The 57,671-nt window shown below is 38.9% G+C and carries 39 protein-coding genes, 1 tRNA gene and 2 pseudogenes (1 of these 42 running past the window's edge); 25 read left to right on the top strand and 17 right to left on the bottom strand.

What is annotated here, in order from left to right; genetic code table 11:
• The 4 genes in view from I8748_RS16305 to I8748_RS16290 are tightly spaced (at most 3 nt apart) and all read left to right on the top strand, a layout consistent with a single transcriptional unit that may run on beyond the window.
• Positions 1 to 43, top strand: partial view of a hypothetical protein gene (locus tag I8748_RS16305; RefSeq protein WP_198125625.1) — the final stretch only. Its footprint begins 554 nt before the window's first position; only the last 43 of its 597 coding nucleotides appear in the window; its start codon lies beyond the left edge, outside the window; the stop codon is at positions 41 to 43.
• 3 nt (positions 44 to 46) lie between these two features.
• Positions 47 to 298 carry a hypothetical protein gene (locus tag I8748_RS16300; RefSeq protein ID WP_198125624.1) on the top strand — a complete coding sequence of 84 codons (252 nt, stop codon included), beginning with the start codon at positions 47 to 49 and terminating at the stop codon, positions 296 to 298.
• Positions 295 to 774, top strand: a complete 480-nt coding sequence (locus I8748_RS16295; RefSeq protein WP_198125623.1) for a hypothetical protein — start codon at positions 295 to 297, stop codon at positions 772 to 774. The genes I8748_RS16300 and I8748_RS16295 overlap by 4 nt, the downstream gene beginning before the upstream one ends.
• Positions 775 to 1,203, top strand: a complete 429-nt coding sequence (locus tag I8748_RS16290; protein WP_198125622.1) for a hypothetical protein — start codon at positions 775 to 777, stop codon at positions 1,201 to 1,203.
• A gap of 507 nt (positions 1,204 to 1,710) precedes the next feature.
• Here I8748_RS16290 and I8748_RS16285 read toward each other — a convergent pair.
• Positions 1,711 to 2,127, bottom strand: coding sequence for an ArsR/SmtB family transcription factor (locus I8748_RS16285; RefSeq protein ID WP_198125621.1), 417 nt, complete (start codon positions 2,125 to 2,127; stop codon positions 1,711 to 1,713).
• A gap of 134 nt (positions 2,128 to 2,261) precedes the next feature.
• Here I8748_RS16285 and I8748_RS16280 point away from each other — a divergent pair, with 134 nt between their 5' ends.
• From I8748_RS16280 to I8748_RS16265, 4 genes are all read left to right on the top strand, one after another.
• Positions 2,262 to 4,736, top strand: a complete 2,475-nt coding sequence (locus tag I8748_RS16280) for a heavy metal translocating P-type ATPase (RefSeq protein WP_198125620.1) — start codon at positions 2,262 to 2,264, stop codon at positions 4,734 to 4,736.
• A 321-nt stretch (positions 4,737 to 5,057) separates the two neighbouring features.
• Positions 5,058 to 5,888, top strand: a complete 831-nt coding sequence (locus I8748_RS16275) for a DUF2382 domain-containing protein (RefSeq protein ID WP_198125619.1) — start codon at positions 5,058 to 5,060, stop codon at positions 5,886 to 5,888.
• A gap of 287 nt (positions 5,889 to 6,175) precedes the next feature.
• The gene (locus I8748_RS16270; protein WP_198125714.1) at positions 6,176 to 7,087 is read left to right on the top strand and encodes a DUF2382 domain-containing protein; all 912 of its coding nucleotides are present in this window, start codon (positions 6,176 to 6,178) and stop codon (positions 7,085 to 7,087) included.
• A gap of 126 nt (positions 7,088 to 7,213) precedes the next feature.
• Positions 7,214 to 8,119 (top strand): YsnF/AvaK domain-containing protein, encoded by a 906-nt coding sequence (locus I8748_RS16265; RefSeq protein ID WP_198125618.1) that lies wholly within the window; start codon positions 7,214 to 7,216, stop codon positions 8,117 to 8,119.
• Between the two features lie 551 nt (positions 8,120 to 8,670).
• Here the strand turns inward: I8748_RS16265 and I8748_RS16260 are convergent.
• Positions 8,671 to 8,871 (bottom strand): hypothetical protein, encoded by a 201-nt coding sequence (locus I8748_RS16260; protein ID WP_198125617.1) that lies wholly within the window; start codon positions 8,869 to 8,871, stop codon positions 8,671 to 8,673.
• Between the two features lie 422 nt (positions 8,872 to 9,293).
• On the opposite strand from I8748_RS16260, the gene I8748_RS16255 reads away from it, so the two are divergent.
• Together I8748_RS16255 and I8748_RS16250 are read left to right on the top strand one after the other, a co-directional pair.
• A complete protein-coding gene (locus I8748_RS16255; protein WP_198125616.1) occupies positions 9,294 to 10,250 on the top strand; it encodes a reverse transcriptase domain-containing protein in 957 nt (318 codons plus the stop codon).
• Positions 10,251 to 10,304: 54 nt separating this feature from the next.
• Positions 10,305 to 10,814 (top strand): hypothetical protein, encoded by a 510-nt coding sequence (locus tag I8748_RS16250; RefSeq protein WP_198125615.1) that lies wholly within the window; start codon positions 10,305 to 10,307, stop codon positions 10,812 to 10,814.
• Positions 10,815 to 11,058: 244 nt separating this feature from the next.
• On the opposite strand, the gene I8748_RS16245 is transcribed toward I8748_RS16250, so the two are convergent.
• Positions 11,059 to 11,346: a HigA family addiction module antitoxin gene (locus I8748_RS16245; protein ID WP_198125614.1), complete on the bottom strand. Its 288-nt coding sequence runs from the start codon at positions 11,344 to 11,346 to the stop codon at positions 11,059 to 11,061.
• 329 nt (positions 11,347 to 11,675) lie between these two features.
• On the opposite strand from I8748_RS16245, the gene I8748_RS16240 reads away from it, so the two are divergent.
• Positions 11,676 to 13,124: a site-specific integrase gene (locus tag I8748_RS16240; protein WP_198125613.1), complete on the top strand. Its 1,449-nt coding sequence runs from the start codon at positions 11,676 to 11,678 to the stop codon at positions 13,122 to 13,124.
• Positions 13,125 to 13,883: 759 nt separating this feature from the next.
• Positions 13,884 to 16,352, top strand: coding sequence for a hypothetical protein (locus I8748_RS16235; RefSeq protein ID WP_198125612.1), 2,469 nt, complete (start codon positions 13,884 to 13,886; stop codon positions 16,350 to 16,352).
• A gap of 73 nt (positions 16,353 to 16,425) precedes the next feature.
• Here I8748_RS16235 and I8748_RS16230 read toward each other — a convergent pair whose 3' ends face one another.
• Positions 16,426 to 16,677 carry a hypothetical protein gene (locus I8748_RS16230; protein WP_198125611.1) on the bottom strand — a complete coding sequence of 84 codons (252 nt, stop codon included), beginning with the start codon at positions 16,675 to 16,677 and terminating at the stop codon, positions 16,426 to 16,428.
• 142 nt (positions 16,678 to 16,819) lie between these two features.
• On the opposite strand from I8748_RS16230, the gene I8748_RS16225 reads away from it, so the two are divergent.
• Positions 16,820 to 19,243, top strand: coding sequence for a competence protein CoiA family protein (locus I8748_RS16225; protein ID WP_214662596.1), 2,424 nt, complete (start codon positions 16,820 to 16,822; stop codon positions 19,241 to 19,243).
• 346 nt (positions 19,244 to 19,589) lie between these two features.
• On the opposite strand, the gene I8748_RS16220 is transcribed toward I8748_RS16225, so the two are convergent.
• From I8748_RS16220 to I8748_RS16210, 3 genes are all read right to left on the bottom strand, one after another.
• Positions 19,590 to 20,024 (bottom strand): hypothetical protein, encoded by a 435-nt coding sequence (locus I8748_RS16220; RefSeq protein WP_198125609.1) that lies wholly within the window; start codon positions 20,022 to 20,024, stop codon positions 19,590 to 19,592.
• Positions 20,025 to 20,637: 613 nt separating this feature from the next.
• A tRNA-Arg gene (locus I8748_RS16215) sits at positions 20,638 to 20,710 on the bottom strand.
• Between the two features lie 144 nt (positions 20,711 to 20,854).
• On the bottom strand, positions 20,855 to 22,069 hold the full coding sequence (locus tag I8748_RS16210) for a murein hydrolase activator EnvC family protein (RefSeq protein WP_198125608.1): 1,215 nt from the start codon (positions 22,067 to 22,069) through the stop codon (positions 20,855 to 20,857).
• Between the two features lie 320 nt (positions 22,070 to 22,389).
• Between I8748_RS16210 and I8748_RS16205 the strand changes: the two genes are divergently transcribed.
• Positions 22,390 to 23,496, top strand: coding sequence for a saccharopine dehydrogenase family protein (locus tag I8748_RS16205; protein WP_198125713.1), 1,107 nt, complete (start codon positions 22,390 to 22,392; stop codon positions 23,494 to 23,496).
• 85 nt (positions 23,497 to 23,581) lie between these two features.
• On the opposite strand, the gene I8748_RS16200 is transcribed toward I8748_RS16205, so the two are convergent.
• Entirely contained in the window at positions 23,582 to 24,883 is a 1,302-nt protein-coding gene (locus I8748_RS16200; protein WP_198125607.1) for a cation:proton antiporter, read from the bottom strand.
• Positions 24,884 to 25,268: 385 nt separating this feature from the next.
• Here I8748_RS16200 and I8748_RS16195 point away from each other — a divergent pair, with 385 nt between their 5' ends.
• Positions 25,269 to 31,541, top strand: a complete 6,273-nt coding sequence (locus I8748_RS16195; protein WP_198125606.1) for a PAS domain S-box protein — start codon at positions 25,269 to 25,271, stop codon at positions 31,539 to 31,541.
• Positions 31,542 to 31,945: 404 nt separating this feature from the next.
• Here the strand turns inward: I8748_RS16195 and I8748_RS16190 are convergent, their stop codons facing one another.
• The 3 genes from I8748_RS16190 to I8748_RS16180 form a co-directional block, all read right to left on the bottom strand.
• Positions 31,946 to 32,743, bottom strand: coding sequence for a hypothetical protein (locus I8748_RS16190; RefSeq protein ID WP_198125605.1), 798 nt, complete (start codon positions 32,741 to 32,743; stop codon positions 31,946 to 31,948).
• Positions 32,744 to 33,124: 381 nt separating this feature from the next.
• Complete coding sequence (locus I8748_RS16185; protein ID WP_096552541.1) at positions 33,125 to 33,580, bottom strand: cupin domain-containing protein; 456 nt, start codon at positions 33,578 to 33,580, stop codon at positions 33,125 to 33,127.
• 81 nt (positions 33,581 to 33,661) lie between these two features.
• Positions 33,662 to 34,444 carry a cysteine hydrolase family protein gene (locus tag I8748_RS16180; protein WP_198125604.1) on the bottom strand — a complete coding sequence of 261 codons (783 nt, stop codon included), beginning with the start codon at positions 34,442 to 34,444 and terminating at the stop codon, positions 33,662 to 33,664.
• Between the two features lie 84 nt (positions 34,445 to 34,528).
• On the opposite strand from I8748_RS16180, the gene I8748_RS16175 reads away from it, so the two are divergent.
• The 5 genes and pseudogenes from I8748_RS16175 (at position 34,529) to I8748_RS16155 (ending at position 37,650) form a co-directional block, all read left to right on the top strand.
• On the top strand, positions 34,529 to 35,926 hold the full coding sequence (locus tag I8748_RS16175) for an amidohydrolase (protein WP_198125603.1): 1,398 nt from the start codon (positions 34,529 to 34,531) through the stop codon (positions 35,924 to 35,926).
• An 89-nt stretch (positions 35,927 to 36,015) separates the two neighbouring features.
• Positions 36,016 to 36,759: a hypothetical protein gene (locus tag I8748_RS16170; RefSeq protein ID WP_198125602.1), complete on the top strand. Its 744-nt coding sequence runs from the start codon at positions 36,016 to 36,018 to the stop codon at positions 36,757 to 36,759.
• Between the two features lie 79 nt (positions 36,760 to 36,838).
• A pseudogene (locus I8748_RS16165) lies at positions 36,839 to 36,981 on the top strand (amidohydrolase); the annotation flags it as partial.
• Between the two features lie 92 nt (positions 36,982 to 37,073).
• Positions 37,074 to 37,301 carry a hypothetical protein gene (locus I8748_RS16160; RefSeq protein WP_198125600.1) on the top strand — a complete coding sequence of 76 codons (228 nt, stop codon included), beginning with the start codon at positions 37,074 to 37,076 and terminating at the stop codon, positions 37,299 to 37,301.
• Positions 37,291 to 37,650: a type II toxin-antitoxin system VapC family toxin gene (locus tag I8748_RS16155; RefSeq protein ID WP_198125599.1), complete on the top strand. Its 360-nt coding sequence runs from the start codon at positions 37,291 to 37,293 to the stop codon at positions 37,648 to 37,650. The genes I8748_RS16160 and I8748_RS16155 overlap by 11 nt, the downstream gene beginning before the upstream one ends.
• Before the next feature lie 236 nt (positions 37,651 to 37,886).
• On the opposite strand, the gene I8748_RS16150 is transcribed toward I8748_RS16155, so the two are convergent.
• Complete coding sequence (locus I8748_RS16150) at positions 37,887 to 42,512, bottom strand: AAA family ATPase (RefSeq protein ID WP_198125598.1); 4,626 nt, start codon at positions 42,510 to 42,512, stop codon at positions 37,887 to 37,889.
• Between the two features lie 234 nt (positions 42,513 to 42,746).
• Here I8748_RS16150 and I8748_RS16145 point away from each other — a divergent pair, with 234 nt between their 5' ends.
• On the top strand, positions 42,747 to 43,955 hold the full coding sequence (locus I8748_RS16145; RefSeq protein ID WP_198125597.1) for a NupC/NupG family nucleoside CNT transporter: 1,209 nt from the start codon (positions 42,747 to 42,749) through the stop codon (positions 43,953 to 43,955).
• 159 nt (positions 43,956 to 44,114) lie between these two features.
• Here I8748_RS16145 and I8748_RS16140 read toward each other — a convergent pair whose 3' ends face one another.
• Both I8748_RS16140 and I8748_RS34615 read right to left on the bottom strand, forming a co-directional pair.
• Positions 44,115 to 44,573: a hypothetical protein gene (locus I8748_RS16140; protein WP_198125596.1), complete on the bottom strand. Its 459-nt coding sequence runs from the start codon at positions 44,571 to 44,573 to the stop codon at positions 44,115 to 44,117.
• 178 nt (positions 44,574 to 44,751) lie between these two features.
• A pseudogene (locus I8748_RS34615) lies at positions 44,752 to 44,850 on the bottom strand (Uma2 family endonuclease); the annotation flags it as partial.
• Between the two features lie 156 nt (positions 44,851 to 45,006).
• Between I8748_RS34615 and I8748_RS16135 the strand changes: the two are divergent.
• From I8748_RS16135 to I8748_RS16125, 3 genes are all read left to right on the top strand, one after another.
• On the top strand, positions 45,007 to 47,058 hold the full coding sequence (locus I8748_RS16135) for a glycoside hydrolase family 10 protein (protein ID WP_198125595.1): 2,052 nt from the start codon (positions 45,007 to 45,009) through the stop codon (positions 47,056 to 47,058).
• Positions 47,059 to 47,119: 61 nt separating this feature from the next.
• A complete protein-coding gene (gene cutA / locus I8748_RS16130; RefSeq protein ID WP_198125594.1) occupies positions 47,120 to 47,446 on the top strand; it encodes a divalent-cation tolerance protein CutA in 327 nt (108 codons plus the stop codon).
• A gap of 312 nt (positions 47,447 to 47,758) precedes the next feature.
• Positions 47,759 to 50,107: a glycoside hydrolase family 31 protein gene (locus tag I8748_RS16125; RefSeq protein WP_198125593.1), complete on the top strand. Its 2,349-nt coding sequence runs from the start codon at positions 47,759 to 47,761 to the stop codon at positions 50,105 to 50,107.
• Here the strand turns inward: I8748_RS16125 and I8748_RS16120 are convergent.
• The 3 genes from I8748_RS16120 to I8748_RS16110 form a co-directional block, all read right to left on the bottom strand.
• Positions 50,101 to 50,886 (bottom strand): tryptophan-rich sensory protein, encoded by a 786-nt coding sequence (locus I8748_RS16120; RefSeq protein ID WP_198125592.1) that lies wholly within the window; start codon positions 50,884 to 50,886, stop codon positions 50,101 to 50,103. The genes I8748_RS16125 and I8748_RS16120 overlap by 7 nt on opposite strands.
• Before the next feature lie 218 nt (positions 50,887 to 51,104).
• On the bottom strand, positions 51,105 to 53,507 hold the full coding sequence (locus tag I8748_RS16115) for a two-partner secretion domain-containing protein (RefSeq protein WP_198125591.1): 2,403 nt from the start codon (positions 53,505 to 53,507) through the stop codon (positions 51,105 to 51,107).
• Between the two features lie 81 nt (positions 53,508 to 53,588).
• Complete coding sequence (locus tag I8748_RS16110) at positions 53,589 to 53,888, bottom strand: hypothetical protein (RefSeq protein ID WP_198125590.1); 300 nt, start codon at positions 53,886 to 53,888, stop codon at positions 53,589 to 53,591.
• 1,102 nt (positions 53,889 to 54,990) lie between these two features.
• Here I8748_RS16110 and I8748_RS16105 point away from each other — a divergent pair.
• Entirely contained in the window at positions 54,991 to 57,576 is a 2,586-nt protein-coding gene (locus tag I8748_RS16105) for an adenylate/guanylate cyclase domain-containing protein (protein WP_198125589.1), read from the top strand.
• Positions 57,577 to 57,671 lie beyond the last annotated feature (95 nt).

Here is a 57,671-nt window from a genome sequence, read left to right as displayed (position 1 = left end):
CGCAGCAGCTAGCCGTTATCGCTTTGTGCCAGAAGGTGCATAAAGTATGTCTATTGCCTCTGATAATAATTTGCTTTGGACTCCGCCGGACATTAGCGATTTATTAACCGTATCCGTTGATGGGCAAGCTGATAACTCTACTGTTGCTGGGATGCTTGTGATCAACTGTGCGGCTGGTCAGTGGCTAACTGGCCAAATGGACGACTACACCTACTTTGAACTACTCGACCATTACGGCATTGACCCACTGGGGTTTGTTGATGAGGTTGAGGCACACATGCAATTACTAATGCGATGACTCGCACTTTACAACTGGGTAACGCTGACAATTGGCAGCAGATTTTTAACACTTCGGTTGCAGCTGTTACCCTTAACTCTACCGCTTACGTTCCTATTCCTGAGATTACAGCACCGTTACTATTAGAAACTCATGTATTAGCAACGTACATTACTACTAATATTCCAGAGGGTAGAAAATGGAATTTTGCAGGTTTTCTTAATCAAAAGTTTGAACTTGGCTTGACCGTGGGAGGAACACCTGAAGCTGATAACTTGACACGCCGTAAGCTTTGGCTTAACAGAATTCAATTGATTATTCTGCCTAAGCTGACTGCTAATTATGCAATTTCTTTCGATGTTCCTGAGTGGTTTAAAAATGTCAATGTCACGCTATGGCAATATGTGGGTGTTGACTATGATTCAACTGAACAAGCCTTAAGCGCTGACGTTATGCCAGCTTTGACACGGATTGAATCTAAAATTGATGCTCTTTAAATGAACAATACAAAAACAGTCATAGCTGTTAGTAACACGCCTGCTAGCAGCCCAGGAATTATTATAACTCTTGAAAGCGCAGGCATTTTTTTAGGAATACTTGTTAGCGCCTCAGTGCTAATTACTGGGGCAACTAATCTTGTTACTAAAATGAGCCAAATTTCTTCTTCAATTAAACGGATTGAAGAAGAGCTAAAAACCCATGCTAGTAATGCCGAAAAAGTCCGAGAATTAGATAAAAGGCTTGACTTGCACCTCCAAGATTATGTCAACCGAAAGGATCTACTTCAGATGCTTTTCGGACAAATTAATGAGAAAGTTGATCACAAGTTTAAGAAACTTCTTTTCTATACGCGAGATATCCAGCGTTTTTTACAGCGAGACACTGATTTTAAAATCCGTGACTATGAAGAAAACCCGGAGGATTAGTCAAGGCTTAGTCTGGGAATAATTAGTAGTGACAAGACCAGGTGTGCGCGATCGCTTCCAGTAACACCACACTACAAGAGTTACACCTCTGGGGATTCTGGTTAATTGTTAGTTGTCAGTGGTTAGTTGTCAGTTGTCAGTGGTCATTTGTCATTCGCCTCATCCCCCCATCCCCTCATCTCCCCATCTCCCTGCCTGAAATAACGTGCTGTAATGCATCCCAAAACGCTGCAATGCTTTCGACACAGGGTTTCGGCAATTTGGCATTCATATGTGTCTTAACACTGGTATATTTTTGATTGTGCAAGGGGTGTATCAGAAGTGGTCTCGACCATCAGGTCAAGACCACTTTTGCAATTTTATTTGCTCTTACTGCCGTCATCGGCTGACACTCAATTGGAATAGCTGGTATTGTTGTAAATTGCTGAGACAGCCTAGCAATCAGTATTCTTAATCCCAAATATAGTGTGACTCTCAAAATGTCTGAACTGTAGATTAAAACATTTGTCACACCAAACTTTCAGTCAAAACTTCATCATCTGATTCGTTCAAATGTTCTACTAAAAAGTAGTACAGGTTGGTAATGTGACTGTCAGCCAAGCTGTAATAGACTTTGCGACCCTCTCGCCGATAGCTGACTAAACGCATGGCTTTCAATAAGCGTAGTTGATGGCAAACAGCTGATTCACTCATTTTTGTTAAGGCTGCTAGATCGCAAACACATAACTCCTGAGCAGCCAAGGCTGATATCAGGCGTAGGCGATTTGTATCTGCTAGTAAACTCAAGATTTCTGCCATCTGCTGTGCTTTTGCAGTGGGTAAAATTTGCGATCGCGAACTACGCACATTCTCTAAATTCACTAGATACCTTTCACAGTTTAGCGTCTCAGTATTATTGCTGTTGTCTAACTTGTGCTTATTCATCTCGTTGCGTATGGGTAATGGTTATTAATCTCAATACTACCTATTATTATAGTTTTTTGAACAATTGAACAGTTGTTCAATTGTTGTATTAGAATAGTGGCAGTTAAATTTTTAGCCTTTTTAGTAGAGTTGCCATGAATCAGAGCAATTCCCTTAAAACTCAAACGTTGCAGGTCGGTGGTATGGATTGTGGCAGCTGTGCCAAGACAATTGAAGCCAGCTTGCAGCAGTTAAGTGGTGTGATGTCAGCTTCAGTGAGTTTTGCCACAGGTCGAGTAAGGGTTTCCTACGACTCACATCTGTTGAGTGAAGCAGAAATCAAAAACCGCATCATTGTTTTGGGCTATACCGTTGATGTCGCTCCTGCAAAAACGCTACAGGTACAAATTAGTGGGATGGACTGTGGCAGTTGTGCCAAAACAATCGAGGTAGGGTTACAACAGATTACAGGTGTGAGTGAGGCAGCAGTTAGCTTTACCACAGGGCGATCGCAAATATCCTACGATCCGCAACAAGTGAGTGAAACAACAATTTATCAACGAATTCAAGCTTTAGGCTATACAGTTGAGCAGAGTCTTGAGGGCAGTATTTCACATCACGGTCACTCTTGTGATCATGATCATGACCATGACCATGCAGGGGAGCAGGGGAGCAGGGGAGCAGGGGAGCAGGATAACGGGGAAGTTGAAGAGAAGTTATTACAAACTCAAAATACTATTGTTACAAATTGGAATTTCTGGATTACTAACCGTCGAGGACAAAGCGTGATTCTGGCGGGCATAGGGTTAGTTTTAGGCTTACTCGCTCAGTATTTAGCATTACCCATTTGGATTGCCAGGGCTTTTTATGGTATTGGCATAGTAGTTGCTGGCTATCCCATTGCACGCGCAGGTTTATTTGAATTGCGTTTGCGCCGTGCAGATATGAATCTGCTGATGACCATTTCCGTGATTGGGGCAGTAATTTTAGGAGATTGGTTTGAAGCAGCACTGGTGGTTTTTTTGTTCTCCTTGGGTACAACGCTGCAAGTCTTCACATTTGGTCGTACTCGTAATGCCATTCGTAACTTGATGGATTTGACTCCATCCACTGCGACTGTCAAGCGCAATCATCAAGAAGTTACAGTTGCTGTTGACAGTGTTAGAGTAGGGGAAATTTTGACGATTCGACCAGGACAGCGTGTGGCGCTAGATGGCGTAGTGGTTTCTGGAATGAGTGCCATTGACCAGTCGCCGATTACCGGAGAATCGATTCCAGAAGATAAAGCACCTGGGGACATTGTTTTTGCTGGTACTTTGAATCAAACAGGTTTTTTAGAAGTCAAAGTTACTCACACCGCTAGGGATACAACTGTTGCTAAAATTATTCATCTTGTAGAAGAGGCGCAATCAAGCCGCGCACCTACCCAGCAGTGGGTAGATAAATTTGCAGAAATTTATACACCTATAGTAATTGTAAGTGCGATCGCTATTGCCTTAATTCCACCTTTGCTATTTGCTCAACCTATTAACGTTTGGCTGTATCGGGCATTAGTTTTGCTAGTGATTGCCTGTCCCTGTGCCTTAGTAATTTCTACCCCAGTTTCTATTGTTAGCGCCATTGGTGCGGCAACCTGGCACGGAGTTTTATTCAAAGGTGGTTATGCATTGGAGAAAGCTGGACACTTAACTAGTTTGGCTTTTGATAAAACGGGAACTTTAACCCAAGGAGAACCTGTAGTACAAAAAATTTATGATTTGGACGGAGTAAATAGCAATTTTGTGTTATCGATTGCCGCCTCTTTAGAACAACAATCAGAACATCCTTTAGCTAAAGCGATTGTTGCTACAGCAAAAGCACAAGCATTAGAGTTAAAAACTATTGAGAATTTTACAGCCTATCCTGGTAAAGGCGTTGCTGCACAAGTGGACGGAAATCTTTATTTAGTAGGAAATCGGCGGTTGTTTGCTGATTTTGGTGTAACTTTATCAACAGCTGAATCCTTGTTGACGGAAATTGAAAGTTTAGGGCAAACAACAGTATTGGTAGGTAATAGCCACAAATTATTAGGAGTCATCGCCTTAGCAGATGGCTTGCGGCTAGAAGCTGCGGAGGCTGTACGATTGTTGAAACGCCTGGGAATGCGAGATGTAATCATGTTAACAGGCGATCGCACACCTGTAGCCAAACAGATTGCTCAACAACTAGAAATCACAGACTATCGAGCAGAACTCTTACCAGAAGACAAGCTGCAAGCAATTCAGCAGTTGCGGCGGTCTGGTATTGTAGGGATGGTGGGTGATGGCATCAACGACGCGCCAGCCTTAGCTACCGCAGATATCAGTTTTGCCGTTGGTGGAATAGATATTGCTTTAGAGACAGCAGATGTAGTTTTAGTAGGTAGTGACCTGAGACGACTTGCCTATGCAGTAAATTTAAGCCGTCGTACAGTCTCAGTAATTCAACAAAATGTCATCTTTTCCCTTGTGACGAAAGGGCTATTTTTACTACTAGGTACTTTAGGTTTTGTTGGCTTAGCAATTGCTGTACTAGCAGATACAGGAACTTCCCTACTGGTGACAGCCAATGGTATGAGACTATTTCGAGCTAAGGGGGAGCGGGGGAGATGAAGGGCAGAGAGAGGTGCAGGGGTGCAGGGGAGCAGGGGAGCAGGGGTGCAGAGGTGCAGGGGTGCAGGAATGCAGAGGTGCAGGGGAGCAGGGATGCAGGGGAGCAGAGGTGCAGGGGGGATGAGGGAGAAGTTAGAAATAACTTTTTTACCATTCCCCATTCCCCATTGCCCCTTATCCCCAGAGGGGGCCCCGAGTTCCCCATTCCCCATTCCCCATTCCCTATTCCCAAATCTATCTTTAATTCAGTCGCCAGCAGGAGGAAATACTAAACAATATTCTTTAGCTTAAGAGGTAGATATTTTCACCAGCTTCAAACATATGCCTCTTTACAAACTCGAACAATTTGACCCGAACTACCGAGAAACTTTTGGTGGTGATGATGTAAAAGGTTTGGAATTGTACACTGAAGGGGGAGTCAGGGTTGGCACAGTTGCAGATGCTTTAGTTGATCAAAATGGTCGTTTCCGATATTTAGTGATTGACACCAGCGTAGATTCTCTTCATAAGAAAATACTACTACCAATTGGACTTTCGCGCATCAATTATCCAGCAAAACGTGTCTATGTTGATGGACTTAGTAAACAGCAAGTAGAAAATTTAGTTGAGTACAGAGAAGACACAATTGTTGATGAGCAATATGAAGAAAGTGTACGCAGTGTCTTTCGTTCTCCAACCAGTAATGTAATTTATGATCGCGAAACATACAGTTACCAGAAAGAACCAACTTTATACGATTTGAATGAGCAATATCATCAAACTTTAAGGCTGTATGAAGAACGGTTAATTGCCAGCAAGCACCGAATTAAAACTGGAGAAGTAGCGGTTAGCAAGCATGTTGAAACGGAAACTGCACATGTTTCTGTTCCTATTCAAAAAGAACGTGTTGTCATTGAACGAGTTCCTTCAACAGCAGCAGGAACAGTTGTAGATCCCAACGAAGCTAAATTCCAAGATGGACAAGTGGCGCGTATAGAAGTATACGAAGAAACGCCTGATATTCATAAAGAAGCGTTTGTCCGCGAGGAAGTCCGAGTTAGGAAAGTCGTAGATCGAGACACAGTAGAAGCCCAAGATACAATTCGTCGAGAAGAGTTAGATATTAATACAGCAGGCGAATTGCATGTGAGTGATACTAGAACTGAAGGTTGAAGTATGAAGTGTGAAGTGTGAAGTATAAAATTGCTTCATCCATTAAAAGGTAAAAGTATAGATGTCAAAAAATCAAATTTGTATCCATAATGGGTGAAGTCTGTACAGATAATTGATTACTTCACCCTTCAGCTTTTCATACTTTTAATTTCAGCAGAATATCTATACTCTCTTACTTTAGATAAAACTTGAGTTCGCTAATTCAGTCGGTAGTAGGAGGCATATTAGTGAATAAAATTGTACATTAATTAATATGAGAAAACATGATACTGTCAGAGGTAGAATATATGGGTCTTTACAGATTAGAAGATTTTGATCCGGATTACCAAGATACTTTTCAAGGTAATGATGTTAAAGGACTTGGTGTCTATACAGAAACAACTAACGAAAAGATTGGCGTAATTAGTGATGTCTTAGTTGATGAAGAAGGGCATTTTCGCTATTTAGTTGTTGACTTAGGTTTTTGGATTTTTGGTAAAAAAGTATTATTACCAGTTGGTCGTTCTCGTATTGACTATAATAGCGATCGCGTCTACGCTGTTGGTCTAACCAGAGAACAAGCAGAAGACTTACCTGAATTCAGCGATCGCGATATACTTGATTACGATTATGAAGAACGTGTGCGCGGAGTATATCGCAATCCTAGCTATCAAACTGGCGCTGTAGACGCTGCTACACCTCTAGATACAACCGCCTCTCTTGAAACAGGCGCACCAATAGATACAAGTTACAGAACGACGGCTACGCCAACTTACAATCGTGACACATATACATATGAACATGAGCCTGCTTTATACGGGCTAAATGAGCAAAATCATCAAACCTTGCGATTGTACGAAGAAAGGCTAATTGCGAATAAAATACGCCGTAAAGCAGGAGAAGTCACAATTGGTAAACACATAGAAACTGAAACCGCAAAAGTTGCGGTTCCCATCGAAAGAGAACGTGTTGTTATTGAACGTGAAACCCCAGCAGGCGCAGGCCAAGTTGTTTCCCCTGGTGAAGCTGACTTCCGCGAAGGTGAAGTTGTTCGCGTAGAACTATACGAAGAAACACCTGACATTCGCAAAGAAGCAGTTGTGCGTGAAGAAGTCAGAGTTAAAAAAGTTGTGGATCATGACACAGTTGAAGCTCAAGAAACTGTACGTCGTGAAGAATTAGATATCAATGCTCCCGGTCTTCCTGTTGAGGAACGCTAATAAAATTAGTAATTAGTTATTAGCTAATTACTAAATCGATATCAAGACTGATGACCGATGACTGATAACTGATAACAGTCATTAGTTATCAGTCTACAAGATTATGTTTGATAGTTAATATGATTTATGAATAGCCAACCAATAGCAAGTAACTTGGAAGCACTGAACCCAAAAAATAGTGTTCGCAACTTACTAGTAATTTTAAAAAATCGAGTGAAATATTTCAATGTAATTGATAGTCAAGGTCAACTAGTAGGTAAAGTCAAGGATTTGTTTTTAGATGCTAATCTTCAGTTAAACTTAGTAATAGACCAGCAGGTACATCAAGATAGTGTAGAATCAAGCCAGCAATCATTTGATAAACATCAGTTAATTATTTTGAGAAGTCAAAGAATCAAAACAGTTAACAATGAAACCAAATCTATTTTCCTAGACATAAATAAATCAGAAATAAAGTATATGCCTGAATATCAAGGAACAAACATACCAGGCTACCAAAATATCTCAGATCAATCAGCTGATAGTCAAACTATAAACAGCCAATTAGAATCACCAGATTTAGAATTATCTGACGAAGAAAAAATTATACGTTTACTTGAAGAACGGCTAGTAATTGACAGTAGTAAGCGTAAAGTTGGAGAAGTAATTGTTCGCAAAGAAATAGAAACCCGGATGGTACAAGTTCCTGTCCGGCGTGAAAAATTGATTGTAGAACAAGTTAGTCCAGAACATAAACAACTTGCAGAAATTGATTTAACAGCAGGAGAAATTTCTGGTATTGAGTTAACTAAAGGAGAAATTTCTGAAGTTAGTACTGTTGATAGTGGTTTAACAGTGAGTGGTGAATTTAGCTCTCCTAAAATTGCCAGTTTACTTTTGAACGCGATCGCTCTAGAACGCCATCATGGATGTCAGCAGGTGAAAGTAACAATCACGGTTACAGATGAGTCAACTCAGAAAAAATACCAAGAGTGGTTTGATCGGTGTTCTCAAGGTGAAAAACCGCGAAATCTTTCACAATCCCAAATTTAAAATCTAAATTGGGTTTTGCATACACGATAATTTGCCTGATTTTAACGCTTCACAAACTCATTCTTTAAAGTTTTTAATTTCGCCTTTGCTTGCTTCAACTGCTTAACGATTTTCTGAAAAAGACGTGAGTTTAATCAACCTTTCCCTAACCCTTCTTTGATGCAAAGAGGGACTTTAAGATCCTTGGTTATACCAATTTCATTAATCATTACGACACATTGTTTAAGTGTAGGGGCGTACAGCTAGCTGTACGCCCCTACATGGAATAATTTTTAGCACCTTCTAGTTGACTGCTACCCCGAATGAACCCCCGATTAGATGTTGTCTAAGGCGGATCTACTCGGTATTGATTGATGGCGATAAAATCCCTGCGCTCTTAATATTCAGGATCAAATTCAATAAAATGCACGGTGTACTGTTTGCCATCTGACCCTAATATAATAGTAGCTTTGAGTAGCAATTCTGTAGCAGCTTGGTTGGCTTCTATTAATCTGTTTGCACCTCAAGCGTTCTAACTGACTGACTGCGGTTTGAACTTGGATATCATCTAGCTAAGGGTTGCTGTTGTCGTCTAAGTTGATGCGTTTAATGGCGGCTTTGAGGTGTTCTGTCAGTAGAACTTGCTTGAAGTTTTCGCGTTCGGTAACTTTGGCATTGTCCCAATCTCCTTCGATATACTGCCAATCCATACTGATGAGTTGTTGGACGGTAGGCATTTTTACATGACTATACTCAGGAGTTTTTTGGGCCATAAATTATTTTGACAAGCATTCCAGTATGATTATGATGAATCCACTCTATCCCTTTTAGCGTAATAATACTTAATTTATATTTTGTTTGTATATAAAAATCCAGTTCTAATCAAGTGATTAATAACTTGTGATACGCTTTCTAATAATGCCAGGTTAGGTCTTTGAACCTGCCGTGAGACGCCTAACGGTATCTTATCCCAAGTGGGTGGCTGTTCCAAGCTATGCTAACTTATAGCAATGGAATAAACATAAGAAGCCCACCTTGACAGGAGTTTCTTTATACCTATTAGAAATAATAGGTAATGGTTATACTCTACACCATAGTAGAGGAGACAGGTTGATAAAGTGCCTAGCGTTCCCTGTCCGCCTTAGCATTAGGCACTTTTAAATAATTCAATAGTTACTAAATAGTAAAAATAAATATGTCCAAATCCTTGGACGATATACTCACTGAGTATTTTCAGCCTGAGAAGCTAAAGGCTGCCTTTGAAGCTTATGAACGACAAAAAACTGATTTCTTGCAGCAGGGTGAGCCAAAAGTTCAGATGGGGGTAGATGGTATTTCTTACCAAACCTTCAAGAAAGAGCTTGATTTACGGTGTCAGCTTCTGTCAAATAGATTATTGAAAGGTACATATCAGTTTTATACTTTTCGAGAAATAGAACAAGACAAGCCATCTGGTGGAAAGCGAATTTTATCAATTGCTACGATACGTGATGTTATCGTTCAAAAAGTCTTGTATGATGCTATTTATAGAGAGAGAGAAAAAGATTTTCAAGCTACACCTAGACTAGATAAAGTTTCTTGTGCGTATAGAAAAGGAAAGTCTGCACCCTATGCAGCAACTTTGATTCATCATTATATTAAACAAGGTTTTATATTTGCTTTAGATGCTGATATAGTCAAATTTTTTGATAGGTTGTCTCACGAATATCTGTTTAGGATTATCGAGAGGAAGTTTGGTCAAGATACTCTAGCTAGTAAATTATTGAAACGGTTTATCAAAGCTGGCGGGCTTCCACACAAAAATCAACGTGGTAAAATCTACGGATACCGTTTTTTTCATCGTCGCAAGCCTATTCTAAATAATCAAAGAATTATTAGAACTCAGGGTATTCCTCAAGGTGGCGTACTTTCAGGAATGCTTGCAAATCTATATTTACATGAATTTGATTGTTGGGTTATCAATGATTTATCGAAAAAATATCCTTTGAGATACGTCCGCTATGCAGATGATTTTGTAATACTTTTAGAACACAAAGAGTTTATTTCCTTAGTACATCAAGAAGTAGCTCAAAAGCTACAAGATATAAAGTTGGAATTACATACGGATGAAAGTAAAACCAAGTATGTTGATATAGCTCAAGATTTTCTATAATTTGTTGGTTTTCAATTTACTCTTGAGCATATCAAAGTTAAACCTGCAAATATTTTGAGGTTTCAGCAAAAGATTATAGAAAAAATTAATGAAGAGTCTGCTTATAAAACTGGGAGAATTCCTAAGCGTAGATTTAGGTTTTTTATCAAATATGTAATTAATAGAAAAGTCACTGGGCGCGGTGAGCAAATATGTAATGTATGCGGTGGGGTGCTTGGAGAAAGAGTAAAAAGTTGGATGGGATTTTTTATGGTAATTACCGACATACAGCAAATACGTGAATTGGATAAATGGATTCGTAAAGAAGTCAGCCAACACTTTTATAGAAAATACAAACTTCGTCTGAAAAAATCGGACTTTAAAAAGGCAGGATTAATTACTCTTGAGCAGGAGTATTACAGACTTCGTAAACGAAAAAGCTGTTCATGTGGAAAATGTAATTATTCTTCAGGTTTAATAAATGACAGTAACCCAGTACAGGATACAGAGGTGAGGCAACCTCTATGTTGGAATTTTATTTGTAATATTATTGAGAGAATATTCAAGAATTTATTTGCTCTTTGATGTTTAGCCAGTTTTGTTAATAGTTAACTAGGGCTTCAGTTTTGTTTTCTAATAGGTTGCTTGGCTTAATTTCAAACATGATTATGTTAAAGTAACTAGGTCAACCTAGTTATCAATCCAATTTTCCAATAGAGGACTAACTTTCACCAGTAAGGCTTTCAAGTTTTTATGGTCAACTAATTTGTCATGCTGCAAACGACCGAGAATAATACCTGGATACCGACGATGAGTATAAGCAAATTCTTCAATTACGAGTTATATCTTGCTCCTTTTTTTCTTTTCTTGCTAGATGCAGCCGATACTTCGCTTCAAGGTTTGTCCAGAACTCAGGAGAAGTTCCCAAGGCTTGGGAGAGTTCGATAGCTGTTTCTGGTGTAATTTGCTTACTTCCTCGAATAATTTCGTTGATGGTTTGAACTGGACGGCTCATAATTTCTGCTAAATCTTTCTGTGTCCAGCCACGCGCTTCTAATTCTCTACTTAAAATTTTTCCCGGTGTTGGTACTCGTACTGGTGTTAGCTTCTGGCTCATATTGCTGTCTTCCCTGAGTACCAAAAGTTAGTGGTAATCTTCGATATCGATTATTGTGAGGTTTTGAACTCATTGTGAAGCTTGAAGCAAATACGGTTTCTTAGGAGAGGGTTATTTACCCTATAAAAAAATAGTTGTGCCATACTTTTATATATGGCAGGATGTTGCTATACACTCAATTCGTCAACGCGGACAAATAATTACTCACTCTATACAACGAGCGCGGAGGGATTTGAACCCCCGACCCACAGAACCGGAATCTGGTTAAGAACGATATAACTAGCATTTGGTCAGTTTTCTCTCACTTCACTAACGAAGTTGAGAGAAAGATGAGAGAAAATCAAAAGCAAGTCACATCAAGCAATGTAGCCAATCATCTCATAGGTTATGAACGTTTACTAGATTTTTTTAAAGAAGCACAAAACCAAACACCTAAAGGGATAGGACTCAAAAAAGACAGTAAAGCTAGTGGTACTTATATTCTCCTACAATTCAAACTCGGTGATAAGCGTGTAGCTAAAGCGTGTAATTGCGCTTTTACGATGGATGGTATAGCTAACGCACTCAGGAAAGGTAAACAAGTTAGTGAAGCATTAGGAAAGTTTAGTACTGAAACAGAGTTTTTATCTTGGTACGATGAACACATATTAGAAAAGAACGTAGTCAAGAATGACCTGATTACATTCGGTGAAGCTATCAAGCTAGTAGAAGATAATTACTGGAACAGTTACACCAAAAAGCGTCAACCACGAGATAGAAATAACCCTAGCCATCAATCATGCTGGTATGAAGTCTACTACTGTTTCTACAAAGAGCTACCGCTAAATAACAGTGTTAATATTACCGATATGATGGGTGTTATTAATAGCAAAGTTAAGGGTAGCAAACGCTTTAAAGATTGTGTCTCTGCAATGAAGAAGCTTTGTGAAGTAACAGACAATAATAAGCTACGGGATGAGTTAGGCAAACTAGACATAACACAAACTAAGTTTAAAGAAAATCTACAAAGTATCTCATTAGAAGACTTTTTTGAATTAAGAGAAGAAATTTTAGATATTCCTGAGAATGATGCAAGAAGTAATATTGATACACGGAAGTCATGGTTATTCGTGTTTTCAATGCAAGTAGTATATGGGTTGAGAGTTAGTGAGGTGTTTGCTATTCAGAACATTGACAAACCTTTTAGAACAAAAGACGGTGTAATAATACCAGCATTAAAAAACCCTAACAACAAAGATATGGTAGCAGTTGTAGGGAGTGAGACAATACTAGGCACTACTACTAAAACTGGTTATCGTTTAGCAGTTCCGCTAATTCCGCCTACCTATCCTGATTTGATTGAGAAGTTAGAGATTAAATCAGGTAAGTTACCAGTGTTTTATTTAAATTCACAGAATCCAAACTCTATTAGGGCATACATCAGTCAAAGAGCTTACAAAGTATTGACCAGATGGACTAAAAACTCTAAGTTTACTCAAACTCATGCTTTACGTCACCTAGCTAACCTTAACGGGATGATGGCAGGAATACCGTTAGAAAAACGAGCAATGTCATTAGGTCATAGTCCTACAATGAATGACACAGTGTACAAGAAACGTCAAACAACTAAGACCACACTCGATTTACTAACACAGTCCACTAATCAAGCTATTCCATTACAGTCAGCAGTTGCGATCGCTCATAAATTGAAATGTACTGATGATAAGTCCATTAAACTACTAGCTGCTATCTACAATGTTTCTGAAGTTGAGATAAATAACATTATGCTAGTAGATTAATACAGATAAGTCTAAAGTTATAACAGCATTTATCATACTTACACTATCAGCACTAACAATACATACAGTAACAAGGGATAGAAACAACAATAACTATCCCTTTTTTCTTACTTTATGTATAGTGATTAGCCTTATTGCAATAACTGGAGTAACAATAACTCATTTATCGTAATAACTAAATTAACGATAACTGACTTATTGCAATAACGAGAGTAACAATGACTAGCTTATTGCGATAACTAAAGTAAAGATAAGTCACATAAATCTCATTACGAGAAGAACGATAACTGCAATAAGCGTTGTATTAATATTGTTGTTATGTTAGTTTGTGCAACTTGAATTTACTATTACTACTAACTATAACTTCACAATTCAACTATTGAGTATTATAAACATGATTTATGTGGCACATAATATTATTACTTATTGCAATAACAGTTTTCTATGACTATTGTTATCGTTATCATAGTAAAACTATCATATATAACTTAATAAAATGCCAATTAGGTAATAATTTAATTCAGCAATATCTAAAAAATAATAATTATTTTGTTCGGTAAACCGTACCACAAAAATATATTTTTACCATACACAATCCTATCTTTTTTGTTACTTTATATTCATGGCTCTAAAGGCAAGACATTTTGATTAATGGTTAACTAAGACTTTATTTGTCTTAACTATTCCTCATAGTTACTAAACCGCGCTTTTCAACAAAAAGCGTTAATATTGTTTATTCAATTATTGGAGTTATCAGTTATGTTGAAACACAAATTGTTATTGGATAAAGCTAGATATGCCAAGAAACCAGAAAAGAAAGAGATTGGAACTATCAGTAAGCAAATAATTAATAATGCTGTAGAACTAGCGATGGAAGAATTAAGCTATTACGTTACGCAACCTAATGGGCAAACCTGGATACCAGGATATATTGAAGGTGCAAGAACAGCAGATAATTGGAAAAGCCAATCTGTATTTGCTTTAGATTTTGACGGTGGTATTACTTTTGAGAAAGTGAAGTTGAGGTTAGAAGAGTATGGTTTAGATTGCTGTTTTGCTTACAATACATTTAGTAGCACTTCAGAACTGCCGAAATTTAGGGTTATATGGCAACTAAATCAAACAGTTACAGATATAGATTATAGGAGCAATATTCAATTAGCATTAATGTACTTGTTTCCAGAATCAGATAAGTCTTGCACAGATGCTAATAGAATGTACTTTGGTGGTATTGATATAATTTACAAAAATTATGATTATTATCTTGACATAGATATTTTATTAGAATCTGGTGAATTTTATGCTGTTAGAAATAGCAGCAGTAAAAATATGAAAAGAAATATAAAAAAAATTGATGAGCTTTTAAAAATAAATCAAAATGGAAGCAAAAAACGCACTCTCTATAATATTAATATAGGCACTGTGGAAAATGCTTCACAAATACAATCTATCAGAGGAGTTGATTTTGAGCAATTGAGAAAAGAAATGCAAATTCTTGACGATTTCATGAATCCAAACATTAAGTTAAAACATCCTATTCTGCTAGGGTTAGCAACAAACCTTAGATACATAGAAGGTGGTCAAGAATTGTACAAAAAATGTATTCAAGCTAATTCGCAGTATGCCCAACAAGAAAAGTTCAACATAATGACATACTGCAAAACAGTCAATTACTACCCCAAGAACTTAGAAACTTTTAGTCCTTATGAAGAAGATTGGGAATATCGTAATTTATTAGAAGCTGCAAAGAAGAAACAATTAGTAAGAAAACAAAAGTATCACACTATATCTATAGAACAAGCTAGACAAGAATTACAATCTATATTAGAAAATATTATGAAATCAAATGATACTGATGTTCATATTGTAAAAGTACCTACAGGAGCGGGTAAAACTGAATCAAGCACTAATTTTGAAAACGTAGTAATAGGACTACCGAACCATAGTCTTAAAGATGAAGTTGCTAATCGAATCAAAACTGAATACCAAGTAACTCCTAGTTTTGATGGTTTACCAAAAGATATTATAGAAAAATTGAATTATTATTATTCAATTGGAGCTATAGGAGAAGCTAATAGGTTTCTAGATGACCAATCTAAAGTAGATCAACAAGTAAAAGATTATCTCGATGCTTGTAGTGTTTGCTATGCTTCCACAAATACTGTAATAACTACACATCAAAAAGCTTTATTTATTGAATGGAAACATGACACTATTATTTTTGATGAAGATATTCTTACTTCTCTTTTACCTATTGATACAGTGAAAATTAGTGATTTACTTAATCTAGAAGCTAATTTAAAAAATGAGAATGACAAAAAAATTATCAGTAAATTAATTGATGATATTAGACAAAATGACGATATCGTTCCTAAAAAATTTAACTTAAGTCAATTTAAAGATTTTACAGCTATTGAGAATGAAGTATTAAATGGTAATGTTAAATATGAAAGTAAAATTCTTTATTTCTTCAATAGTGATTATTTTTTGGTCGATGCTAATGATAAGTCAACCATTCACTATATAATAAAAAATCCATTACCAATAGATAAAAAAATTATTATTCTTTCGGCTACTGCAAATGAGACAATTTACCGTTTTATTTTAGGTGATAGGTTAAAGTTTCATCAAGTTACTAATATTGACATGACTGGTGTAATTCAACAAAACACAAAATACTCATTAAGTAGGTCTTATTTTGACAAACATATACATAATGTTACAAGTGAAGTAGGAAGTTTACCTGTAATTACATTCAATCAATATAAACACTTATTTGATAATGCTGTAGAGGATATGCACTTTGGTAAAACTACAGGATTTAATAATTTAAAAGGACAAGATATAGCTGTAGTAGGAACACCACACGCTAATCCGAAAACAATTATTTTATATGCAGTTGCTTTAGGTATGCCAGTAGAAAGTAATGCTTTTGAAGCAATAAGACAACAATGTGTAGAGCATAATGGTTTTAGATTTTGGTTTAATGCTTATGATAACGATTATTTGAGAAACATACAGTTTCACTTTATCGAATCAGAATTAAAACAAGCGGTAGGACGTGCCAGAGTAAATGCAGAACCAGCATTCGTCAAACTTTATTCTAACTATCCTCTTCCTGAAGCTTGTATTAATGATGAAGAACTTAGTGAAAGTATGCAAAAGTTAGAAATAAATCGTTCTTTAGCAGCAAGTAATGATGAAACTAACAACACTGAACAAATATAAATAACAGAGATAAGGTAGTAAGTGCTATTTAGCCACACTTACTACTATTTCCCTGTATCATGTTTCACCAATATTATGTGTAATTAATCTGAATATCGTACCTGAGTGCGTTTTTAATTATAATTACTAAATTAACTTTTTCTAACTCCGGCGCACCTAATACAGCACGAATAATATTATTCTCTAATTGTGTATTAAATGCCTTTATAATACGGTCTTGTTCACGAATATAGTTTGATAGCTGTTGTGTATTTGATGCTGGTTTACGAGGTTTTTGATACTCGGTAATGAGATTATTCTGATTAAGGATAAATGAAGTGAGCATTGACTGTACTGTTAAATGTGTTAGTTGCAAGAAACTAAATGTAATATTACTGTTAGGTATAATAAGTAACTTTACTATGGTAATTTTTCCATATTCATAGATACTCTGATAATAGTGAGAGTATTATGAGCATTAATTAAATATGGATTACGCGATCTCAATGTATCAAGCTGGTAGAAAAGTCTATCCAGAAGAATGTAATTTTAATTCCTATTCCGAGCTAGGTTTACTTTGTCCTGAGTGTAAACAGGAAGTTTATTTAAGAAAGGGAGATATTAGAAAACCTTATTTTGCTCATCTTCATTCTACTAACTCTAGACAAGTGAAGCAATGCAGTCTAAGAGTATCATCTGATGAAAACGCTATAAATACAAATATCTTTATTGAAGATAGAGGACAAAGACTAAAATTATTTCAACAACAATTTTTAAGTATGTTTTATATTGGACGTGAAAAACTTGTTAATGATGTGAATTTTAATTATTGGATTAATTCAATAAAAGATGATAATAATCAAGCGTTTAATAATGCTATTGATGATTGTCTTGAATATATTATAAAGAATCGACAATCATTGGAAAGGAAGTATATTGTTTCTTTAAATAAGATTAAAAATAAACAAATCCGACTTCAACAGCAAATAGCATTGGAAGCAATGAACTATTTGTGTGCAAATGCTAAGTTTAATTTCAATTTAAGATATTTAGTATCTTATAGTATATACGAATATTATAAATATGAAAAACATAAAATACTTCAACAAAACCTTATAACGAAAGATGTAGATAGAATATGTCAACATACAGTAAAAATAATTATACTTAACCCTTGGCTATCAGCCCTTAAAAATACAGAAATTAATGATATTAATAATAAAACACAGCCTAGCATCATCAGAATTAATAAACAAAAAATCTTATCTACTTCTATTCAATCACCTATTCAGCCACCTATTCCTTTCATTTGCTACGGAGGTAAGAAGTTAGAACACACATTACGCTACACACTCGAAATAACATCTACTAAACCATATAAAATCAGTGTTTATTATCACTTAGTTAGGAGTCGTAAGGGTAAGTTAATTAACGATAAAATTGAAGTTTTTACTATTGAGGCTGGTATAGGATACTTAAAACCAACGTTCGATATCATTCCATTAAACGACAAGCTAGTTTTTTCTAGCCAAGTAAATGGTAAAAAAACTAAGTTTGATTTTCACTATAAGGTGATTAAGTTATTAGCATTACCATACTGGATTGATAACGCATCACAGTACGTTCAATTAAATGAATTAGCACCTATCTGGTTAGTAATTAGTAAGTTATGGTTAAAAGCTGATATAGAACAAAATGAAGCATTAACCATAGAAGACACACTTAAACAACGGCAATTTACAGAATTAAATTGGTGGAAATCATTGATTGAATCAGCTAAATTGTTACCTGATTGTGTGCAACTGCAACAAGGTCTGAAGTCAATTCCTAAACAGTATCAACACTTACTTAACTCAACATATTCTCAGATTAATGAATCATTAAAAGAGAACCATTTAAACCTATATCCAAAAGAAGTGTCCGAAAGTAAACAACAGTTATTAAAAGTAGAACAAACAAAAACAGTAGTCAATACTTGTAAATCAGGTTTATTTGATAATTGCTCACTCCTATTCCAAATAACATTAATACAAGGTGATTACCTCTACCATGTAAGTAATCCTATATTGTTGTTAGAAGTTTGTTTAGAGCAAGATAGACTCGTATTATATCGCTTAGGAGAAAGTTACAATTCTTTATTTAAAAGTGATAATTCGACTACTAAGTTAGAGAAGATATTAATACTAACTGATAAGAATGTATCTGAATTTCAAGAATTGAATATGATACAGGAGCGCACCAAGTTAATTGAGTTGGGAGTAATTATTACAAGTACATTCAATGTATACAAATGGCAAGCTACTCAACCACAATATGAAAAATTAGCTAAGTTACTCAATAAGTCTACTAACTTACCTGAAGAAGTTAGAAAGGAATATAGAGGATTATTTCTAACTAATGAAACTTTATCCATAGGTGATAGAGTTTTATGTAAAAAAGTAAATATTGGTAATAAGGTTATTGTAAAGAGTAGTCTTAATCAAACATTCATGAACGGTCACAACTCCCCTAAACCAGAATGCTTATGGTTGGAGCAATTACGCAATGATATTACCAAACGTATGTTGCAAGCTAACAAAGAACAAATAAAACAGAATGTAGAGAATTATATAGTCAATAACAGCGACAAAACAATATTAAAAGCAGAACACGACGTTAAAAAGTGTAACCAGTACAGTAGAGCTACTGTACGTAAATGGCAACCCAATGCTACAGATAGCGATATTACAAGATTAGGTTTCTTAATATGTGAATACATATTCACTAAATTAAACCTAAACAAATACGATGCTATAGGTTTATTACACAAACTAAAACATGATGAGCAAGCTTATATCAAACTTCGTGATACGGTAATAACTCCTGAACTAGGGCATCTGAGAGACGCTAGTACACTTGGTTCTATTTGTTAGTATGATTAATAATTTAGTAGCGAAGCAACACCATTGTTTTTTTAACTTTTATTTATGAATTTATTATAGATACTAATGCTATTTACTGACGATTAATGTACATTAGTAGACTTAGTTAATTAAATAAATTGATATATGATGGATTGCAGTGTGTTTATAGTTAATACTGCAATTATTACTCTCACAATGCGCCCTGTTTACCATAGTGTCATTATGATATTTAGATTAATATGACATTAATAAAGTCAACAAAATATTGAAATAACTATCGTTAAACATAGCTATTAATTTGTATTTTTAATAAAGTTTTATATTTTTTTTTAAATTATCAAATAAATATTTGAAGTTATTTGAGGCGTTCATTTAATGGAATTTGTTCTTTATCTCTATGCTGAGGACAATAGATATTTTGTGAAGTTCGGTATATAGTAAAATAGATTTTTAAGATTGTATCACGCTCCCTTTCTGTAATTTTATCTTCATCTATTTTATTAGTTAATTCATCGTATTTGTTGTTTATTAAATTAAGTTTACTCGCACCTTTATCAAGTTTATTACAATATTCTTTAGCTTCAGATATTGATTTTTCTCTACCAAAAAGTTGTTGATATGCTACTTTTGTTGCACTATCGTCTTCTAACATATAATTTAATTCATATTCAAATTCATCATCATGACTATTGTTTTTAACATTTTCATTTTCACTTTTAGCAGTTGAACAAGCATTAATACTAAATATTAATAACGCAACAGATGACAATATTTTTAAGTGTTTTTTCACAACTATTCTCTACTATTAATTAATCATGTTAGATAAAAAGTATATCAATTTATATACTAAATACACTTAGTAAATACACTTAATAATCAAACTTAAACACTCAAATTGAAAAACTAGAATTAGTATTGCAGATAGAAAAACTGGTAAATGACACTGGCTAATACTGCCACAATGAAAAGAAACTAAACACTCAATTTATATAGATAATTACTTAAGATATAGAGATTGTTTTCTATCTAGGTGCTTCTGTACCTAATTAAGCGTCTTTTGACGTGATTATTTGTCAAATATCATTACTTGCCTCTGTAAGGCTCTGTAACTGTTCTTGTAAAGCTAATGTAGTTTTGATACCTGAAACTCAAAACAGAGGCATTACAGGCTAATATAGCGCGAGTAGTTAGCTAATATGGTTATCTTCTAACGCTTGATAAGTTTATCAGATAGGTTTAGCTTGAATTAATAACAATATTTGATGTAACTATTAAATCCAATAACTTTATCTCAATCAACCAGTTCCCCCTAGTAGTGGTTTTCAGGGTAAGATTAGGTGAGCGAGAGAAAACTGAGAGAAAATGACCTCTAGTTTTTGTGGTTAGTCTTATAATAAATGTAACGAGCGCGGAGGGATTTGAACCCCCGACCCACAGAACCGGAATCTGTTGCTCTATCCACTGAGCCACGCGCCCTTAATCTCTCCTATTATATCACACTTTGATTGTAATTGGGGAATGGGGCATGGGGCATTGGGCATGGGGCAAACAAATCCTTTTCCCCCTCATCCCCCTCATCCTCCTCATCTTTCCTACTTCCCTTCTCTTCGCAACTTGATATTAAAGATAATTGGCAGGGTTTACGGGTGAACCATTACGACGTACTTCAAAATGCAGGTGAGGCCCGGTGGATAAACCTGTGGAACCAACAGCAGCGATCGCTTGTCCTCGCTGTACTGTTTGCCCTTCGGATACAAACAGTTGGCTGGTATGACCGTACAGTGTGGTGATACCTTTGCCGTGGTCAATAATTACAGCTCTGCCATAACCACCGTACCAGCCTGCAAAAATCACTGTACCCGAATCGGCTGCCCGAATTGTACTACCATAGCTAGCAGCAAAATCTAGACCAGCGTGAAAGCGACGATAACCTAGAATTGGATGCATCCGCCAACCAAAAGGACTGCTAGTAGGAGCATCACTAGGATAGGCAAACACCCCAGTTCCTTGAATGATAATGCTTGTACGGCTGTTTGTCTTGGCTTGGGCTTCAACTCTAGCTCTGGCTTCTGCAATTTTCTGCTGAATTAAGGCTTCGAGATTTTTAGAATCTTGGTCTAGCTGGTTTTCTGCTGCTTCCAAGGCGAGGCGATCGCTATTTAAACGTTGAATCATTTCTGTCTGTGATTGCGCTTGGGCTTGATAATCAGCTTTTTGGGCTAATAATTGTTGACGAATCAAGGCAATTTGATTTTTTTGCTGTTCTACATCAGTTTTTTGTTTATTAATCTGGTTTGCTTGTTGGTTGAGTTTTGCCAAAATTTGCTGGTCAGCCTCAAACACTAGCTTTAATTGATGACGGCGGCTAATAAAGTCAGTGATACTTTGGCTTTGCAGCAAAACAGCCCATCCCTGACGCGTTGGCGATCGCTGAAGATAACGCAATCGCGCTACTGTTGCAATTTGACGTTCTTCATACAAACGTTCAGCCGCAGCTAAATCAGTTTCTAACTGTTGGAGACGTTGGGTAGCCAGTTGTAACCGCAGCTCGCTATCTTGAATGTAGCTGTTTGTAGTTTGTAAATTTTGGTTAATACCAGTTAAATGTTTTTGCGCCTCTAGTTGTAAATTAGTCAAGCGATCGCGCTCCTGAACCATATTCACGCGCTCTTGATTAATTTGTTGCTGCTGCTGCCGTAGACTATCTATTGATCCTACGGTTTCTGCATCTACTCGTAGGACTGTAATTATGACTAAACTAAAGTATAAAATACAGCTAAATATAATAGATATACAGTAGAAAACTTGTCTTTTGTTGAAAAATGACACTCTCATAGTGTGAGCCAAACCCAAGCAAAACTGCCAAACACTATGAGGATTATTCCCAAAATTTCTTGAATCTAACGGTTTTTCATGATTTGAGATTTGTGATCGCTTGCCAAGTCTAGATATTTACCACCTAGGGAAGAAGACAAGCGCTAATATACTTCACACACAACAAAATAATCAAAATCCTCTTTCCCCATTCCCCATTACCCATTCCCCATTACCCATTCCAAAATCCTCCTTAATTAATAGGCAAGTCATACTTGTAACTGATGACAAACAGTACACAAAACTGGTCAAATAAAAATAATGTTGCCCATGCTGGAGTAATGACAGACCGCGTTTTAATTCTTGGAGGACGGGGACGGATTGGTAGCAGTGTTGCTTTAGATCTAGCCACCCACACACAAGCAAAAATAACAATCACTGGGCGTTCCCCGGAGACTGTCAAAGGTGTTAGCCTGCCTTTGGGTGAACGAGTAGAGTTTTTAGTATTAGACTTGGCAGAAGTTGATAAACTACGAGAGGCGATCGCTAACTCCGATGTAGTCATCCATTGTGCTGGCCCCTTTCATTATCGAGATGCCAATGTTCTCAAAATCTGCATTGAACAAGGCGTTAACTATGTAGATGTCAGCGACCATCGTTCTTATACCAGCAAAGCTCTAAATTATCATGAACAAGCTGCTGCCGCTGGCGTCACAGCAATTATTAACACTGGTATTTTTCCCGGCATTTCTAATAGTATGGTACGTCAGGGTGTTGAGCAATTCGATAAACCAGAAAAGATACATTTAAGTTATTTAGTATCTGGTTCTGGTGGTGCTGGTGTTACAGTCATGCGGACAACTTTTTTGGGGTTGCAGCATCAGTTTAAAGCTTGGATAGATGGAGAATGGCAAGTAGTCAAGCCTTACAGTGAAAGAGAAGTTATTGAGTTTCCACCACCCTATGGACGGAGTGGAGTTTACTGGTTTGATATGCCAGAAACCTTCACCTTACCTCATGCCTTTCCATCGGTGAAAACTGTAATTACTAAATTTGGTTCAGTTCCCGATTTTTATAATCACATGACTTGGATAACTGCTCATGTATTTCCCAAATGGTTAATGCAAAAGCGCAGCACCATAGAATTTTTGTCTTATGTAAGTCATTTTATGACAGATGTGACTAATCGGTTCACTGGGATTGGAGTTGCAGTTCGTTCAGAAATTACAGGCAGAAAAAATGGTGAAACAGCCGTTTTTTGTTCCAATTTAGTACATGAAAATACAGCAGTGATTTCTGGTTATGGTACTGGTAGTATTGCCCAATTGTTGCTAGAAGGAAAACTCAAACATCCAGGAGTTACTCCTGTAGAAGAAGCATTACCAACAGATTTATTTATGGAGTCTATGCAAAGTCGAGGGATTAAAATTCAGCACAATTGGTTGTAGTTAGTTGTCAGTTGTCATTTGTCAGTTGTCATTGCTTATTTTCCTTGTCTCCCCATCTCCCTATCTCCCCTGCTCCCCATCTACCCTACTCCCCTGGTTCATCAATTGTGGCGCGAGGAGTAGTTTTTCTTTGGTTGCTAATCTTGTGTTCATACCAATCCATTAATGGAGTGGCACTAATTCCATGCACAATCACAGAAACTACAATCGTGGTGTAAGTTATCCAAGCAATTTTTTCAGCAGTTTCGCCTTCTAATCCTTTACCAAGGGCATAGGCAAGATAATATAAAGAACCAACACCACGAATACCAAACCATCCCAATAACCAGCGAGTTCGTGGATCTAGCCTTCGGTAGTGGGTATTCTCAGAATGTTGACCGATGGTGCTAATCCACACTCCCACAGGTCGGATGACTAAAACTAACAAAATTATTACTAACAAAGACTGAGTAGCATAGATCAGCATCGGCTTTGCTAATAATATCGACCCCAATAGCAAAATTGTCCCAACTTCCAAAAGCTTTTCAAGTCGCTCAACAAATTCTAATTGTGCTAGTGGCTTTTCTGGATTTTTGTAACTGCGTTGAACTACTAACCCAGCAATAAATACTGCTAGAAATCCATAGCCATTGACAAATTCTGTTAAAGAATAAGTTAGTAAAATTGTACCGATGGCAACAAAGTCCTCCATTAATTCATCAACAGAACGGCGTTTTTGGATTTTTTGGTCAATCCAAACTACTGCTTTTGCAACAAGAAATCCCATTACAATACCAGCTGCGATCGCCCAAATTAAATCAACTCTAATCCAATCTTTGAACCAGTGACTCCATTGATCATCTTTTAACGCATAAAGACCAAAATAAACGAAGGGAAAAGCTAAAGCATCATTTAACCCGCCTTCAGAAGTTAAACCAAAGCGTAATTCGTCTCTGTCTTTAGTATCTGTCAGTTGTACTTCTGAGGCTAATACCGGATCAGTGGGTGCAAGGATTGCTCCTAATAAAATAGCCTCTCCCCAATTCATACCTAAAAAAAGTTTACCTATAACAGCTAGAGCAAAAATTGAAATTGGCATTAACAATGCAATTAACCGCGCTGTAATCTGCCAAAACCCTAACCTAAGTGGAAGAATAATTTTTAATCCGCAGCTAAACACTGAAATTATTACCACAAATTCTGTGAGTCTCTCTAATAATTCAGCATTGAATACTTGATCGCGGCGTAATTGAATGAGTCCTATTCCATATGGGCCTAGTAAAATGCCAGCCACAAGGTAGATTAAAGCAAAAGAAAGAGGTAAGCGAGTAATCCAGCCTGAGCCTAATGTGACGACTAGTAGGAGTAGTCCTATCACAAACAAGTCAAGGATATATACGTCTACCATAAAATTATTTTAAAATAATCAAGATTGCTTTGTCAGTTTAGTTGCAGTAGCTTTTTTGGTTAAATTACCTGAAGGTAGATTTCCGGTATAAATCACGTTCATTTATACCTCTATTTAGTTAGCAGATATAATCGTGTTGACTGATGACTGTAACCAGGAGTCAGCGCCGTGGTGTTAGCGACGTAGGAGCGTCGGCAATGTGACAAAAGTGGTTTCCACGCCACTTGCTCCCCAAGTGTAGCAAGTGGCGTCAAGTGGCGTGTAAGACTGAGGCTACCTCACCGCAGTGGCTCGCCATGAGGAACTGATATTTTCAGATTTTATGGTTATTAATTGTGTTATTTTTTAGTAAAGATCTATCTTTTTATAAAAATTTCTATCAGTTATGAGAACGGTTGCACAAAAAATCAAAATAAATTTAGTAGTTAATAGTTTAAAAGATTTAAAATTTTTATCTGAGATTCTCCAAGAAGAAGGTTATCAAGTAGAAGGATTTATTTCTGGGCAAGTGGCAATCAATGCAGTATTCAAAATGCTGCCTGATTTAATTTTAGTTGACACGATTATGCCTGAGATGGCTCAATATGAAGTTGAACAATATTTGACAGATCATCACCCAAATCAGGATATTCCTATAATTTTTATCGGTGCTATCAATCAAATACATAATAAAATTAATTTTTCTCAATTCGGTGCTGTAGACTATATTACTAAACCATTGTGTCGTGAAGAAGTTGTAGTCAGGGTAAAAAATAAACTCACTATTCAAAAGTTACAAAAAAAAATCAATAAGTTAAAAAAGCAAAATAAGCAACTACTTGGGGATATCAAACAATATCAACAGTTGACCGCTGAATTAAAACAACGATATCAGCAAGTAGAATCGATTATTAATACAACAAAAATAGGAATTTGCTTGACTGATAACAAAGGATATTTCGTAGAAGTCAATCCAGCATACTGTCAGATGTATGGTTTGACTCGTGAAGAACTCATTGGTCAAAAATTTACGCTGCATTATTCCAACTTAACAGTTGTAGAAAAAGCCAAGTTAATTCAGCAATATCAAGATTTTATTAATAATGGTTATGACAGTGAAAGTCAGGAATTATGGATTACACGCCAAGATGGTTTTCAGTTAAATGTAGAGATGACACAGGGAGTTTGTCACCAAAATGACGGGAAGACTTTTGTTGTCACTACCCTGATCAATATGAGCGATATCTGGCAGAAATTGACTTCGCGTCTACGCCAACAAACAGAAGATACAGAAGTTACCAATGATGCCAGTTGCACGCCACTTGCTACCCTGCGGTCAGCCGCGCAAAGCGCGTCTACAACCAAAGGAACCTTGGCAACGCACTGGCTGTCCCAAACGCCGTGGAAAGCAACCTCGACCACCCACAACGGCATGGAGTTTGCTGCCGCTTGCAATGAACTTGATCTGCTAAAGCAAGAAAAACAAGCGTATGACAAATTAGACAGCCCAAATCTGCAACTACTACAAGAACAAAACCCCGATCGCCTGTTAGTAGAAGCTGCATTAAAAGCCAGTGAAAGCAAATATCGCCAGTTAGTTGAGGCATCCCAAGATATCATTTGGTCGCTAGATATATCTGGGCAAATTACCTTTGTGAACCCTGCCGTCAAAAGAGTTTATGGCTATGAACCTGAAGAAATTATCGGGTGTTCTTGGGTTGATTTTATCTCAATTGATCAGATTGCTGACAATCAACAAATATTTGCACATCTTCTCAATGGCGAACCGATTTTCCAGCATGAGATTACCTGCATAGCTAAAAATGGTGACTGCTATTATCTGATGGTAAATGCGATCGCCTTCAAAAATGAACAAGGCTTGGTTATAGGGGCAACAGGCACAGCTAGTAACATCACAGAATACAAACGGGTGCAACAAGCCCTGCAAGAAAAAACTATTAAGCTCCGCAACCATAACCTAGTATTAACAGAACTAGCAAAAAATCAGCTACTATACCAAGGTGATTTAAAAGCAGCTTTCAGTGAAATAACAGAAGCAGGCGCTAAAAATATAGCAGTTGAACGAGTCAGTATTTGGCTATATAACGACACAGCTAGCTATATGCAGTGTTTTGACTTATTTGAACAGAGTCGCAATCAACACAGCGCCGAATTGACTTTATCAGTAGCAGACTATCCAGCTTATTTTCAAGCTATGCAACAAAACCAACAAATTGTTGCAGATGATGCCCACACCGACCCCAGAACCCAAGAATTAGCCGAGTTTTACTTGTTTCCATTCAACATCACTTCTACACTCAATACACCGATCAGGTTTGCGGGAAACACCGTAGGAGTTTTATGTTTGGAGGCAGTGGGAGTTATTCATTCTTGGACACTGGAAGACCAAAATTTCGCTCGTTCTTTAGGGAATTTAGTATCATTAGCCCTAGAAGCACAGAAACGCCAACGTGCAGAAGCCGCTCATCGGGCATCTGAAAAAAAGTTAACATCAGCCTTTAGAGCATCGCCTGACCCCATCGCCCTATCTACCTTCCCAGAAACTCGCTATACCGAAGTTAACGACAGTTTTTGTAGGCTTTTTGGTTATTCTCCTTCTCAAGTCATCGGTCGCACCAACAAAGAATTAAATATTTGGGTGAATCCACAAGAATGTACCTTCCTGACTCAGATTCTCCAACAGAGAAAAGCCATTCGCAACCATGAAGTTGATTTTCGCACTGCCAATGGTGAAGTAAAGACAACGCTGTTCAGTGCAGAATTGATCGAGATTGACGGGCAACAGTACATCCTGGGCACAGCTAAAGATATCACTGAACGCAAGCTGGCAGAAAATGAAAGCCGTTTATTACTGTTAACATCTCAAGCCATCACTCGCGCCGTTGATGTCAAAAGTGCCTTAAAACTGGTTCTTCGCTTAATTTGTAACACCATCAACTGGGATTTTGGCGAAGCATGGATACCAACAGATGATAACTCGACCTTAGAACATAGCTTGGTGTGGTACGCAGAGTCAAGCGACTTAGAAGAATTCGGTCGCCAAAGCCAAAGTGTGAAATTTCCTCTAGGCGCAGGACTGCCAGGACGAGTCTGGTATAATCGAGAGCCAGAATGGATAGAAAATGTTTCACAAGTCACAGAGCCAATTTTTTGGCGATCGCCACAGGCGGCTAAAGTGGGATTAAAAGCTGGTTTTGGTGTGCCAATTCTGGCTGGCAAGGAAGTCTTGGCAGTTTTAGTATTTTTTAAACGCAGATTACTACCAGTAGATAAGCGTTTGTTGTTGTTAGTACGTGCGGTTGCTGCTCAGTTAGGCGGGCTAATTGAACGCAAACATGTAGAAGCCGCCCACAGACTCAGCGAAGAACGTTTGCACCTTGCTCTAGAAGCTAGCGATTTAGGGTTGTGGGATTGGAATATCAGCAGCGGCAAAATCTATCGTGACTGGCGGTGGAAAAAGATGCTGGGATACAAAGACGACGAAATTCCAGATAATGAGTTAACCATGGCAGAACTGATACATCCAGAAGACCAGGCCACAGTCAACTCAGCCTTAAACGCCCATATCCAAGGCGCTACTCCGGTTTATGAAGTTGAATTTCGGATGCGTTGTTCCTCTGGTGAGTGGAAATGGATTCAGTCCCGTGGTCAGATATTTGAGCGTGACGAGAAAGGTACGCCTTTGCGGATGACAGGTACTCATAAAGATATCACAGAGCGCAAAACCCTAGAAAGAGAACTGGCTTTAAGGCAAGCCCGCCTCAATGCCTTTTTCAGCAGTGCCCCTGTGGGTTTACATATTGTAGATAACCAACTGCGGTTTGTGCAAATCAACGAACTGCTGGCAGATATTCATGGAAAATCTCAACAAGACCATATTGGCAAAACACTCCGTGAGATTGTTCCCAAGATGGCATCCTTGGTGACTCCGTTCTATCAACAAGTACTGTTGACTGGTCAACCGATTCTCAACCTAGAGTTAAGTATCCCATCACCCAAGCAACTGCATAATATCCGCCACTTCCTCACTTCTTATTTTCCCATACCAGGTGAGGACGATCGCCCCTCTGGTGTTGGCACTGTGATGGTAGAAATTAGCGATCGCAAACTTGCAGAACTAGCTTTACAAGAAAGCCAGCGACGGTATCAAACATTAGCCGAAGCCTCACCAGTTTGCATATTCCACGCTGATGTTGAGGGCAACGCCTTATATTTAAATCAACGCTGGAGCGAGATTACAGGACTGAGTTACCGAGATTCTTTAGGCAAAGGTTGGACAAGAGCGATACATCCAGACGACCGCGATCGCGTCATCAGTTTATGGCAAAAAGCAGTAGCATCAAGAACAGTACCAACTCAGTCTGAACATCGCTACTTACGTCCTGATGGTAAAGTCGTTTGGGTAATTGCTCAAGCTTTACCAGACATTGACGAAAATGGGGAAATTCAAAGTTATATCGGTACAATTACAGATATTACCGAAAGAAAAATAGCAGAAGAAGCCTTGCGCGAAAGTGCAGAACGGGAAAGAGCGATCGCCCAAGTAATTCAAAGAATGCGGCAGACACTGGATTTAGAGACGATATTTGCAGCCACAACCCAAGAATTGCGACAAGTCCTCAACTGCGATCGCGTCGTTGTCTATCGTTTTAATCTCCACTGGGATGGTGAATTTGTTTCAGAGTCAGTGGCAGAAGGCTGGATTTCTATGATAGAAGAACACAAAAATCACCCCCATCTGATGGAGAATGCATTCAAAGGTGACCGTTGCTTAGTGAACATCTTAAATAATGGAGATGAGCAAGAGCAAAATACTAATAATATACAAACAATCCAAGGCACAAGTTGCCGCTGTGTGCCAGATATTTACAAAGTTGGGTTTGATTCTCGTTACATCAACCTTTTGGAACGTTTTCAAGCCAAAGCCTACATCATTGTCCCCATCTTATGTGGTGATCAACTTTGGGGATTATTAGCGACTTATCAAAATTCTGTACCCCGCCAATGGAAAACAGGAGAAACTAACATAGTAGTGCAAATTGGCAATCAGTTAGGAGTTGCTTTACAGCAGGCTCAATTATTAGCACAAACTCAAAGACAATCACAAGCATTGCAAGAAGCTGTGATAGCTGCTGATGCTGCCAACCGTGCCAAAAGCGAATTTCTTGCCAACATGAGTCACGAATTGCGTACTCCACTCAACGCCATTCTTGGCTTCACCCAAGTCATGAGTCATGACAAGTCTCTATCTAGAGAACATCAACAAAACCTCACAATTATCAATCGTGCTGGCGAACATCTACTTAACTTAATCAACGACATTCTGGAAATGTCGAAAATCGAAGCAGGTAGAACCACATTGAATGTTATCAGCTTTGACTTGATTCACCTCTTGCAAAGCCTGCAAGAAATGTTGCATTTCCGTGCTGCTTCTAAGAAGCTAGAACTCATCTTTGAATATAGTCCTGATATACCGCAATATGTGCAAATTGACGAAAGCAGACTGCGCCAAGTCTTGCTTAACCTCTTGGGAAATGCCATCAAATTTACTATTAGTGGTAGTGTAACGCTACGGGTGTCAGTAGTCAGTAGTCAGTGGTCAGTAGTTAGTAATAACAAACAACTGCCAACTCACAACGGACAACTGACACTTCACTTCGAGGTACAAGATACTGGCCCTGGTATTTCTCCACAAGAAATTGACTTGCTTTTTGAAGCTTTTGGGCAGACTGAAAGCGGCAGAAAATCTCAACATGGAACAGGATTAGGCTTAGCAATTAGCCGCAAATACGTGCAACTGATGGGCGGAGATATTACCGTCAGCAGTAAGCTGGGTGTGGGTAGTACATTTAGCTTTGATATTCAGATTGGTGTAGCAAGAGCCAGCGAAATTCAAATACACCAAACTCAACGCCAAGTTATTGGTCTAGCACCAGAGCAAAAAGAATACCGAATACTGGTAGTTGATGATGTTACAGACAATCGTATTGTACTAGTTAAACTACTAGAAATTATTGGCTTTGCCGTGCGGGAGGCTGGAAATGGCCAACAAGCGATCGCTCAATGCTTAGAATGGCAACCACACCTGATTTTCATGGATATGCGAATGCCAGTTATGGATGGCTACGAAGCGACAAGGAAGATTAAAGCAAGGCAAATGGAAAGATGGAAAGATGGGGAAGAAACTCTCCCTCATCCCCCTCATTTCTCTTATCTCGCCCACTCTTGTGTTATTGATGCCTATCCAATTATTATTGCCCTCACTGCCAACGCTTTCGAGGAACAACGAGAGGCAATGATGAAGGCAGGTTGCGATGATTTGATTAATAAACCTTTCCGAGAGGAAGAAATACTAGAAAAAATCAGTAAATATTTGGGAGTAAAATATATTTATCAAGAAGAAAGTAATCAAATATTAGATGCGAGACAACAGACTCAAGAACAAATTTTAACATCTGAAGATTTACTGCCTTTATTATCTCAAATGTCCGATGAATGGTTAGCACAAGTATATAATGCCGCAGCCCAATGCAGCGACGATCTAATCTTTCAATTAATTGAACAAATACCTTCAGAAAATACTTTACTGAAAAAGTATCTCACAGATTTAGCTAATAACTTCCAATTTGATAAAATTATGGAACTGATGAGTATATAAAACTCTTCAGTGGGTCGCGTTTAGTTCCTAAATGACCAAATTATTAACTGTATGTTACCCTGTTTTAGATAAAGAAATCGCTTACAAAAATCACCTCTGAAAATGGGCGATTGCATTCTCAATTACCAGGTTATGGTGCAGTGACATTCAAAATATTAACTAGCAGGTCAAAAATTGGCGACCATACTAAAAAGGCGCAGACCTGGCGAGACCACGTAGAAAGTCGAATATCAGTAGATTGAAAAATTCTGCGTTAGCGAAGCTTACTGAAGGTATCGCCAGAAAAATAGTAGTCTATGATACAATTTCCAGGCGATCGCACAAAACCCAATTGCCCTAGATGAATAATAAAAAGTATTAGCTTCGCCTAAATCAATTAATTACTAGCTGAACACTGAAGTCATTCAATCAGCTTTCATCTGCTGAACAGCTAGTGAAGGGCGTCGCCACAAATATACAACCAGCCCTAAAAATGGTACAAGACGTACTACCCGTAGTACTGTTGGGTTACACCAATTGCGACGTGCCATATCATCTTTAACTAGCCATGATTGAAATAGCCAAAATACCAACAAGTCTATTAAAAATGAATATGCTAGTCGGTCAGTAGACAATAATTCTAAAAGAGCTGAAAAGCGTGTTGTTAAATCACCATACTCAGGACGTGCGAATGCTCCCCAAACCAGCGAAACCACAAAAATCATACCTAAAAATGCAGGTAGAATTCGGCTTTCTGCTATTTTTTCTAAAAATGTTAACGAATCTGTGGGTGGTTGAGGATTCGGTTGCCGTAATGCCAACCAAGGCAGAAAAAATACATTTGTGAGCAATGCCGTACCAATCAAAAATGGAACTATGGGAAATCGCTGATTGCGACCATCAATCACAAAGCCCCAAAATAGTATTGCCCAAGTTACCACAATGTTAAATAATCCCTCTAGTGCTGGATTGATAACTGGTGCGACATTTGGAGATACGATTGGCAGCACTAACCAAAAATTAAGGCTCAAATTCCATATTTCTTGTAATGTTTCAGATGTGATATGCAACAGTGATAATCCTGGAGGTAAATCACTCAGTAATAGATAACCAACATAAACTAACCATGTACTCCATAAGAATATTTTTGATAGAGTTACTGATGTATCTTTTTGGTGAAAGCTAAAAGTCTTAATAATGAGTTTTTTGAATTCGCTGAACATCACTTTATTGCTCTTATAAATATTACAGTTGAGTAATTAGGAATTACTCACTCATTCATGAATTACGAATGAATAGTAGCTAACTTTCATTATGAATTAAAAAATAAAGTGTAGCAATTTATATAATCCCCCGGATTTATCCGAGGGGTAAGGGAATTCCACATAAAAAAATATACAATTTTTATTGTGGGGTGGACATCTTGTCCGCCCCAAGGCTTGGGCGGGCGAGACGCCCACCCCACAAAATTGGATAATTTATTTCTTGGTAATCCCTAATAATTACGAATTATCAATTACGAATTATTTTGACTCCATAAGCTTAATGTACTCAATGAATTTTACCTACTACACTATTGAGTTTCGCCATCAATCCAAATATTGCTAACAAGGCATTAAAGCATCTAATCTCCCCAGTACTGCCATATCTTCTGCATCTAACTCCATAGGAATGCCACTACGAATTAATTCAGAAAAGTCTTCATTCGGCACCATAATTGTCAGCGTATACAAGCGAGTGGAACCCGTATTTTTAATCATATGAGTGCCGGTGGGAGGAACTAATAAACTATCTCCCGCTTTGATATGAGCATTCTTACCATCACACATAGCTATTCCTTCGCCTTTGAGTACGAAAAACATTTCCACCGCCCATTGATGGCGATTTGGTGGTGTTTGTCCACCGACATCAAAAATTTCTAAGCAGCAAGTTAGGGAAGTATTAGCATTTGTGGAATCGAAGATAATTGCTAACCGATTAGTATCATGGGGACTGATGCGATACACTTGGTAATCTTTGGGAGATTTAATCACAGGAATTACACAACGAGTAGCGTACATTTGTTGATGCCCTCTTAAACTGTTGTTCGAGTTAGGAGTTAGGAGTTATGAGTTATGAGTTATGAGTTAGAAATTTTGAACTCACCACTCGCCAGTTTTTTCTAACACTGTTAAAATCGCTTGTGAATCAGTGACAAAACCAAAGCATTGTTTGACGTTGTATAATGTCGCTAACCAACAATAGTCGGGAGAAGTTGTGGCTGTGCAGTCTTTAACTAAAACACAGTCATATCCTAAAAAGTTGGCGTCACACAGCGTAGCCATCACACATTGATCGGCGTTTACACCAGCAAAAAATAGTGTCGTCCTTCCCAAATTCCGCAAGATACTATCTAGGGGTGTATCCCAGAAGCCACTCATTCGGTATTTATCGACGCGAATATCTTCCGGTAGCTGTTGTAATTCGTTCACTACTGCCGCAGCCCAGCTACCTGCCATAAGTACTTTAGCACCATTGCTCGGTAGAGGATCGCCTAATCCTACACCTTCTCCTGTGGGATTGTAGACGTGACGTAAACCAGCACTAATATTGAGTAAGTCGGGACGATTGCCCCAATTTACCCAGATTACGGGAACACCAGCCGCACGCAGTTCTGGGAGTAAGCTTTGCAAAGGTTCAATAGGCTTACGCGCTGGGGTAACATCCACGCCAATATGCGCCAACCAGCCATCAGGGTGGCAAAAGTCGTTTTGCATATCAATGACGAGGATGGCGGCTTTTGCCAAGTCGAGGCGCAGGGTTTTAGTTTCTGTTGGTAAGATAACGGGTTGTGGGGTATTTTGAGGACGAGTAATATCTGCGATCGCATGATTCACAGTCCAAGCATTTGGCGCAACCCCCAATGTCCGATAAGGTAGATTCATAAAATTGCAACACCCAACACCTTTTTTTATTTTGTAACTTGAAATTTGGTTGAGCGTTCATTTACTTAATCAAGGTTAAATATCGTGACTTTCACTATCCAAGATGTTCTAATCGCTGCCGATGATGCTTATACAACGGTAGATGTGCAGGTTGTAGACGGTAAAATTGCTGCCATTGCACCCGATTTAGAGGTAATCGGCACTGCCTTTAATGGTACAAATAAGCTGTTACTACCTGGATTTTTCAATGCCCATACCCACTCATCAGAAATGTGGCAGCGGGGGATCATGTCAGCCTTTCCTTTAGAATTATGGCTGGCGGAACTTTATGATTTTGCCCCCCTCGACACTGAAAAAGTTTATCTCAGCGCTTTGGGAACGGCGGTGGAAACCCTGCTTTCCGGCGGTACGAGTGTTGTAGATCATTTGGTGTTAATTCCCGAACTGGAGTTGGAAACCATCGCTACCGCAGTCCGCGCCTACAAAGAAGTGGGGATTCGCGCGTTTATCGCCCCGTTAATTCAAGATGAATCCATGACTGCGGGTATTCCGTCAGGGGAATCAGCAAAAACTCATGAACCTTATTTTCGTTCAACGTCGGCAACACTGGCAATTATTGAAGAGGCGACCAGACAATTTCATCGCCCAGATGAGGGTGTATATATTTTGGTGGCACCAACGGGAATTCAGTTGTGTACTGATGCTTTGTTTGAGGGGTGCATTGAATTAAGCGATCGCTATAATCTTTGTCGTCACTCCCATTTGCTAGAAACGAAAGCACAGGAAAAACTCGCCCAAGAAAAGTACGGTTGTACTGCTGTGGAACATTTGAAAAGAATCGGGTATTTGAGCGATCGCACAACCCTAGCTCATTGTGTATGGTTAAATGATGCTGATATTGACATCATGGCAGAAACTCAATCTACAGTGGTTCATAACCCATTAAGTAATCTGCGTTTAGGCAGTGGTATCGCCCCGATTTTAAAATATCGCCAAGCTGGTGTAAACGTCACTTTTGGTTGTGATGGTGCTTCTAGTAATGACTCTCAAGATTTGTTAGAAGCCATCAAAATCGGTTCTATTTTGCACAATGTTACAGACTCAGATTATCAGCATTGGATTACGCCCCAGCAAGCTGTAGAAATGGCTTCTTTAGGAGGTGCGAAAGGATTAAATTTAGCAGACAAACTCGGTTCTCTCACCGTGGGTAAACAAGCCGATTTAGTGCTTTATGACCTCACGCATTTATCATTGCTTCCCCGTACAGATCCCATTGGTTTGTTGGTTTTAGGTCGTCCTCATAATGTTGTTGATAGTGCTTGGGTGAATGGCAAGCAAATCGTTGCTAATGGCAAAGTGACAACAATTAATGTTGATGAATTACGGCAAGAATTATTTAATCGCAGTCAGTGGGAAACCAAGCGCATATCTGAAAGTGTCGCGCAAATCGAGGCTCATTATCGCACAATCATGGGATTGTAAAAAACCAAACAAAAATAGTTAAATCTTCTGTCATATGATTTATTTGAGGTGTGAAAATTCCTGCTTAATTAAATTAAAGTTGGCAATTTATGAGTGAACAGAGCAATCAACATCCGAAAAAGAAAAAATTGCTAAAAATTAATGCTAGCAAAAAAGAGAATAAGCCTAACAGTAATTTTTGGATTGTCATCGTTTCATTGATAGCAGTAGGCTATGTGATATTTAGCTTAATTAGCCCAATGTTTCTTAAACAAGGACAACAACCACCAAGAAAGATAGAAACCCCAGATATTATACTCATTGCTCTTGTTTTATTGTTCAACTCTGATTTGCTGAATAGACTAGAGGATTTTGGTATTTCTAGAGAGGGCGGTGTAACAGCCAGGTTTAAGCAACTAAAACAAGAAGTCGATGAGCAGAAAAAACAAATCGATGAACTTCAAGAACAACAATTAGAACAATTACGAAAACAGCAAGACAATTTAGAAGAAGTGCAAGCCTTTATGTATAACTTTTTGGTTGTTGGCAAAGATTATGACAAGATTGATCAACTAGATAAGCATTGTGAAGCTAACAAAAAATATGATTTTTATGTATCAGAAGAAGTAGCTAAGGAGTTAAGGCGTTTACGAGATTTGAAACTAATTGAAACTAACTCTGGTCTTATTAGCGATGTGGTGCAAGCGAGTAATAATGGCAAAAAATCAATCGATTTGACTAAATATTTTCATGTAACAGATTTGGGTAAAAAGTTTTTGAAAACTCGTGAAGTACTACAGTCTAAGAACCAGCAACAAACGATAAATCCTCTAGAAATTCCAAAACTTGAGTAGCTCATTGTATCTGCATATCTTTTGTGAAAACAATCGGGTATTTGAGCGATCGCATAACTTTGTTGGTACTGCTTGAGCGAATGGTCAGCAAATTGTTGCTGATGGCAAAGTCACAAAAATTAATGTTGATGAATTACGGCAAGAATTATTTAATCGATCTCAGTGAGAAACCAAGCGATATCTGAAAGTGTCTCGCAAGTTGAGGCTCATCATCGCACTGTATGGGATTGTGAAGATCAGGAAATCGCTTTTTATAGAGTATTCTATTCGTCTTATGAGTGCAGCTGTGTAAGATGATGGAATAGGAGGACAAAATGAACATATCCATTATCGACGAAGTAATCGAACAACTAAGAACGATGCCACAGCACTTGCAATGGCAGGTACTTGAATTTGCTCGGATATTGGCAAAAACTCAAGTTCAAGGGACTCCAGGGCAAGAATTACTACGTTTTGCCGGTTCAATCCCATCCGATGATCTACAGTTAATGCGTGAGGCTATTGAGCAAGGCTGTGAGCAAGTTGATACTAATGAGTGGTAGATACTTGCTTTACACTAACATTATTATTGCTTTATTTGCAGATGAAGCAGTAATCAAAAACAATCTTGCTCAAGCTGATGAGGTTTTTATTTCAAGCATTGCAATTGGGGAGTTGTGTTATGGCGCAAGAAAATCGGGGCGACCTCAAGAGAATTTAGCAAGAGTTGATGAGTTAGTTGCTAACAGTACTGTGCTTGGGTGTGATGCAGAAACCGCTCGTCAGTATGGTGAAATCAAAAACAAGCTAAGGCTTAAAGGGCGTCCGTTACCAGAGAATGACATTTGGATTGCAGCCCTTGCATTGCAGTATGGGTTGACGTTGGTAACACGCGATGGCCATTTCCAGTAAATAGAGAATTTGCAAACAGTAGCTTGGTGAATGCTGCCGCCTAACAAGGTATTTTAGCGATCGCACAACTCTCGCTCTATACTTTTCAAATGCGGTTTAGGATTAATTATTGATGGGGTTATTGCTAGGGTTATGTTCAAAATAAGCCTATCAAACTTAGATCGGTAATCAATAAGCCGATTAATTCTAAACCATAATTTGCCGAGCGATCGCTAGTCTTAATGCTGTACCTTTATCTACAGCTTTAGTTGTAAATAAATCCTCAAACTTTGTACTAATTGTATTTGCATTTGCTGCAAGTATTGAATGTGATTTTCTAATTTCTGGGCATAATTTTGAGTCTCTTGATAGAGATGAGCGTTGTCTAAGGATATAGCAGCTTGGGAACAAAGAAGCTTGACAACGGCAAAGCGATCGCTTGTAAATATTCCTAAAGTCAGATTATTTTCTAAATAAAGAATGCCAATCAATTCTCTTTCATGAACAATCGGATAACACAATAAACTTTTAGGTTGTTCTCGGATAATGTATGAGTCACAAATTAAGGAATTATCTACATTTGCATTATCGACTACCAATGATTCTAAAGTGTGTTTAACATAGTTAATCACAGTCAAGGGAATCTCTTGACTTAATTCAATGGGAATAGATTGTAGAACATTTGGTCTTGTCTGGACTGTTGCAATTGCCTCTATTACCCAACTGTTATCCTTAAGCAAAATCAAAACAGATTTTTTAGCTCCTGTATTCTCCATCACTACTTGCATGAATGTAGAGAGCAACTTGTCAAGTTGAATTTCCCTAGACAGTGCTTGAGAGGCTTTGAGGACACTTGCAAAATCCATAATTTCTGAAGCGCTACTACTGGAAGAGAAGGTTGTCTCATCGCTAAAAGTAGAGAGATAAAAACTACTGAACGTCGAAATAGAATCCTTGGAATTGACGCAATTTTTCTCCCATTGTAGTATAGGGGCGAGTAATTGTGAATAACGCTTTTCTAAGTCATCAACTTTTGCTTTAGCACCCAAAAGGGCATAGCAATAGTAGGCATTCAGTAAATAATTTTGGGCAATTTGCTCTCTTTTACACATTAAATAGAAGTTAGTAGCAAGTTCGTGGATCAGGGCTTCTTCCTGGATATAAGCATTTTCTTTCGCATTGGCAAGAGCGCTATCATATCGCTCAGATGCTTCCCATTTTTGCCCAAGCACTCGCGCCTTTTCTGCCTCTACTAACATGTAACGATGCAGATTGTTCATTGGCGCATGATCTGCCCAAAATTTCATTTTTTCTTGGTTAACTTCAACTTGCTCTAGATACTTTTGTTGTTCGCTAGGTTCGACCTGGGTATAGTGAGCAAGGAGTGCCAATGAATGATAGAAGTTAAGAATCACAACCTGCATGAAACCAAATGCTGAACCGGACTGTTCATTGGCTAATTTTACTTGTTCTAAAGCCTGGGCATAATCTCCAAAGTAATAAAATAGAATTATTTTAGCTACATAAAAAATGAACAACACTGTACCACTTTTGGCTGCAATTAAACGTGGCAGCATTTGAGCTTCATTGAAGCTTTCACCAATCAATAAACACGGATTTGGAGATAAACCTTGGAAATTCAAACCTAGTTGTCGCCATACTTGAGAAAAATGGATGGGTATTTCTTGTTTAATTTTGATGCAAATATCTATGTATGTTGCCTGTTGCTTAACAACTGATTGCAAGTTATCTGCTGAAAAAAATAGGTAACTACACAAGTTGGCAGCACAGTAACCACCCCACTCAATATCTCCAGTATCCAACCCACTTTGCACTCCTTCTTGTAGAGGTTGAATACTGTTTTTAGTATGCTCTTTCCAGGTTCTAATGTTAGAATTGAACAAGTTATAAACTTTTGCTTTCAGTTCTTTAGCATCAAATTTATCCAACAGTTTTAAAGCAATGTTTCCAGCATGATATCCATCACTCAACTTGCCAATACCAGATAATAACAAGCCATAAAAACCATAGGCAAAGGCAGATAAAGCTGAATTACCATGTTCAATGCAAAGATTGACCATTGTGATAATCAACTGAGTAAAAATTTCTGGCTTAGCCATAAAAACAGGGGCACAGAGGATTTTCAAAATCTCCATTGCTGATAGTTGATAGGGGTCAGTCATCACCAAAAATTTTTCGATATCAGCGATGTTGGGTAATTCAACTACTAAGCTTTCCTCACCTGCCAAATTCACAAGTTTAATGCCTAATTTTTCTAAAACTTGCAGCCCAATGTCAATTGCTTTAACCATCTCTAGTTTAGATATGAAAATTTGCATTTGAGCTTCGTATAATTTCACCTGGTCAAGCAGTGTTTTGGTGTTTGGTAAAGCGATTTTAATCAGTTTGCTAGCACTATCAAAACTACCGTTTAAATATTCTGCTTCTGTACTTTCAATGTAGAGTTTCAAAGTCAGGTCATACTGAGTGTGCCAACTATCATCCACCAGCATTTCTAACCCAGTATTTAGATACCTAACTGCTGTCTCATAAGCTGTAGCTGATTTCGCTTTATGTCCTGCTATTAAGTTCAGTTGAGCTAGTTCATTTTTATCTAACTGATTAGTGATTAAATCCGCTCCCATATTCAGCTGATTAACCAATACAAAGATGTTTTCTTCTCGTTTTTTAGCAGAGATATTTTTTAAAAGTATTTGTCCAATTTTTAAGTGCGTTACCTTTTTCTGATTTTCCGGAATTAGAAGAGATGCAGCTTGTTGTACGCGGTCATGCAGAAATCTATAAGCGACTGTCACTTTTGCATTATCAGTAGCTATTAATTGAAGTTCATTGACTACTGATGATTGAATATTAACGTCAGGTTGAAAAAACTTATAAACTTCACTGTTGGGAATAATCAGTCCTTCTTGTAACGCCCTCCACAAATCGGCTGCTGTTGCTAGAAGAGATTTTTCATTGACAATTGCTAAAGTCACTAAATCAAATTGGTTGCCAATACAAGCAGCTAATTTCAAAACTTCCACAGTAGATTGTGGTAATTTTTGCAATTTAATTGCTAAAAATTCCACGATATTATCAGTAATAGCTAATGCTTTGATTTGAGCAAAATCACATTGCCAGCAACCTTCATCAAAGTTAAAATTCATTAAATTTTCTTCATGGAGATACTTGAGAAAATGATTAGCAAATAAAGGATTACCTTTAGTTTTTTGATATACCAGTTTCGTTAATGGTAAAGAAATTGTTAGAGAACAGTTAAGAGTATCAGCAATGAGTTGGTTTAAATCTGGTTCCTGGAGTGGATCTAAAGTAATAGTATTAATGATAGCTCCTAGATTTTGAATTTCTTCTAACGTCATCGTCAACGGATGTGTAGTCGAAACTTCGTTATCACGATAGGCACCAATTAATAATAGATAGCGAGTATCAGTTTTACTTATGAGCAGTTGCATTAATTTGAGAGATGCCAAATCTGCCCATTGCAAATCATCAAGAAAAATTACCAAGGGATGCTGTTTAGTAGTGAAAACTTGGATAAATTTCTGAAACAATAAATCGAAACGATTTTGAGCAGCACTCCATGATAGTTGCAGTACAGGTGGTTGCGTCCCGATAATTTTCTCAAGTTCGGGAATAACGTCAATCATGACTTGTCCATTTTCCCCCAATGCTTCCAATATCTGAGTTTTCCACTGTTGCAGTTGAGCATCACTTTCACTGAGTAATTGCCCAATTAAGTCGCGGAAAGCTTGCACAAAGCCAGAAAAAGGAATATTGCGCTGGAATTGGTCATATTTTCCTTTGATAAAATAACCGCGCTGTCGGACGATAGGTTTGTGGACTTCCTTAACTACGACAGTTTTACCAATACCAGAGAAACCTGCTACTAACATCATTTCAGTGTTTCCTTTCGACACTCGGTCGAATGCTGCGAGTAAGGTTTCTACTTCTGCTTGGCGACCATAGAGTTTTTCGGGGATGATAAAGCGATCGCAAATATCCCGAACTCCTAAGTTAAAATCTTTGATACTGCCAGTCTGTTGCCACTGACGCTGACAAGTTTCTAAGTCATACTTTAACCCTAAAGCACTCTGATAGCGGTCTTCAGCATTTTTCGCCATCAATTTGCTGATCATCCGAGACAAAATTGGTGGAACATCAGGATTGATCGTATGAACTTGTGGAGGAAGCTTAGCCAAGTGACAATACACCAACTCCATCGGGTCATCACATTTGAAAGGTAACTCATTGGTGAGAAGTTCAAAAAAAGTTACACCCAAAGAATAAAAGTCGCTGCGATAGTCAATTAAGCGGTTCATTCTTCCTGTTTGTTCGGGAGACAGGTATGGTAACGTCCCTTCTAAGACATGGGGACTGGTGAGGGTTTGCGTTTCTCTGTTCAGCAGAGAAGCAATACTAAAATCGATGAGTCTTACTTGTTTGCTATTGGGTTTAATCAAAATGTTGGCAGGTTTGATATCTTTATGAATCACCCGATGGCGATACAGTTTGTCAAGAATTAAGACAATTTGAATGGCAATGTGAAAAAAGTCTGTCAGATTAAGTGGGTGATTTGCAGCGTATTCTTGCAGAGAAATATCACCCAAGTCTTCCATGACTAAGGCATAGCTTTTTTGATAAATTTCCAGGCTACAGGGTTTAATGATGCCATCAATATCCAAGTTTTTGGTAATTGTGTACTGATTGCGAAACCGTACAAGTTCGTAAAACGTGGGATACTCACGCCGTAAGAGTTTGATGATTACTGGTTTATGATCTGATTCTCTAATACCGCGATGCACTAAAGTTCTGGAGCCTGCATAAATTAGCTCACGCACTTGATATCCTGTTAGTGACACCATAGTTTTATTTTACTCACAAAATAAAATTTTTTTGTTATACATTGATGGTTTCTATTTCTAGAATGCCTTCAATATTTGAAATGATAACTTTCTCACAAAATAATAAACTGCGATCGCGCTCATGATCACCACCTCAAAACTCTAGTAATTAACCACAAACATGTAAATAAATACATACTTTTGTGTATGCTTATTCACAATCATGTCTTAGCAATATAATTTTTGGAAGTAAACATGGAACGCGCTATTTCTGCACTAGGAATATTAGTTTTTATCGGCATATCTTACATTCTATCTGTTGATCGTCAAGCAGTGAGATGGCGAACAGTGGTGTGGGGTTTAGGGCTAGAGTTTGTATTTGCGTTATTAATTCTTAAAACTTCTTGGGGTTTAAATGTGTTTAAATCTCTAGGAGATATTGTGAGTCATTTTTTGGCCTTTTCTGATGTTGGGGCTAAATTTGTTTTTGGAGAGAATTTTAAAGATCATTTATTTGCCTTCCAAGTACTGCCCACAATCATCTTTTTTTCCGCCTTTATTAGCGTTTTGTATTACTACGGCATATTACAACGAGTAGTGAATTTGCTGGCATGGATCATGATCAAGACAATGAAAACATCAGGGTCTGAGTCTTTATCCTGTGCAGGTAACATTTTCTTAGGGCCAACAGAGTCTGCACTGATGGTCAAACCTTATGTAGCTAATATGACGCAATCAGAACTCCATGCAGTAATGACTGGGGGTTTTGCCACAATTGCAGGTGGAGTTCTAGGGGCGTATCTTTCTTTTGGTATTCCAGCAGAACACTTAATTGCTGCCTTCTTTATGACTGCTCCCACATCATTGGTAGTATCAAAATTGCTATATCCAGAAACGGAAATATCAGAAACCACTGGTAAGGCAAAAATGGATGTAAAAACAAGTTATGTGAATGTAATTGATGCTGCTACTAGTGGGGCAATTGATGGTGTGAAGCTAGCAGTTAACGTTGGGGTAATGATCATTGCCTTTTTGGGATTGTTGGCTGCTGTGAATGCACTGCTGGGATGGTTGGGAGCGCGTGTTGGTTTACAGCAGCTATCATTGCAGTGGATATTGTCTTTTATCATGGCTCCCGTAGCATTTTTGATGGGAGTACCTTGGAATGATTGTAGGCAAGTGGGGGCGTTGTTAGGTACAAAAACAATTCTCAATGAGTTTATCGCTTTCTTAGATTTGAAGACATTAATTGAGAGTGGCAAAATTTCACAACGTGCAGTGATTATTGCCACTTATGCATTGTGTAATTTTGCCAATATTGGTTCAATTGGCATTACCATTGGTGGGATTGCAGGGATGGCACCGCAACGTCAACACGACTTAGCTCGTATGGGTGTCAGAGCAATGATTGGTGGATTACTCGCAGGTTTTATCACCGCTTGTATTGCTGGGCTGCTAGTGTAATCTAGTAAAGTGCTGAGTGCTGAGTAGAGACGATTCGCCGAATCGTCTGTACTGCTGAGTTCTGAGTATAAAATCACTTGCTTCAGAACTTTGAGCAATCAACACTGTTCTAATACTATGTTGCGTTTGACGTAGTACGATTTCTTCCCCCCTGCACCCCTACTCCCCTGCTTTTTTGACATAACCCAATCTCCAGTTACTACGTTGTAGTAACTGATTTCCCTTGCCTTCAGCAATTAGCTTAATAGCAATTCGCGTGTTAAAGTATCCTCTTGCCAAAGAATATCCAGGCTTGGCATTAATACCTGTAATAGAATTATTGTGACCTACAAGTCTTCCACAATAAGTTTTTTCTCCAGGTATTTGTAACGTGACAAAATGATCGCTACGGTATCCATTGGGTAACATAAATATACCGTAGACATGATGCCTACCACGCCAAGGTTGAACCACTACTTTCTCTGGATATGAGTAATATTTTCCTTCTTGTGATGAGATAAATCCCCACGGACGGCATTTGACTGTTGGCGATCGCTCGGAGATATCTACTATGTGAGCAAAGCCTAGAACGCCAAGGAAGCTAAGTATAAATAATATCAAAAATACTCGTTTTCGCACTTGTCAGAATCCTAGACTAATGATTTTCCGTTATATTTTAGCTAGTGAGCGCAAGAGGGCGATTAGGTGAATTGACTTCTCTCAAATTATGTTAACCATAAACTGCACAAAATAGTAAATCATACACATATCTACAGAGGGAAAAGTGTCAGTTTCCCAACTGTCAAAAGGTAATAATTTTAGGGATTGCTTGACCATCGACAAGCTCATAGTATATATCTCCCTCTGGTAGCGCTAGAAACTCTTCTATAGTGAGTTGACCTGCTATATTAACCATAAGCTGCACAAAATATTAACTCATATCCATATCCTACATAGAGAAAAGTCGTAGTGTGACAACTGTGAAAATTTATACAAAAAACCAAACGCGATCGCTCTCGTCTTGCTAAATTAACTAAGGATATAAAGCTAAAAACTAGCTAAGCAAGGGACAATGGTATCTAACTCTACCCGCTTCTCGGATGTTCAAAACCATTGGGCACGCCTATTTATTGAAGCCTTAACGGGGCGTCGCATTTTGAATGGATATCCCAATGGAACTTTTCGCCCAGATAATTCAGTCACTCGCGCTGAGTTTGCTGCTATAGTTGCGGCAGTCTTTACATTACCTGTGAAGCGTCAGTATACCCCCTTTGTTGATGTCCCTGCTAATCATTGGGCAGCAAGTGCCATTCAAAAAGTTTACGAAACAGGATTTTTGGTGGGATACCCCGATGGCAGTTTTCACCCCAATGATCGAATTTCTAGAGGTGATGTCTTGGTGGCGTTGGTGAATGGTTTGGAAATTGCCACTAAGGTAAAACCTGACCTAGTGAGTGCATTACCGCAGATTTATCAAGACGCTGCTAAAATTCCTAACTATGCCAAAAATCAAGTTGCTATTGCTACTAGTGCCGCATTAGTGGCTAGCTACCCCAATATCAAATTACTTAACCCAACTTTAGCGGCAACTCGTGCTGATGTCACAGCCATTGTTTATCAGGTTTTGGTGTATCAAGGACAAGCCCAGAAAATTGCCTCACCCTACCTGATAGTACCGCCAGCATCTACACCCATACCAACACCCACACCAACACCAACACCCACGCCAACATCGCCTAGTACTGTCCGGGTAAGTCATCCTAGGGAGTTTCGGGGGGTTTGGGTAGCAACAGTATGGAATAGTGATTGGCCTTCCAAAGCAGGACTCCCAGCTGCACAACAAAAAGCTGAACTACTGGAAATTATCAACCAATTACAAGCGCTAAACTTCAATGCTTTGATTTTGCAGGTGCGACCAGAGGGAGATGCATCGTATAATTCCCTGCTAGAACCTTGGAGTGCTTGGATTAGCGGAACTCAAGGCAAAGCACCAGAACCATATTATGATCCTTTGGAATTTGCGATCGCTGAATGTCACAAACGCAATATCGAAGTTCATGCTTGGTTCAACCCTTACCGCGCCAAAACTAGCACCAAAACTACCCCCAATGTCCGCCCCCATATATCTGTAACTAATCCAGAGGTAGTTTATCAATGGGGCAATCAGTTATGGATGGATCCAGGAAGAAAAATAGTCCAAGATAGGGTATACAACGTAATTATCGATGTTGTACGTCGCTATGATGTGGATGGCATTCACTTAGATGACTATTTTTATCCCTATCCCATAGAGGGTAAGTCTTTCCCAGATGGCGAAACCTATGCAGCTTACAAAGAAACTGGCGGTACACTCAGTTTAGCTGACTGGCGGCGAGAAAATGTGAATCAGATGGTGCTACGCCTATCTCAAGGAATTAAAACTACAAAGTCCTACGTGAAATTTGGTATTAGTCCTTTTGGTATTTATCGCCCCGGACAACCACCAGGAATTAGCGGCTTGGATGCCTACAGTGAATTGTATGCTGACTCTAAGAAATGGTTAGAGCAAGGCTGGGTTGATTATTTAGCTCCACAACTATATTGGCGCACTGACCAAAGAAAACAAAGTTATCCTGTATTGCTGAAATGGTGGACAGAAATTAATCCCAAACAGCGACATATATATGCAGGTAACAATATTGGACAACTGGATGGTAAAGCCTGGAAAGATGAGGAGATAGAAAAACAAGTTAAAACTAGTCGCAACTTAGTAAAAGACTTGTCATTGGGGAATATTTTCTTCAGTATGAGTTCTATCAAGGAAAATCGCCAAGGCATTGCTGACAATTTCAAAAATTCGCTTTATGCTAAACCTGCACTAGTGCCTAGTATGTCGTGGCAAAATGCAGTCCCACCAGCCCCTCCCAAAGAACTGCGATTTAATAATTCTAAACTCAATTGGCTACCTGGTGATCAGCAACCAGTTCGTTCTTGGACACTTTACCGTCAAAGTGGCGATAGTTGGGTTCTTGTGCGAATTTTATCTGCTGGCACTACTTTTGCTACTGTTCAACCAGGAACCTATGCTGTGTGTGCAGTCGATAGGTTAGCAAATGAAAGCGTCGGTGTGGTAATTACAGTTTAGAGAACGCTATTTTTATTAAGTATTAACGCCGCAAATTTGCCACACTTACCGGAGATTTTTGATGAAACTTTACTACATTACCTTAAATAATACAGACGAAGCCCGTCAAATTGGTCGAGCATTGCTAGAGCAAAAGCTAGCAGTTTGTGTCAACTGGTTTCCCATTACCTGCGCCTACAGTTGGGAAGGAAAAATTACAGAAGAACCAGAAGTGGTGCTGATTGTGAAAACTCAAGATGGCTATGGGGTTGAGATTGAACAACTAATCCGTCAGCACATTAGCTACACTAACTTTATTGCTGAGATTTCACCCACAGCTATCAATCAAGGATTTTTAGGTTGGTTAAATGCTGAAGTTCCTCAAAGAACATTACAAACCAGCCCATAGGATAATTCGGCATTGCATAACAGTGGGATAAAAAACTCTACCCCCTTGGTAACTGTAGTTTTTGGGCATAGGGCATAGGCAAGAAATTACCAATGCCTTATGTCCCATGTCCTATTCCCTTCTCTAAAATTCGGCAACAGATTCAAACCTCAAAGCCATGCCATATCTGAGTACAGACGATTCGGCGAATCGTCTCTACAATTACGAATTACGAATTACGAATTAGTATAAGTCCTGCTCAAGATACAGGCATTTTGTCAGTAGTTTGTGTGAATCTCTATTGGGGAAATAATTGTCATTTAATCAGGGATTATGCCGCAATACTTCGGTCAACTGCACACAAACGAGGCACCTTGGTCAATCCTAGGCGCAGTACAAGGAATACAACAGGATGAGCGCCATATCCTCTTCAAATGTGGCGATGCTTGTCTGCGTGTGAGTGTGCTAGCATCTAACTTAATTCGGGTACGAATGACAGCAACGGGCGAATTTCTAACCAGGCGATCGTGGGCAGTGGCACAGGCGGATGAACAATGGTCTATAGTGCCGTTTGAGGTGCGAGAAAAAGCAGAGGCTATAGAAATTACAACCGAGCAATTGTGCATTGTCGTGTCCCGCAATCCATGTCGTATCCAGTGTTTCGACTCAGCAGGACAGCCCTTTGCTCAGGATGCAGACTTAGGAATGGGATGGCGGACTGGTGCTGTTGCTGGATGGAAACAAATAGAAGCAGACGAACACTTCTATGGTTTCGGTGAACCCACTGGTTTACTCGATCAGCGCTCAAAAGTCAGAACCAACTGGACATCTGATGCCCTTGATTATGGAATCATGACAGACAGCATGTATCAGACGATTCCCTTTTTTATAGCGTTGCGTCCGGGATTGGGTTATGGATTTTTCTTCAATACGACTTTTTGGAGCCGATTTGATTTAGGTGCAGAACAACCTGGAGTTTGGCGGATGGAAACTCAAGGAAGTGAACTAGATTACTATATTATTTATGGCCCTGAACCCGCAAAAATTCTTCAGACTTACACTCAGCTAACCGGACAAATGCCCTTACCACCCCGATGGGCGCTAGGTTATCATCAGTGTCGCTGGAGTTACGAGTCACAAGACGTAGTACGTAAACTAGCCGATGAATTTCGTCAACGCTACATTCCCTGTGATGTTATCCATCTTGATATTGACTATATGAATGGCTACCGGGTTTTTACCTGGAGTCCCAAGCGATTTGCTCACCCTCAAGAATTAATCAAAGAACTTCAGCAAGATGGCTTCAAAGTAGTGACAATTGTTGATCCAGGAGTGAAGTATGAACCAGAAGCAGATTACAAAGTCTTCGACGAAGGTTTAAAAAACGACTATTTTATCCGTAATACCAATGGTCAACTATTTCACGGCTATGTTTGGCCTGATAAAGCTGTCTTTCCTGATTTCCTGCGTCCTGAAGTTCAGAGTTGGTGGGAAAGTTGGCAAAACAGCCTTACAGATATTGGTGTTGCTGGTATCTGGAATGACATGAATGAACCCGCACTTGATGACCGTCCATTCGGCGACCCTGGTAACAAGGTTTCGTTTCCTCTTGATGCTTTACAAGGGCCGACTGATGAGAAAACAACTCACGCTGAAACCCATAATTTGTATGGGTTAATGATGGCACAGGCATCTTATCAGGCAGCTAAAAAATCTCGTCCGACAGAACGCTCTTTTATCTTGACACGCTCTGGATACGCTGGTATTCAGCGCTGGTCAGCAGTATGGACAGGAGACAATCAATCTCTGTGGGAACACTTAGAAATGTCTCTACCAATGCTGTGTAATCTGGGCCTATCGGGGGTTGGTTTTGTAGGTGCTGATATTGGGGGGTTTGCAGGTAACGCTACGGCGGAACTATTTGCTCGTTGGATGCAGGTAGGAATACTTTATCCGTTGATGCGCGGACACTCAGCATTAACTACAGCACAGCATGAACCTTGGGTATTTGGCGATCGCATCGAAAAAATTTGCCGTGAGTACATTGAATTGCGTTACCAGCTACTACCCTACATTTACACTCTTTTTTGGCAAGCTGCAACCACTGGTTCGCCAATTCTGCGCCCTTTATTGTATGATTTCCCCAATGACCCCAAGACCCATACTCTAGCTGACCAAGTAATGCTTGGTTCGTCAATATTAGCAGCACCAATTTACCGTCCAGGCGTTGAACACCGTGCTGTGTATTTGCCTGAAGGTTGCTGGTACGATTGGTGGAGTGGTGATACTTTTACAGGGCCAACTCACATCCTGGCACACGCAACCCTAGAACGAATGCCATTATATGTCCGTGCTGGTGCAATTATTCCCATGGCCCCAGTAATGCAATATACAGATGAACGTCCTGTAGACCAAATGAGGTTAAGGATTTGGAGGGGTAAAGGTGAGTTTACACTTTATGAAGATGACGGTCATACTTTCGAGTATCAAACGGGAGCCTTCTGTACAACAACTTACCAAGTTATTACACAAGGACAACAAACCATTGTTGAGATTTCAGCAAGAGAGGGTAACTTTGCACCTGCAACGCGTGAAATAATTGTGGAACTAGTAGGTGTTGATGAACAGAGGTTTATCGATGATGGTACTGCACAACAGTTGATATTTAACAATAGTCAATAGTCATGTCGATTACGTAATTTTATAGCTGTGGCGATCGCAGCAAGCACAATTGCCAAAATTAATGCTACATTCCTCAGTAGAGAATTGTTCCAGTGCTTAACTGCGATCGCAACCAGTGCCCAAACTATTACTCCTGTGTAAGCTATATCTTGACGTTGGATGCAAATCATTGCTGCAATTGAAAAAGCCGCCAAAAACATAATCACAGTCCAAACTTCAGCAGAGATTCCCCATCCATTCCACTTCTGAAAATATAAAGCACACGCTACATTGACAATAGTTGCAACGCTAATCCAGCCCAGATAAATGCTGATGGGAAAGTCAACACACCACTTCTTCTCACGAGGTACATACTTATTTCCAATCCCTAATTGCAGATAAATACCAATTAGAGGTAGTAGAATCAAGAGCATTGCAATTACAGAAAGTCCAAAAAGTCTGGAGAGGAAAAGATACACCCAGACACTTTGAGCAACACAGGCAATTACCAACAAGTAACCTGTTTTGCGTAAATCTAAATCGTGTTTCTGGTTAGGTAAAAACTGGTAGATTCCAAAGGCGAATAATCCTAGATAAATCAGTCCCCAAATCACAAAGGCATAGTTAGCAGGGATAATCAGAACATTATTGAACAAACTGTTGGAAATTTCTCCTATGGTGAGTCCATTGAGCGGAGAAATATTTGATAGCACATTAACAACGAAAGCGCCGATAATTGCCAACAAGGTAACAAACTGGCGCAAAAAATCCCAGTTGTTGCCAGATGTATACTGCGGCATAAAACAGTGAGACAGCTTATAGCTTTTGTGCTTTTAGCATATACCATATTTGTAGCGCTTTTAGTGAAGCGTAAGCACTGTGAAGGAGAGATGAGGAGATGAGGAGATACAGAGAATCACAACTGACAGCTGACAACTGACGACTAACAACTAATTGTTCTACTATTTGTGCATAAACCTTAAAAGCCTCTTTGCTGCTCCCCTGCTCCCCTGCTCCCCTATTGAGGCAAACTACAGTTACTTGACTTTTGCCAGTAATTATGCATCGTGCCAGTAGGTGCATTAGCAGTGAGTACAACTTCTCCTTTAGCATTGATTACCCAGCCTGTAGCTTCTACAATGTTTGCCTGGCTGGGATTAGTAGAATTTTTCTCTCTAGTTACACCAGAGGAAGTTTCTGCAACTTTGTCGAGAGTAATCCAATCTGTGAGAACAGCATCAGTGTTGAGGGCTTCAGTGGGATTGGCTGGTAAGCCACCACGACCAGTGATGGTAAAACTATTTTTCTTTTGTGCTGTGCCTGCTTGACATACTTGGGATACTTTAGGCTCAACAGGTTGGTTTGGTAATAAATTGATTAATTCTGGCCTAGGTTCAAGATCGGAGGTGTTAATTACGATATTGCCCTGTGGCCCAGATTCAGAACTAGCGGTAATATCACTCAACTCGGTCAGACTTTCACGAGGTTGGATGCCGAAGACACGAAAAGCATCAATGTTGACTGTGCCACCTTTACCAGCGTCAGCATTCGCCCTGATGTCACTATTTTCCTCTGGAACAGCAACTATCAAGCCATTAGGAATATTGATGGTAATATTGCCCCCATTTCCACCACCACCAGCATCAGCCAGAATTTGACTATTATTGCGTAACTGCAACAAGTTCTCTAATTGCAAATTAATATTGCCCCCATCACCTGATGTGGTTCTAGCAACCAGTTGTCCTTTACTATCTAAAAGGATTTCACGGGTTGTAATTTCCAAGTTGCCTGCATTCCCTACTCCCAAGGCACCTACGGTTACTTGAGCATTATCCCGCGCAATCAACTTCCCTGTGGTAATGTACACAGAACCAGCATCTCCGCTACCTTGACTCCGCGCATACAAGCCACTAGGAAAACCATTTGGTGCTGTTCCGCTCAATTCCACATAGTCAGAAGCGCTTACAGTCAGAGTTCCCCCATCGCCACTACTGTTCCTAATAGTACCAGCTGCTACTACTGATCCATCAAGAACAATCAATGCAGGAGTTGTGATGGTCAAGGAACCTGCGTCTCCACTACCTCGAGTCTGAGCAAACAATCCGTTGGGGTTGTTAAAAGCTGAAAAGCCACTTAGTTTTACAAACTCTGAGGCGGTAACTTCTAAATTTCCCCCTTTTCCTTGGCTATTGGGTTGAGTACTAGCTGATATGTTTGCTCCATTCTCAACAATTAACTTTCCCGTTTCAATGGTTAGGCTGCCCGCCCTACCATAAGCAAAAGTGTTAGTAAAAAAAGCGCTAGGATTACCCTGATTGTACTTTCCCCTTGGTATTGTTCCGCTCACTTGTACAGAGTCAGTTGCCCTCACCAATATACTTCCCCCAGAACCAGTCGCATTTTCACGAACAGAAGCTTTTACTTGCGACCCATTTTGAAGAGTTAACTGCTCTGTCTGAATATAAATTCCTCTACCGTTTTGACTTCCATCAGTATCTGCAAAAACTTCTGACGCATCATTAAGCGTGATACGTTTTCCCTGTAGCTGAACGTAACCACCGCCCTCTCCACTAACACTAATTCGAGCTTGATTTATGAAAGATACATCTGCTAAAGCTACATCATTAGGAAAGTTCAAAAGCTGGTTATTGCTATCTAAATTCAGTCTTATTGTTCCTGTTCCAAGAATACCTCCCAATGCGATTTGACCATTTGGTGCTTTTAGATTGTAAAGATTGGCCTGTAGGTTGACATTGCCACCATCTAGAGTGACATTACCCCCAACTAACGCTAGAGTTTTACCTGTTGGGACTTCTAGTTTCCCCTGTAGATTAATCTCTCCCCCAATCCTCTCAAACTGCAAACCAAGCGGTACACTCACCGTCAGTAAAGGTGTTGTTTGGGGAGCAGTTGCACTAAAAACGGTGTCATCGGCAAACTTGATACCACTAGCTGTACTAGCCACAAATGAACCACCTACATTTAGTGTGGCATTCGGCCCAAAGATGACTCCGTTGGGATTGATCAAAAATAAATTGGCATTAGAACCAGCAGAAGTCTCAAGCTTGCCTAGAATCTCTGAGCGGTTACTACCCGTAACTCTGACTAGAATGTTCTGTATATTACTGTTGGGAATCAAGAAAAGAGCTGAGCGTCCCTCTTTAACATTGAATTCTTGAAAACTGTGGAAGAGATTGTTACCACGAGTTGCCCCGCCCGTAAGAGCTTCAGTAGGATTACCAAGGTAGTTTTTGATAACTTGAGAGTTTTCAGTTCCTAAATTTTGATCAGGAGTGATGAGACTCTGGGCAAAGGCAGAATTTGCTAAAAAAGAGGTAATGCCAAGGGTTAATGCTCCAGCAGTTGCTAGAGAACTTGCTAAACCTAGTTGTAAAGAGCAACCTTTGCCGCTTTGAGTCATTTCAAAATTTGCCTTTTATCTAAAACTACCAAGTTGTATTTAGAAAAAACTGCGTTCATTTATCACTTGTGATGAAAATCCTTATGCCCAACTTAATCTCTGCCACCAGAGAGACTGATGTTTAATAGCTTTATAAAGCCAGGAGATGAACTGGAGTGATATGAGGAGATTGTTGGGGCTGTTAGATGGGTTCTGTTCAGGCTGATTGGGGTTAAATAGTTCTTCAGGCTGATTAGGAGTTTCTTGTGTTGAAGTAGATAGCTTTTTTTTTAGCTTTTTTTTGAGCTTACCGATTAAAGGCCATGGCTCGCCTGGATCGCTGGCGAAGATTCCCGTCTCATTCTCACCCAAATTGTTCGCTAGCTCTAATATGTTAGTCATATTCAAGTTACCTCTTGCAAAACACAGGAATAGAGTCAAAGATTTGAAAATGAATTGCTACCAATCCATCAAACCAAACAGCATGTTAGAAATGGGGAGACTTTCTTTAAAAGAATTTTGTTGCTCCATTTATACTTACGGCTGTTATCTAGGTTTTATGCAGCAGTCTCAAATTTGTTACACAACTTTATAATCGTGCTAGCTCAGGCATCTTACCTGTCTTTGAATTACTAAAAGTGATTTATTGATAGCACCCTGAAACCATAATCTCTGCCACGCGACTAGCAAAGCCTCTTACAGTTTATGGATTAAACTAACTGCACATTAAAAACCCTATCCCCTAAATGCTTTTCCTCGCTTGACACAGGGGAACATCCTGACTGATATAATTCGTCAGTTGAATAGGGCAATGGGTCATGTATGACAGTCAAAATCAAATCACTTGAAGTCTTTTACCTTCTGGACTCTAGCAATTTTTTGACTTAGAACAGCAAATTGTTAGTTTAGCACGATTTTTGGGAACTATGTATAACAGTAACCCCACAAGCATAGCCAGTCAAGTAGGTAATGGCTATGTGGGCTGGTGATATGTGCGCTCTAGCAGCGATCGCAGTTTGACTCTCAGTGGTGCATCTATAATAATGGAAAAGAATTTTACCTACAATTTACCATCAAGCCATTAACTTGATGCTGCTAAGAAATAACTTCATATGAGTTGATATTTCTGCCGCTATTTGGCATCTGTTGGTCTGGGTGTATCGATTGGGTTATTTCACTTTCAGGTGGCTACAACTGAGCAAGAGAATCTGGGGAGAAGTATTTATTGCTGACATCTACCCAAATTAGTATTATCCCTTGATTTTCACATTTTTTCAGGTATAGAACAAGGCAATAACACTGACTAGATTTGTCTATCATCCCCAACTCTCATTGCAAACTAAGCATTGGGAAAGACAAGTACTGGCGCAGGATGACGCTAGCTTAACAAGCGATTAAACTGTGGTTAGTGTCAATCGATTGTTGCTAAAAGCAACACTTAGATAAATTTCATGACATTGTTAAAAATACTTAACATTTAAACCTGTTATATCAAAAATTACCTATGTCAGTGCATAAACGTAATTTTGGCGAGACTGCTGATTTAATTATTGGTGATCACAACCAAGAAAATCACCACTTACAACCAACTTCTGCTCCTGTGGGCGCTCTTGCCAGAAGAAAGGGAACTATTTCCACGTTTCTTGCTCCCCTGACTCAGGATACGTTTAAACAGGTTGTCACGGAAGTTGAGCAAAAATTACATATTGTTCATCAAACTCTGTCAATGCTCGATTCTCAAGGATTTGAGACAATACTGCAAGAAATGTTGCACTCAATTACCTTGAAAACTGGAGAATTATTAGGAGCAGACAGGACAACTATATTTTTATTAGATGAAGAAAAACAAGAACTCTGGTCAATTGTAGCTGAGGGAGAAGGCGATCGCTCTCCAGAAATTCGTGTCCCTGCCGATAAAGGCATTGCTGGTGAAGTCGCCACTTTCCAACGAGTGATCAATATTCCTTTTGATTTTTATGACGACCCGCGTTCAGTATTTGCTCAACAACAAGAAAAAAGAACTGGCTACCGCACCTACACAATGCTAGCTTTGCCGCTACTCAATGAACAAGGACGGTTAGTAGCGGTAGTGCAATTACTCAATAAATTAAAATCCTTAAATAATCCAGAGGCTCCACTCTCAGAGCGCATTGATACCATAGGCTTTACCAGGGCTGATGAACAATTATTTCAAGAATTTGCTCCCTCAATTTGCTTGATTTTAGAATCATCGCGCTCGTTTTATGTAGCGACTCAAAAACAAAGGGCCGTAGCAGCGTTGATGAAGGCGATTAAATCTTTAAGTCAAAGCAGTCTTGACTTGGAAGATACCTTAAAGCGGGTGATGGACGAAGCCAAAGAACTAATGAATGCTGATCGCAGTACTCTATGGCTGATAGACCGTGATAAAAATGAATTGTGGACAAAGATCACCCAAGACGATGGTTCTACCAAAGAGTTACGAGTACCCATCGGTAAAGGTGTTGTTGGTATCGTTGCTGCTTCTGGCAAAAAGTTGAATATTCCCTTTGATTTATATGACCATCCTGACTCAGAAACAGCTAAACAACTTGACCAACAAAATGGCTACCGCACTTGTAGCTTACTTTGTATGCCAGTGTATAACGCCGACCAAGAATTAATTGGTGTTACCCAACTAGTAAATAAAAAAAAGTCAGGGGATTTTCCTCATTATGACCCGGCTAATTGGCCGAAAGCTCCCGATTGCTTCTGCGCTAGTTTTGACCGCAATGATGAAGAGTTCATGGAAGCTTTTAATATTCAAGCGGGGGTAGCATTGCACAATGCACAGTTGTTTGCCACTGTCAAGCAACAAGAACAAATGCAGCGGGACATTTTGCGTAGTCTTTCTAATGGTGTGATTTCCACTGATAAATCTGGGTTAATTATCGCCGCCAATGAAAGCGCCAAACGCTTGTTAGGGCTGGAGCCAGAAGACCGTTTAGAAGGTAAATTGATTAGTGATGCGATCGCCATTAAAGAAGGCAACTTTAGCAAATGGTGTCATGATGCTTTATGCGGTAATAACTCGAAACGCCGCCAGCAATATTATCCTGACCGTACACTCGTCAGTAGTAGCTCAGAACAACACAGTATTAATTTATCCATTAACTCCATTGCTGATGCCAGCGATCCGCAGCAAGTCCGGGGCGCACTGGTTGTCATGGAAGATATCAGCGATGAGAAGCGGCTCAAGAGTACGATGTACCGCTACATGACCCAGGAATTAGCTGAAGAATTATTAAAACTAGATGACGCTAAACTAGGAGGCGATCGCAAAGAAGTTTCCATTTTATTTTCTGATATTCGAGGCTACACCACTTTGACAGAAAACTTAGAAGCTGAAGAAGTGGTGAGTATGCTCAATGAATATTTTGAATCGATGGTAGAGGCAGTTTTTAAACATAAAGGCACACTTGATAAATACATCGGCGATGCCATTATGGCTGTGTTTGGTTCCCCTCTGGCATTGGAAGAACATGCTTGGATGGCAGTACAAACATCTATAGAAATGCGCCATCGCTTACACGAATTTAATCAACGTCGTCACGCAGCTAATAAACCCAGAATTAATATTGGTATTGGCATTAATTCCGATATCGTTATTAGTGGCAATATTGGCTCTAGTAAGCGGATGGAATTTACTGCCATTGGCGATGGTGTTAATCTTGGTTCCCGACTAGAAAGTATCAGTAAACAATACGGTTGTGACATCGTTATAAGTCAAAACACTTTTCAACCTTGTGAAGAAAATATTTGGGCTAGGGAACTAGATTATATTCGCGTCAAAGGTAGAAATGAGCCAGTATCTATATATGAATTAGTCGGTTTGCGTTCTGAGCCAATTAGTAGCGAAAAAATGCAAGTGATTGAACATTATCACAAAGGTCGTGAGTATTACCTCAAACGCGATTTTAACCTTGCCAGACGTGAGTTTGCCAAAGTGTTGGCAGCTGACAATCAAGACAAAGCTGCAATGTTGCATCTTCTACGTTGTCAGCATTGGATGCAATCACCTCCAACAGATTTTGATTGGGATGATGGTGTTTGGACATTCAATGAAAAGTAAATTAGGGTATGGAGAATTGGGAATTGGGAATTGGGAATTGGGAATTGGGAATTGGTTTACTTATTCTCCCCCTCATTGCCCCCCAACCCCAGAGG

The organism is Amazonocrinis nigriterrae CENA67 (assembly GCF_016056305.1).
Classification (GTDB): Bacteria; Cyanobacteriota; Cyanobacteriia; order Cyanobacteriales; family Nostocaceae; genus Amazonocrinis; species Amazonocrinis nigriterrae.
The sequence above is the reverse complement of the archived record's forward strand: the minus strand, read 5'-3'. Positions and strand labels throughout refer to the sequence as shown.

Bases quoted from the DNA above. Each gene is read 5' to 3' on its own strand.
- I8748_RS16240 (WP_198125613.1), top strand. From the start codon at position 11,676: ATGAGAGAAAATCAAAAGCAAGTCACATCAAGCAATGTAGCCAATCAT.
- I8748_RS16210 (WP_198125608.1), bottom strand. From the start codon at position 22,069: ATGAGAGTGTCATTTTTCAACAAAAGACAAGTTTTCTACTGTATATCT.
- I8748_RS16230 (WP_198125611.1), bottom strand. From the start codon at position 16,677: ATGCTCACTTCATTTATCCTTAATCAGAATAATCTCATTACCGAGTAT.
- I8748_RS16125 (WP_198125593.1), top strand. From the start codon at position 47,759: ATGCCGCAATACTTCGGTCAACTGCACACAAACGAGGCACCTTGGTCA.
- I8748_RS16285 (WP_198125621.1), bottom strand. From the start codon at position 2,127: ATGAATAAGCACAAGTTAGACAACAGCAATAATACTGAGACGCTAAAC.
- I8748_RS16295 (WP_198125623.1), top strand. From the start codon at position 295: ATGACTCGCACTTTACAACTGGGTAACGCTGACAATTGGCAGCAGATT.
- I8748_RS16290 (WP_198125622.1), top strand. From the start codon at position 775: ATGAACAATACAAAAACAGTCATAGCTGTTAGTAACACGCCTGCTAGC.
- I8748_RS16245 (WP_198125614.1), bottom strand. From the start codon at position 11,346: ATGAGCCAGAAGCTAACACCAGTACGAGTACCAACACCGGGAAAAATT.
- I8748_RS16265 (WP_198125618.1), top strand. From the start codon at position 7,214: ATGAATAGCCAACCAATAGCAAGTAACTTGGAAGCACTGAACCCAAAA.
- I8748_RS16180 (WP_198125604.1), bottom strand. From the start codon at position 34,444: ATGAATCTACCTTATCGGACATTGGGGGTTGCGCCAAATGCTTGGACT.
- I8748_RS16110 (WP_198125590.1), bottom strand. From the start codon at position 53,888: ATGACTAACATATTAGAGCTAGCGAACAATTTGGGTGAGAATGAGACG.
- I8748_RS16170 (WP_198125602.1), top strand. From the start codon at position 36,016: ATGAGTGAACAGAGCAATCAACATCCGAAAAAGAAAAAATTGCTAAAA.
- I8748_RS16280 (WP_198125620.1), top strand. From the start codon at position 2,262: ATGAATCAGAGCAATTCCCTTAAAACTCAAACGTTGCAGGTCGGTGGT.
- cutA (WP_198125594.1), top strand. From the start codon at position 47,120: ATGAAACTTTACTACATTACCTTAAATAATACAGACGAAGCCCGTCAA.
- I8748_RS16300 (WP_198125624.1), top strand. From the start codon at position 47: ATGTCTATTGCCTCTGATAATAATTTGCTTTGGACTCCGCCGGACATT.
- I8748_RS16205 (WP_198125713.1), top strand. From the start codon at position 22,390: ATGACAGACCGCGTTTTAATTCTTGGAGGACGGGGACGGATTGGTAGC.
- I8748_RS16160 (WP_198125600.1), top strand. From the start codon at position 37,074: ATGAACATATCCATTATCGACGAAGTAATCGAACAACTAAGAACGATG.
- I8748_RS16235 (WP_198125612.1), top strand. From the start codon at position 13,884: ATGTTGAAACACAAATTGTTATTGGATAAAGCTAGATATGCCAAGAAA.
- I8748_RS16200 (WP_198125607.1), bottom strand. From the start codon at position 24,883: ATGGTAGACGTATATATCCTTGACTTGTTTGTGATAGGACTACTCCTA.
- I8748_RS16270 (WP_198125714.1), top strand. From the start codon at position 6,176: ATGGGTCTTTACAGATTAGAAGATTTTGATCCGGATTACCAAGATACT.
- I8748_RS16120 (WP_198125592.1), bottom strand. From the start codon at position 50,886: ATGCCGCAGTATACATCTGGCAACAACTGGGATTTTTTGCGCCAGTTT.
- I8748_RS16150 (WP_198125598.1), bottom strand. From the start codon at position 42,512: ATGGTGTCACTAACAGGATATCAAGTGCGTGAGCTAATTTATGCAGGC.
- I8748_RS16195 (WP_198125606.1), top strand. From the start codon at position 25,269: ATGAGAACGGTTGCACAAAAAATCAAAATAAATTTAGTAGTTAATAGT.
- I8748_RS16185 (WP_096552541.1), bottom strand. From the start codon at position 33,580: ATGTACGCTACTCGTTGTGTAATTCCTGTGATTAAATCTCCCAAAGAT.
- I8748_RS16145 (WP_198125597.1), top strand. From the start codon at position 42,747: ATGGAACGCGCTATTTCTGCACTAGGAATATTAGTTTTTATCGGCATA.
- I8748_RS16155 (WP_198125599.1), top strand. From the start codon at position 37,291: ATGAGTGGTAGATACTTGCTTTACACTAACATTATTATTGCTTTATTT.
- I8748_RS16135 (WP_198125595.1), top strand. From the start codon at position 45,007: ATGGTATCTAACTCTACCCGCTTCTCGGATGTTCAAAACCATTGGGCA.
- I8748_RS16260 (WP_198125617.1), bottom strand. From the start codon at position 8,871: ATGGCCCAAAAAACTCCTGAGTATAGTCATGTAAAAATGCCTACCGTC.
- I8748_RS16190 (WP_198125605.1), bottom strand. From the start codon at position 32,743: ATGTTCAGCGAATTCAAAAAACTCATTATTAAGACTTTTAGCTTTCAC.
- I8748_RS16105 (WP_198125589.1), top strand. From the start codon at position 54,991: ATGTCAGTGCATAAACGTAATTTTGGCGAGACTGCTGATTTAATTATT.
- I8748_RS16275 (WP_198125619.1), top strand. From the start codon at position 5,058: ATGCCTCTTTACAAACTCGAACAATTTGACCCGAACTACCGAGAAACT.
- I8748_RS16115 (WP_198125591.1), bottom strand. From the start codon at position 53,507: ATGACTCAAAGCGGCAAAGGTTGCTCTTTACAACTAGGTTTAGCAAGT.
- I8748_RS16255 (WP_198125616.1), top strand. From the start codon at position 9,294: ATGTCCAAATCCTTGGACGATATACTCACTGAGTATTTTCAGCCTGAG.
- I8748_RS16225 (WP_214662596.1), top strand. From the start codon at position 16,820: ATGGATTACGCGATCTCAATGTATCAAGCTGGTAGAAAAGTCTATCCA.